This is a genomic window from Methylobacillus caricis (assembly GCF_020532705.1).
In the GTDB taxonomy this organism is placed as follows: Bacteria; Pseudomonadota; Gammaproteobacteria; order Burkholderiales; family Methylophilaceae; genus Methylobacillus; species Methylobacillus caricis.
This window is the reverse complement of record NZ_JAJAVD010000001.1, coordinates 1550366-1608036: the sequence shown is the minus strand read 5'-3', so window position 1 is coordinate 1608036 and position 57671 is coordinate 1550366. Positions and strand designations below refer to the sequence as shown.

The 57671-nt window shown below is 49.9% G+C and carries 53 protein-coding genes (2 of these 53 running past the window's edge); 19 read left to right on the top strand and 34 right to left on the bottom strand.

Translation table 11 applies throughout. The annotated features are described in order from the left end of the window. The 5 genes from LG200_RS07540 to LG200_RS07520 all read right to left on the bottom strand — a co-directional run. Nucleotides 1-1307: the 5' portion of a cytochrome ubiquinol oxidase subunit I gene (locus tag LG200_RS07540; RefSeq protein WP_226756955.1), read on the bottom strand. The gene continues 124 nt to the left of window position 1, outside the view; 1307 of the gene's 1431 nt are visible here — the first part of the coding sequence; it begins with the start codon at nucleotides 1305-1307; the stop codon falls past the left edge of the window. Nucleotides 1308-1555: 248 nt separating this feature from the next. Next, nucleotides 1556-1990 (bottom strand): response regulator, encoded by a 435-nt coding sequence (locus tag LG200_RS07535; RefSeq protein ID WP_226756954.1) that lies wholly within the window; start codon nucleotides 1988-1990, stop codon nucleotides 1556-1558. Nucleotides 1991-2085: 95 nt separating this feature from the next. Further along, nucleotides 2086-2718 carry a response regulator gene (locus tag LG200_RS07530; RefSeq protein WP_226756953.1) on the bottom strand — a complete coding sequence of 211 codons (633 nt, stop codon included), beginning with the start codon at nucleotides 2716-2718 and terminating at the stop codon, nucleotides 2086-2088. A 136-nt stretch (nucleotides 2719-2854) separates the two neighbouring features. Next, complete coding sequence (locus tag LG200_RS07525) at nucleotides 2855-3274, bottom strand: hypothetical protein (protein ID WP_226756952.1); 420 nt, start codon at nucleotides 3272-3274, stop codon at nucleotides 2855-2857. Between the two features lie 51 nt (nucleotides 3275-3325). After that, nucleotides 3326-3490 (bottom strand): DUF1328 domain-containing protein, encoded by a 165-nt coding sequence (locus tag LG200_RS07520; protein ID WP_226756951.1) that lies wholly within the window; start codon nucleotides 3488-3490, stop codon nucleotides 3326-3328. Nucleotides 3491-3610: 120 nt separating this feature from the next. Here LG200_RS07520 and LG200_RS07515 point away from each other — a divergent pair, with 120 nt between their 5' ends. Beyond that, the gene (locus tag LG200_RS07515; RefSeq protein WP_226756950.1) at nucleotides 3611-5026 is read left to right on the top strand and encodes a sensor histidine kinase; all 1416 of its coding nucleotides are present in this window, start codon (nucleotides 3611-3613) and stop codon (nucleotides 5024-5026) included. A 6-nt stretch (nucleotides 5027-5032) separates the two neighbouring features. On the opposite strand, the gene LG200_RS07510 is transcribed toward LG200_RS07515, so the two are convergent. After that, a complete protein-coding gene (locus LG200_RS07510; RefSeq protein WP_226756949.1) occupies nucleotides 5033-5725 on the bottom strand; it encodes a DUF2490 domain-containing protein in 693 nt (230 codons plus the stop codon). A 247-nt stretch (nucleotides 5726-5972) separates the two neighbouring features. Between LG200_RS07510 and LG200_RS07505 the strand changes: the two genes are divergently transcribed. Further along, entirely contained in the window at nucleotides 5973-6488 is a 516-nt protein-coding gene (locus LG200_RS07505; protein ID WP_226756948.1) for a BON domain-containing protein, read from the top strand. 23 nt (nucleotides 6489-6511) lie between these two features. Here LG200_RS07505 and LG200_RS07500 read toward each other — a convergent pair whose 3' ends face one another. From LG200_RS07500 to LG200_RS07475, 6 genes are all read right to left on the bottom strand, one after another. Beyond that, entirely contained in the window at nucleotides 6512-7078 is a 567-nt protein-coding gene (locus LG200_RS07500) for a lipocalin family protein (protein ID WP_226756947.1), read from the bottom strand. Between the two features lie 35 nt (nucleotides 7079-7113). Next, on the bottom strand, nucleotides 7114-7560 hold the full coding sequence (locus tag LG200_RS07495) for a YaiI/YqxD family protein (RefSeq protein WP_226756946.1): 447 nt from the start codon (nucleotides 7558-7560) through the stop codon (nucleotides 7114-7116). 15 nt (nucleotides 7561-7575) lie between these two features. After that, nucleotides 7576-9408 carry a DNA helicase RecQ gene (gene recQ, locus LG200_RS07490; RefSeq protein ID WP_226756945.1) on the bottom strand — a complete coding sequence of 611 codons (1833 nt, stop codon included), beginning with the start codon at nucleotides 9406-9408 and terminating at the stop codon, nucleotides 7576-7578. 12 nt (nucleotides 9409-9420) lie between these two features. Continuing rightward, complete coding sequence (locus LG200_RS07485) at nucleotides 9421-10992, bottom strand: DEAD/DEAH box helicase (RefSeq protein ID WP_226756944.1); 1572 nt, start codon at nucleotides 10990-10992, stop codon at nucleotides 9421-9423. Between the two features lie 165 nt (nucleotides 10993-11157). Continuing rightward, a complete protein-coding gene (locus LG200_RS07480; RefSeq protein ID WP_226756943.1) occupies nucleotides 11158-11874 on the bottom strand; it encodes a pseudouridine synthase in 717 nt (238 codons plus the stop codon). A gap of 5 nt (nucleotides 11875-11879) precedes the next feature. Further along, a complete protein-coding gene (locus tag LG200_RS07475) occupies nucleotides 11880-12389 on the bottom strand; it encodes a DUF3617 domain-containing protein (RefSeq protein WP_226756942.1) in 510 nt (169 codons plus the stop codon). A 636-nt stretch (nucleotides 12390-13025) separates the two neighbouring features. Here LG200_RS07475 and LG200_RS07470 point away from each other — a divergent pair. The 3 genes from LG200_RS07470 to LG200_RS07460 are packed head-to-tail and all read left to right on the top strand — an operon-like array spanning nucleotide 13026 to nucleotide 14401. Further along, nucleotides 13026-13364 carry a zinc ribbon domain-containing protein YjdM gene (locus LG200_RS07470; protein ID WP_226756941.1) on the top strand — a complete coding sequence of 113 codons (339 nt, stop codon included), beginning with the start codon at nucleotides 13026-13028 and terminating at the stop codon, nucleotides 13362-13364. A 4-nt stretch (nucleotides 13365-13368) separates the two neighbouring features. Further along, nucleotides 13369-13707, top strand: a complete 339-nt coding sequence (locus tag LG200_RS07465; RefSeq protein WP_226756940.1) for a tRNA-binding protein — start codon at nucleotides 13369-13371, stop codon at nucleotides 13705-13707. A 31-nt stretch (nucleotides 13708-13738) separates the two neighbouring features. After that, nucleotides 13739-14401, top strand: coding sequence for a hypothetical protein (locus tag LG200_RS07460; protein ID WP_226756939.1), 663 nt, complete (start codon nucleotides 13739-13741; stop codon nucleotides 14399-14401). 33 nt (nucleotides 14402-14434) lie between these two features. Here the strand turns inward: LG200_RS07460 and dhaK are convergent, their stop codons facing one another. The 3 genes from dhaK to rpiA are packed head-to-tail and all read right to left on the bottom strand — an operon-like array spanning nucleotide 14435 to nucleotide 16768. Continuing rightward, complete coding sequence (gene dhaK / locus LG200_RS07455; protein WP_226756938.1) at nucleotides 14435-15424, bottom strand: dihydroxyacetone kinase subunit DhaK; 990 nt, start codon at nucleotides 15422-15424, stop codon at nucleotides 14435-14437. A gap of 24 nt (nucleotides 15425-15448) precedes the next feature. Beyond that, the gene (gene dhaL, locus LG200_RS07450; protein WP_226756937.1) at nucleotides 15449-16084 is read right to left on the bottom strand and encodes a dihydroxyacetone kinase subunit DhaL; all 636 of its coding nucleotides are present in this window, start codon (nucleotides 16082-16084) and stop codon (nucleotides 15449-15451) included. 3 nt (nucleotides 16085-16087) lie between these two features. Then, nucleotides 16088-16768, bottom strand: a complete 681-nt coding sequence (gene rpiA, locus LG200_RS07445) for a ribose-5-phosphate isomerase RpiA (RefSeq protein ID WP_226756936.1) — start codon at nucleotides 16766-16768, stop codon at nucleotides 16088-16090. A gap of 88 nt (nucleotides 16769-16856) precedes the next feature. Here rpiA and LG200_RS07440 point away from each other — a divergent pair, with 88 nt between their 5' ends. Next, on the top strand, nucleotides 16857-17633 hold the full coding sequence (locus tag LG200_RS07440) for a TrmH family RNA methyltransferase (RefSeq protein WP_226756935.1): 777 nt from the start codon (nucleotides 16857-16859) through the stop codon (nucleotides 17631-17633). Between the two features lie 54 nt (nucleotides 17634-17687). On the opposite strand, the gene hslO is transcribed toward LG200_RS07440, so the two are convergent. From hslO to LG200_RS07420, 4 genes are all read right to left on the bottom strand, one after another. Beyond that, the gene (gene hslO / locus LG200_RS07435) at nucleotides 17688-18566 is read right to left on the bottom strand and encodes an Hsp33 family molecular chaperone HslO (RefSeq protein ID WP_226756934.1); all 879 of its coding nucleotides are present in this window, start codon (nucleotides 18564-18566) and stop codon (nucleotides 17688-17690) included. A gap of 303 nt (nucleotides 18567-18869) precedes the next feature. After that, nucleotides 18870-19757, bottom strand: coding sequence for a tRNA glutamyl-Q(34) synthetase GluQRS (gene gluQRS, locus LG200_RS07430; RefSeq protein ID WP_226756933.1), 888 nt, complete (start codon nucleotides 19755-19757; stop codon nucleotides 18870-18872). A 17-nt stretch (nucleotides 19758-19774) separates the two neighbouring features. Further along, the gene (locus LG200_RS07425) at nucleotides 19775-20101 is read right to left on the bottom strand and encodes a DUF3301 domain-containing protein (protein WP_226757325.1); all 327 of its coding nucleotides are present in this window, start codon (nucleotides 20099-20101) and stop codon (nucleotides 19775-19777) included. Between the two features lie 7 nt (nucleotides 20102-20108). Next, nucleotides 20109-21281 (bottom strand): PilT/PilU family type 4a pilus ATPase, encoded by a 1173-nt coding sequence (locus LG200_RS07420; protein ID WP_226756932.1) that lies wholly within the window; start codon nucleotides 21279-21281, stop codon nucleotides 20109-20111. Nucleotides 21282-21463: 182 nt separating this feature from the next. Between LG200_RS07420 and LG200_RS07415 the strand changes: the two genes are divergently transcribed. After that, a complete protein-coding gene (locus LG200_RS07415; RefSeq protein WP_226756931.1) occupies nucleotides 21464-22135 on the top strand; it encodes a hypothetical protein in 672 nt (223 codons plus the stop codon). A gap of 63 nt (nucleotides 22136-22198) precedes the next feature. On the opposite strand, the gene pap is transcribed toward LG200_RS07415, so the two are convergent. Then, entirely contained in the window at nucleotides 22199-23683 is a 1485-nt protein-coding gene (gene pap / locus LG200_RS07410; RefSeq protein WP_226756930.1) for a polyphosphate:AMP phosphotransferase, read from the bottom strand. A 244-nt stretch (nucleotides 23684-23927) separates the two neighbouring features. On the opposite strand from pap, the gene LG200_RS07405 reads away from it, so the two are divergent. The 5 genes from LG200_RS07405 to LG200_RS07385 all read left to right on the top strand — a co-directional run bounded on the left by LG200_RS07405 (nucleotide 23928) and on the right by LG200_RS07385 (nucleotide 32360). Continuing rightward, nucleotides 23928-25136 carry an ammonium transporter gene (locus LG200_RS07405; RefSeq protein ID WP_226756929.1) on the top strand — a complete coding sequence of 403 codons (1209 nt, stop codon included), beginning with the start codon at nucleotides 23928-23930 and terminating at the stop codon, nucleotides 25134-25136. Between the two features lie 1118 nt (nucleotides 25137-26254). Continuing rightward, the gene (locus LG200_RS07400) at nucleotides 26255-27340 is read left to right on the top strand and encodes an efflux RND transporter periplasmic adaptor subunit (protein ID WP_226756928.1); all 1086 of its coding nucleotides are present in this window, start codon (nucleotides 26255-26257) and stop codon (nucleotides 27338-27340) included. A 20-nt stretch (nucleotides 27341-27360) separates the two neighbouring features. Continuing rightward, entirely contained in the window at nucleotides 27361-30540 is a 3180-nt protein-coding gene (locus LG200_RS07395; protein WP_226756927.1) for an efflux RND transporter permease subunit, read from the top strand. Further along, nucleotides 30524-31963: a TolC family protein gene (locus tag LG200_RS07390; protein ID WP_226757324.1), complete on the top strand. Its 1440-nt coding sequence runs from the start codon at nucleotides 30524-30526 to the stop codon at nucleotides 31961-31963. Before LG200_RS07395 ends, LG200_RS07390 begins: the two co-directional genes overlap by 17 nt. A gap of 52 nt (nucleotides 31964-32015) precedes the next feature. Continuing rightward, on the top strand, nucleotides 32016-32360 hold the full coding sequence (locus tag LG200_RS07385) for a hypothetical protein (protein WP_226756926.1): 345 nt from the start codon (nucleotides 32016-32018) through the stop codon (nucleotides 32358-32360). 132 nt (nucleotides 32361-32492) lie between these two features. On the opposite strand, the gene LG200_RS07380 is transcribed toward LG200_RS07385, so the two are convergent. The 8 genes from LG200_RS07380 to LG200_RS07345 all read right to left on the bottom strand — a co-directional run bounded on the left by LG200_RS07380 (nucleotide 32493) and on the right by LG200_RS07345 (nucleotide 44356). Beyond that, on the bottom strand, nucleotides 32493-35696 hold the full coding sequence (locus LG200_RS07380; protein WP_226756925.1) for a type I restriction endonuclease subunit R: 3204 nt from the start codon (nucleotides 35694-35696) through the stop codon (nucleotides 32493-32495). After that, nucleotides 35696-36691, bottom strand: a complete 996-nt coding sequence (gene rhuM / locus LG200_RS07375) for a RhuM family protein (RefSeq protein WP_226756924.1) — start codon at nucleotides 36689-36691, stop codon at nucleotides 35696-35698. Before rhuM ends, LG200_RS07380 begins: the two co-directional genes overlap by 1 nt. A 120-nt stretch (nucleotides 36692-36811) precedes the next feature. Next, entirely contained in the window at nucleotides 36812-37846 is a 1035-nt protein-coding gene (locus LG200_RS07370) for a virulence RhuM family protein (protein WP_226756923.1), read from the bottom strand. A gap of 26 nt (nucleotides 37847-37872) precedes the next feature. After that, nucleotides 37873-38424, bottom strand: a complete 552-nt coding sequence (locus LG200_RS07365; protein ID WP_226756922.1) for a hypothetical protein — start codon at nucleotides 38422-38424, stop codon at nucleotides 37873-37875. Nucleotides 38425-38426: 2 nt separating this feature from the next. Continuing rightward, a complete protein-coding gene (locus tag LG200_RS07360) occupies nucleotides 38427-39329 on the bottom strand; it encodes a hypothetical protein (protein ID WP_226756921.1) in 903 nt (300 codons plus the stop codon). A gap of 43 nt (nucleotides 39330-39372) precedes the next feature. Then, complete coding sequence (locus LG200_RS07355; protein WP_226756920.1) at nucleotides 39373-41430, bottom strand: helicase HerA domain-containing protein; 2058 nt, start codon at nucleotides 41428-41430, stop codon at nucleotides 39373-39375. A 15-nt stretch (nucleotides 41431-41445) separates the two neighbouring features. Next, nucleotides 41446-42612, bottom strand: coding sequence for a restriction endonuclease subunit S (locus LG200_RS14130; RefSeq protein ID WP_226756919.1), 1167 nt, complete (start codon nucleotides 42610-42612; stop codon nucleotides 41446-41448). A 166-nt stretch (nucleotides 42613-42778) separates the two neighbouring features. After that, the gene (locus LG200_RS07345; protein ID WP_226756918.1) at nucleotides 42779-44356 is read right to left on the bottom strand and encodes a type I restriction-modification system subunit M; all 1578 of its coding nucleotides are present in this window, start codon (nucleotides 44354-44356) and stop codon (nucleotides 42779-42781) included. Nucleotides 44357-44573: 217 nt separating this feature from the next. On the opposite strand from LG200_RS07345, the gene LG200_RS07340 reads away from it, so the two are divergent. From LG200_RS07340 to ispF, 3 genes are read left to right on the top strand one after another with little or no spacing between them, the layout of a single operon-like run. After that, complete coding sequence (locus LG200_RS07340) at nucleotides 44574-44951, top strand: YbaN family protein (RefSeq protein ID WP_226756917.1); 378 nt, start codon at nucleotides 44574-44576, stop codon at nucleotides 44949-44951. Between the two features lie 57 nt (nucleotides 44952-45008). Beyond that, nucleotides 45009-45713 carry a 2-C-methyl-D-erythritol 4-phosphate cytidylyltransferase gene (ispD, locus tag LG200_RS07335; RefSeq protein WP_226756916.1) on the top strand — a complete coding sequence of 235 codons (705 nt, stop codon included), beginning with the start codon at nucleotides 45009-45011 and terminating at the stop codon, nucleotides 45711-45713. After that, nucleotides 45710-46192, top strand: a complete 483-nt coding sequence (ispF, locus tag LG200_RS07330; protein ID WP_226756915.1) for a 2-C-methyl-D-erythritol 2,4-cyclodiphosphate synthase — start codon at nucleotides 45710-45712, stop codon at nucleotides 46190-46192. Before ispD ends, ispF begins: the two co-directional genes overlap by 4 nt. Nucleotides 46193-46256: 64 nt before the next feature. Here the strand turns inward: ispF and LG200_RS07325 are convergent, their stop codons facing one another. The 6 genes from LG200_RS07325 to LG200_RS07300 form a co-directional block, all read right to left on the bottom strand. After that, a complete protein-coding gene (locus LG200_RS07325) occupies nucleotides 46257-49346 on the bottom strand; it encodes an efflux RND transporter permease subunit (RefSeq protein WP_226756914.1) in 3090 nt (1029 codons plus the stop codon). A gap of 11 nt (nucleotides 49347-49357) precedes the next feature. Further along, nucleotides 49358-50464, bottom strand: coding sequence for an efflux RND transporter periplasmic adaptor subunit (locus LG200_RS07320; protein WP_226756913.1), 1107 nt, complete (start codon nucleotides 50462-50464; stop codon nucleotides 49358-49360). 33 nt (nucleotides 50465-50497) lie between these two features. Next, the gene (locus tag LG200_RS07315; RefSeq protein ID WP_226756912.1) at nucleotides 50498-51793 is read right to left on the bottom strand and encodes a TolC family protein; all 1296 of its coding nucleotides are present in this window, start codon (nucleotides 51791-51793) and stop codon (nucleotides 50498-50500) included. A 91-nt stretch (nucleotides 51794-51884) separates the two neighbouring features. Then, entirely contained in the window at nucleotides 51885-52424 is a 540-nt protein-coding gene (locus LG200_RS07310; RefSeq protein ID WP_226756911.1) for a Smr/MutS family protein, read from the bottom strand. A 67-nt stretch (nucleotides 52425-52491) separates the two neighbouring features. Next, on the bottom strand, nucleotides 52492-53448 hold the full coding sequence (trxB, locus tag LG200_RS07305; RefSeq protein WP_226756910.1) for a thioredoxin-disulfide reductase: 957 nt from the start codon (nucleotides 53446-53448) through the stop codon (nucleotides 52492-52494). Between the two features lie 46 nt (nucleotides 53449-53494). Beyond that, a complete protein-coding gene (locus LG200_RS07300; protein WP_226756909.1) occupies nucleotides 53495-53965 on the bottom strand; it encodes a Dps family protein in 471 nt (156 codons plus the stop codon). 377 nt (nucleotides 53966-54342) lie between these two features. On the opposite strand from LG200_RS07300, the gene LG200_RS07295 reads away from it, so the two are divergent. The 4 genes from LG200_RS07295 to LG200_RS07280 all read left to right on the top strand — a co-directional run. Beyond that, complete coding sequence (locus LG200_RS07295) at nucleotides 54343-54543, top strand: hypothetical protein (protein ID WP_226756908.1); 201 nt, start codon at nucleotides 54343-54345, stop codon at nucleotides 54541-54543. Between the two features lie 136 nt (nucleotides 54544-54679). Beyond that, nucleotides 54680-56974, top strand: a complete 2295-nt coding sequence (locus LG200_RS07290; RefSeq protein ID WP_226756907.1) for a DNA translocase FtsK — start codon at nucleotides 54680-54682, stop codon at nucleotides 56972-56974. Between the two features lie 26 nt (nucleotides 56975-57000). Next, the gene (gene lolA, locus LG200_RS07285) at nucleotides 57001-57609 is read left to right on the top strand and encodes an outer membrane lipoprotein chaperone LolA (RefSeq protein ID WP_226756906.1); all 609 of its coding nucleotides are present in this window, start codon (nucleotides 57001-57003) and stop codon (nucleotides 57607-57609) included. A 54-nt stretch (nucleotides 57610-57663) separates the two neighbouring features. After that, on the top strand, nucleotides 57664-57671 hold the start of the coding sequence (locus tag LG200_RS07280) for a replication-associated recombination protein A (RefSeq protein WP_226756905.1). The gene runs 1315 nt beyond the window's last position; only the first 8 of its 1323 coding nucleotides appear in the window; the start codon lies at nucleotides 57664-57666; the stop codon falls past the right edge of the window.

Genomic DNA, 57671 nt, shown 5'->3' with positions numbered 1-57671 from the left:
GGTTGCCGGATCAATCTGAACAGATAGCCAATGCCGATGCCGAATACAAAAAAGTACACCACTATAAACAATGCCAGGGATACAGCAAGCGATGAAATATCATGCTTCGAAACTGCATCCGCGGTGCGCATGATGCCATAAACCACCCAAGGCTGGCGTCCGATTTCAGTGGTAAACCATCCAGCCAGGATCGCAATGATACCGGTTGGCCCCATCCATAATGCGCATCGCAGGAAGAGCTGCTGCTGATACAGGCGCCCTTGCTTGCGCAGCCATAAGCTCCACAGGCCAAGCAGGATCATGAACATGCCCAGGCCAACCATGACACGGAAAGACCAGAAAATAATGGTTGCATTAGGTCTGTCTGCAGGCGCAAATTCCTTCAGGCCCGGGATTTGGCCATTCCAGCTATGGGTAAGGATCAGGCTGCCAAGATGAGGGATTTCCAGCGCATAGTGGTTTTTCTCCTGCTCCATATCGGGCAAGCCGAATAATACCAATGGTACCCCTTCGTCGCCGTGGTTTTCCCAGTGGCCTTCAACAGCTGCAATCTTGGCTGGCTGGTGTTTCAGGGTGTTAAGGCCATGAAAGTCGCCTACAATCGCCTGGACGGGTGCAACGACCACCAGCATCCACATGGCCATTGAAAGCATGGTGCGTACGGCAGGGGTGTCATTCTTGCGCAGTAAATGCCAGGCACCTGCCGCACCCACCAGCAGGGCTGTGGCAAGAAAAGCCGCAATACTCATATGCACCAGGCGATAGGGAAATGATGGATTGAATATGACCTGCCACCAGTCCGTCGGGATCACAACGCCATCGGCAATTTCAAAGCCTTGTGGTGTTTGCATCCAGCTGTTGGATGCGAGTATCCAGGTAGTGGAAATCAGGGTGCCAATGGCTACCATGAGGGTGGAGAAAAAATGCAGTCCCCGCCCAACGCGGCTCCAGCCAAACATCATTACGCCCAGGAAGCCTGCCTCAAGAAAGAAGGCTGTCAGCACTTCATATGTGAGCAAGGGACCGGTAACACTGCCAGCAAATGCCGAGAACCCGCTCCAGTTGGTACCGAACTGATAGGCCATGACCAGTCCTGATACCACTCCCATGCCGAAATTGACGCCAAATATCTTGAGCCAGTAATGGTAAAGATCCTTGTAGACGGATTCTCCGGTTTTAAGCCACATGCCTTCCAGCACCACCAGGTAGCTGGCAAGGCCGATGGTAATAGCGGGGAAAATGATATGAAAGGAGACCGTGAATGCAAACTGCACACGGGCGAGGTCTAGGGCGGAAATATCAAACATAGCGAGCCTTCTGGTTCCTTCATGGCTCTGCAGGCTGGATTCACCTACAGCAAGAGGCAGAAAACATGCAATATGCCTCAGTTACGAAGCTGGTAAGCATACTGTTTACAGTGTGTGGTAAACAGGTGCAGATATTCAGATAAGAACCGTATCAGATTCCCCCGGCATTTTCAAAGGACCTGGATGTTTATATGTCGATTTTCTATCTGTAATGCACTTTGGGTAAAAAGGTTGATGTGCGTTTGGGATTAGTCGGACAGTTTGTTCTGGAACTTGGAGGCCTCTGCTTCGATGGTGTCGATGGCAATATCAAAATCCATGGATTTGTCAAAAAAGTGTTCTACCCCAAGGCTCCTGGCGCGTTCACGATATTGGGCATAAGCATGGTTGGTCAGAATCAGGTAGGTTGGCCGGGGATATGGGTAATCTGGCTCTTGTGTTGCCTTGATCACCTCGAAACCATTGCCCTGGGCCAATTCAATATCCACCAGCAACAGGTCAAACGGCTGCTGGCGCAATTGCATGACCGCTTCTTCCTGTGTCACTGCCACTCCTGCGAAGGCAAGCGAGGTACAGCTGGAAAGGATTTCCATAATAGCCTCCCGTAGCAATGGTGAATCTTCAACCAGCAAGACTTTCATGAGTCTTGGGTTGAATTCTGCTGTGGAGCGAGAATGTGACATTAGTGATTCCATGGAGTAGCCATTAGCCGTCATCTTATAGTGCTTTAATATCTGTTTATATCCTTGAATGTCCTACATCATCTGACGCACGGCACTCAGGAAATCAACTGGTTTTTGATAGCGTAATAGGTGAGGTCTGCATTGGTTTTCAAGCTCATTTTTTCCATGATGCGAGTACGGTAAGTGCTGACGGTTTTAACGCTGATACATAACTCTTCGCCAATTTCAGTCGCGCTCAGGCCGCTGGCCAGCTTGAAAAATACCTGAAATTCCCGATCCGAGAGGGTTTCATGCAACAGTTTTTCCGAGGGGTTGCTGAGTTCGTTGGACATCAATTCGGCAAGCTCGGCCGAAATATAGCGTTTGCCATTGGCAATGGTCCTGATAGCCTTGATGATCTCGTCTGATTCAGCATCCTTGGACAGGTAGCCCTTGCAACCGCTGCGCATGAGGTTGAGCGCATATTGCTCTTCGCCATAACCGCTCAGGATCAGCACTGGCAGGTCAGGTGCCACATGCCTGAGGTCATGCAGGGTATCCACGCCATTTTTATCAGGCATGGCAATATCCATGACTACGGCGTCATATTGATTGGCCCTGACCAGCTTGATGGCTTCAAGGCCGGAGGCTGCTTCACCGGTGACTTCAAGGTCCGATTCCAGCTCAATGAGGTTGCGCAAACCTTGGCGGACAATATTGTGGTCATCAACCAACAGTATTTTTTTCATGAAGGTCACTCATCCTTAATTGTATTTTTATCATCTTGGATACTACGGCGACAAGGTCAAATCATCAAGCCCGCCATTACCCCCTTTAAACCATTACCTCTTTGAACAGAGGCCAGACTCCAAGCCCGGCCTGATCCTATTCGTCTGAATTGCCGCTCAGGGCATAACCTACCAATATGCCAGCGCCTACTGCGAGTGAAAGCGTGAGCAATGAGCGCTTGCGTAACCACCTATTGGAGGTCTTGCGGCTGGTATCCAGGACGCGAGAGAGTTCATGCTCCAGCGATTCCGACCATTCAGAAAAGTTTTCTGATAACTGGTTGATGATATTTTCGGTAGCGGAACTGTGTGTATCGGGATCCAGCACGTCTTTCAGACTTTCCAGCAAGGCAAGCGCTTCTTTTTTGCTGTCACGTGACTTTTGTTGCACTTTTTCGCCGAGCTTGCGCGCAGACGCCTTGGTTTCATCAATCACTTCCTTGGCGGTATCCTGAGTGGATTCAGCCACGTCTTCTACTTTTTTCTTCAGGTCAGAATCTTTATTAATGCTGAACATATTGTTCTCCATGGTTAATAATCAAGCTTGTTACCGCGCATCTATCGGCACTTACTTAGAATTGAATATGCCGGTAACGAGGGAAATAATGGTAATTACGAGAAAGACAAAAAACAGGATCTTGGCAATTTCTGCAGCCCCGGCTGCAATACCGCTAAATCCGAAGAATGCTGCAATCAGGGCAATAACAAAAAATATGACGGTGTAATGAAGCATTGTCTTCTCCTATATTTGCGTAATGTACGGGTTACACTGTAGGCTGTAAGCAGCTAAACAATTAGCGGACAAGCGCTGAATAGCTTGTAAGATAAGGCTGACAAGCCAGGGCCAGGATAAATGGAAGAAAACATCAGTTGGATCAAAACGTGGAGTAAAAAAATCGTCAATCGCCTGGGCGGCAAGGTGATTGCGGTACTTTCCGCTTCGATGCTGCTGGCATTGCTTTCGGTAGTATTTACTGACGCCTGGGTGGTTTCCATAGAGAAACAGAGCCGTCAGATTGAGCAGATTGAGAAAAATGTCATTGTGCTTGAGCAACTGCGCAACAGCCTGGTCAGTGCCGAGAGTGCACAACGTGGATTCTTGCTGAGCCGCCGGGCCGAATTCTCTGAAGCTTTCACTCGTGCGGTGGAGGATGCCCGTCGCAATATCAAGAAGATTGAAGGCCTGGTGACCAGTAAAACGATCACCATGAAAGGGAAGCAGGAACAAAGCTGGTTGCTTGCATTGAATTCCAGCCTGGAAGCCAAGACTGCAGAAATGAGGCTCTCGCTTTCATTCTTCAAGGCTGGACAGGAGGACGAAGCCCTGCAATTGGTCAAGCTGGATCAGGGTATTCTGGAAATGGCCAAGTTCATGCAATATTCCCAACTGTTGCTAGACCAGCAGAATGAGGCACTAGTCACCCTAATTTCAAAACGCCGTACTACCACGGCAGTAGCACGGACAGCCATTATCGGCAGCGCCATCATCCTGCTCCTGCTGGTGATCATGGTCATCCGCCAACTGATCCATGAAATGACTAACCGTGATTTGCTGCGGCAGCAGTTGATACGGGATTGTGATGTCTATGAAGAACGCCTCAAGTCCAGTACCCGTATGCTGAAGACGATGGCTCTGGATTACCAGGCTGATGTGGAGCGGGCGCGGCAAAAACTGGCACGCGAGCTGCACGATGAACTTGGATCCATATTGACTGCAACCAAGATGGATATCTCCTGGACAATGCGCAAGCTCAAGGAGACTGACCCGGATATCACCGAAAAACTGTCCAAGACCATGCGCTATCTGGATCAGGGCATTCAGTTCAAGCGGCAGGTGGTGCAGAACCTGCATCCATCCATGATTTCGACTTTTGGATTCTGGCCCGCACTACGCTCATTGATTGATGACATGGCCGAGCGTAATCAGTGGGAGATGGATGTGATCCTGCCCGATGAATCAACCGAATTGAATGAACCTATAAACCTCATTGCCTACCGTGTGGTACAGGAGACCCTGAATAACGCCAGTAAATATGCACATGCCACCAAAGTGGCTGTGCATATAGTGGTGGCACTTGATTACCTCAAGCTTGAAATTGAAGATAATGGGGTTGGCATGACGGTAGATGCTGAGCATGAGACTACGCATGGTTTGGCGGGCATGCGTAATCGCATTATGGCCATTGGCGGCCGGATAGAGCTTAGCAGTAAGCCCGGCCAGGGCGTGCGCTTGCTGGCGATCGTGCCTATGCACGTGAAGGTCGTATAGGCTGTCCTAGAAGCGGATAAACAATGAAGTCGACAGGATATGGTTCATGCGGTCCGTGCTCTGGCCGCGGATGAACTGGTTGATATAGCCTACTTCCAGCCGCGCATTTGATTGTGCCTGCCAGGCAATCCCGGCAAATGCCCGATTCTGGTCAAAACCGCTGCGCGCACCCCAATCCGTATGGTTGGCATTCACGAATAACTCATTCCACAACAGCAGGCTGACAGATGGGTTGGATTCCAGCTTCCTACTCGCACGCAGCAGTTGCCTGACCCGATAGCCAGTGTCATCACCCAGGTCCAGGTTTCTTTGTTCCAGCCGCGTGCGGCTTGTCAGGGTGATTCCATAGGCAGTAACCGGAAAGGTATACAAGAATTGCTGCCACCAGCGTTGTTCATGCGAGGTACCTTTGGCAAGGTTAGTGCGTACATCAGCGTAACCCAGCCAGACACTGGCCCTGTCTGACAGCTTGTAATTGATCGCCGGACGGATAAGGCTTTGGTCAAAGTGATTGGCTTCATCCTTCCAGCGTGGCTGCAACTCCATATACCAACCCAGTTTGTGCTCTGCTGATAAATTGCCTTCCATGGTCAGGTTCAGCCAGAGCCGGCCATCCTCCTCTGTTTCAGCATGAGCTTGCAACGGCAATAACGCCGTCATGGAGAGAAGTAATACAGCTGGGGAAAGGGGAAATTTCATGCAAAACCTTTTTATTGAGTGACTTGAATTTGCCAAGCTGAATGCATATCGGAAGAAAAGCCCGCGACTTTAACCCAAACTGCATTTAAAAATCCAGAGGATCAGCTCACGATGACAGCGTTATGGAAATGCCGTTCCTAGTCAGCGTTATCTGACAGCATAACCAGAGAGGAGATGACGCAGGATATTTACTTACGCATGTAGGATGTTATTAGCATTTCAATCAACATCACGGAGGACTTTCATAATGCGTAAAACTAAAGAGATAAAATCCCTGGCTTTGCTTTCGGTGTTTGCCTTAAGCCTTTCTGCAGCCCAGGCGATGGCAGTATCCATTTCTGATGAGGCTAGCCAAAGTCCTGATGTCAAGCAGTTCAATGAATTGGATACCAATGGTGATGGCCATTTGGATTATACCGAGGCCGGCAAGGACAGTTTCTATAGCAAGCAGCGTTTCAATGCGGCTGACAAGAACAAGGATGGCAAGCTGACTCAGGCCGAATATTCCGATTACAAGTCAGCCCAGCAGAAAAAAGAAGTTGGGCGTGTCGTGGATGACAGCACCATCACTACCAAGGTGAAGGCCAGCATCCTCAAGGAAGAGGGATTCAGTGGTTTGCAGGTCAGTGTTGAAACCTTCAAGGGCGTGGTCCAGTTGAGCGGTTTTGTGAACAACAAGGCACAAGTGACGAGGGCGGGTGAAATTGCCAAGTCGATTGAAGGAGTTAAATCCGTCAAGAACAACCTGATCGTCAAGAGTTAATCACTCTGGAGACGAGTTACAGCTCAATCCCGCATGGTTGAACCATGCGGGATTTTTATTGATTCCATTGCGTCATGATTGACATAGATCAGCTTGCTGGTATCAAAGCCCAAGGCCTGTGCGCGTGACACCAGCTCTGCCTTGACCGGGAATGATAGCTGTGGCGTGCGTGAAAGTATCCACAGGTAATCGCGGTCAGGGCCGGCCACCATGGCAAAATTGTAATTCACCTTATCCAGCACAAAAATATTGTAAGCCCCATAGAACGGGCCGAAGAACGAGACCTTGAGTTTGCCTATGTCGGGCGTATTGACGAAGTAAGCTTTGCCTTCTGCTTCATTCCACTGCATTTTCTTGGTGTTATAGCCACGGTTGATTACCTTGATACTGCCATCGTCGGCTTTGCTGTAGGTGGCTGTGACTTGTTCCAGCCCACGCTCGAAGGAGTGATCCAGCCTGGCTATTTCATACCATAGACCCAGGTATTGATCCGGTTTGAAGTCACTGACGGGCTGAATGCCTTTGGGAGTACTGGTGCCGTTACAGGCAGCTAGCGCAAGGGATAAAACGAGTAGCCATGCATGCTTCATAATCATGTTTTCCAAAATGCTTTTCAGGGAGTGGTTCAAGGTTGACGCGCGATAAAACGATCAAGTGCGGCCGCAAATGCCTGACGGTCAGATTGGCTGAACGAGGAGGGGCCGCCAAGTTCTACGCCACTGCTGCGAAGATCTTCCATGAAGTGGCGCATGGCCAGACGCTCCCCTATGCTGCCTTTGTCATACATTTCCCCGCGCGGGTTGAGCGCATGGCCGCCCTTGGCAATCACCTCGGCAGCCAGGGGGATATCGGCTGTAATAACGAGGTCGCCAGATTCCAGCTTTTGCACAATTTCCTGGTCTGCTACGTCAAACCCGCCTGGTACCTGCAATGCGCGAATGTGGGGAGAGGGCGGAACACGCAGTAATTTGTTGGCGACCAGCGTCACCATGATGCCGGTACGTTCCGCGGCGCGGAACAGGATTTCCTTGATGGCTACCGGACAGGCGTCTGCATCTACCCAAATCTGCATGATGCTCTCCTGAGTCTATATTCCATTCGCATGGTCTTCCAATACCTTGAGGAACGCATCTCCATAACGGGCCAGCTTGGCTTGGCCTACACCGCTGATGCGGCCCATTTCCGTTAGCGTGGCCGGCTGCTGGTTCATGATTTCCAGCAGGGTGCTATCGTGGAAGATGACATAGGGTGGTACTTCCTGTTCACGGGCCAATTCCAGCCGTTTTGCCTTGAGCGCAAGCCAGAGCGGATCATCATTCACGCCAGCATACGCCTCACGGCTCCGGGTGGCACGTTCAGCCTTGCTGATCTTGTTCACCTCGGCGTCGCGCCGTAGCCAGATCTCTGTTTCTCCGCGCAACAGCGGCCGTGCCTCTTCAGTCAGCTTGAGGCCGCCAAATGCTTCCATCTCTGTTTCCAGCAGGCCTGCAGCCACCAACTGGCGGAATACGCTGCTCCACTGTGTCTGGCTCAGTTGTTTGCCAATACCGAAAGTGGAAAGCGATTTGTGGTTGAACCGCTCCACCTGGGCGGAAGATTTCCCCAGCAACACGTCTATCAGGTGGCCTGCGCCAAAACGTTGGCCGGTGCGGTAAGCGCAGGACAGCGCCATGCGGGCTGCTTCGGTACCGTCCCATGTGTCAACCGGATTCAGGCAGTTGTCGCATTGCCCGCAATTGCCGGGGTGCTGTTCGCCAAAATAGCGCAATATGGCCTGGTGGCGGCATCCTGTCGATTCACAATAGCCGAGCAGGGCATCCAGCTTCTGCCGTTCCAGGCGCTTGCGCTCATCGGGGGTATCACCACCATCAAGCAGTTGGCGCATGCTTACCACATCGCCCAGGCCATACACCATCCAGGCGTTGGCTTGCAGCCCGTCACGTCCTGCACGCCCGGTTTCCTGGTAATAGCCTTCCATGCTCTTTGGCAAATCCAGATGTGCGACAAAGCGGACGTTGGGTTTGTCTATCCCCATGCCGAAAGCCACTGTGGCTACCATGACGATGCCTTCCTCACGCAGGAAACGTTGCTGGTTGGCTTGCCGTATGCCAGCATCCAGCCCCGCATGGTAAGGCAGGGCATCCCAGCCTTTTTCCTTGAGCCACGCGGCGGTTTCTTCCACTTTGCGCCTGGAAAGACAATAGACAATCCCGGCATCGTTGGCATGCTCTGTTTCAAGAAAGGCCTGCAACTGTTTGCGTGCATTGTCCTTGAGGGCCACATGGTAGCGGATATTGGGGCGGTCAAAACTGGAAACGAACTGCTCTGCCTGTTCAAGCCCCAGTCGCTCGACTATCTCATTGCGGGTTGGCGTATCGGCGGTGGCGGTAAGGGCAATACGCGGCACATTGGGAAACTGTTCATGCAGCACTGTGAGCTGGCGATATTCCGGGCGGAAATCATGGCCCCACTGTGAAACGCAATGCGCTTCATCAATGGCAAAAAGCGCAATGCCAAAGCGCTGTTGCACTTGTTCCAGCGTGCTGATAAAGCCTGGCGCCATGAGGCGCTCGGGAGCAATGTAGAGCATATCCAGCTCGCCACGCACCAGTGCATGATAAATGCTGCGGGAGGTCTCTGGATCCAGGCTGGAGTTGAGGAAGGCAGCGCGGACGCCCTGTTGGCGCAAGGCGTCTACTTGGTCCTGCATCAAGGCGATCAGCGGCGAAACTACAATGCCTATGCCATTGCGCAGTAATGCAGGAATCTGGTAACACAATGACTTGCCGCCGCCAGTCGGCATCAATACCAAGGCATCCCCGCCGGCGGCTACATGCTCGACGACCGCCTGTTGCTGGCCCCGGAAGGCACTATAGCCGAAGGTCTCCTGCAGTACTGTCTGTGCAGTAATTGCTGCCATGTGCAGCCCGTATTAACGACGACCGCGGTTAGGCTTGGTGCCCTGGTTGTTTGGGTTGAACTGGCGTTTTGGCGGCTGCGGCGGTACAAACAGGCCTACTTGCGGCATGGCTTGATGGCGGGCCGCTTCAGACAGGAATTGTTCTTCAGTTTGTTTTTTCTTGGCCCGGTTATCCTGGCTGTCCTGCGGAGTATTCTTGTTGTTGCGATTATCCTGATGCCTGGGCTGTTGGCCTTGGCGGTTCGGGCTCCGGCCCTGGCGTGGTTCGCGATTGGCTTCAGCCGTTCCATTTCTTCCAGCCTGGCCGTTTCTTCCGCCTTGATTTTCTCTAGGGCCCTGGCCATTTTTTTGTTGCGGGCTGGTTTTCTGGGCAGGACGAGGTGGGCGTGGCGGGCGGGTTTCAGTGGAGGGTTTTTCCACTGGTACAAAGCCTTCGACCTCAACACGTGGAATTTCACGCTTGATCAGGCGCTCTATGCCCTTGAGCAATTTCAGCTCTTCGGTATCCACCAATGACACTGCAGCGCCTGTGCAGCCAGCACGGCCAGTACGGCCTATGCGGTGTACGTAATCCTCAGGAACGTTGGGCAACTCAAAGTTGACCACTTGCGGCAATTGGTCAATATCCAGGCCACGTGCGGCAATATCAGTCGCCACCAGGACAGGCAATGTGCCGTCCTTGAATTCCGCCAGCGCCTTGGTGCGTGCTGACTGGCTTTTGTTGCCATGGATGGCTGCGGCGGCAATGCCATCCTTGCTCAGTTTCTCGGCCAGTCGGTTGGCGCCATGCTTGGTGCGGGTAAAGATCAGCACTTGTTTCCACTCGTGCTTGCGGATCAGGTGGGCCATGAATTCACGCTTATGGCTCTGGCTGACCAGGTGTACAGTTTGTTCGACCAGTTCAGATGCAGTGTTGCGGCGCGCTACTTCAACAAAGCCAGGGTTGTGCAGCAGGCTGTCGGCCAGCTCTTTGATCTCGTCAGCGAAGGTGGCAGAGAACAACAGATTTTGGCGCTTCTTGGGCAGCAGGGCGAGCACACGCTTGATGTCACGGATAAAGCCCATATCGAGCATGCGGTCAGCTTCATCCAGCACCAGGATCTCAATCGCGGAGAGGTCAATCGTTTTTTGTGTTGCGTGGTCCAGCAGGCGTCCAGGGGTAGCCACCAGGATATCCAGGGGCTTTTTCAGGCGCTCGATTTGTGGGTTGATGCCCACGCCTCCAAACATCACCATGGAGCTGAGCTTGAGATGTTTGCCATAAGTCTGCACAGATTCTTCAACTTGTGCCGCCAGCTCGCGCGTAGGCGTCAGAATCAGGCAGCGAGGCTGGCCAGGCTTGTTCTTGATATTTTCCTTTTGCAGCAGGTGCAGCAAGGGCAAGGTAAACCCTGCCGTTTTGCCGGTGCCTGTCTGTGCGCCTGCCATCAGGTCGCCACCGCTCAGCACAAGCGGAATAGCCTGGGCCTGTATGGGCGTTGGGTGAGTATAGCCAGCGTCTACAATCGCACGCAGTATAGGTTCGGCCAGGCCAAGGTCGGAAAATTGGATATTCGATTGGGTAGTGATCACTTCAGAAGACAAACTAAAACTCCAGTATATTCAAGGATTTTTGGGTCGGCCTGTTACGTGATGACATAACTCCAATCAAGGCTGACGGCAAGGGGAAACAAAAGTAGATAGACCGCTGCGCCGATTGGAATTGACGCAGGGATTGGGAATTATACGGTAAAAAGCCTTGGCGTGATGTTAAGAATTATTTCGTGTGGGGGCAATTCGCTCCAGCATGACTGAATCCAGCCAACGCCATTCACCCGGTGCCAGGTCTTCCGGCAATTCCAGCTGACCAATGCGGATACGCTTCAAGGCTTCCACGCGGTTGCTCACCGCCGCCAGCATGCGCTTCACCTGATGGTATTTGCCTTCGGCCAGTGTCAGGTGCAGCACGTTAGTACTGATGACTTCACACGCCAGAGCAGCAATTGGTGCAGGCTCATCTAGCAACTGCACCCCGCTCAGGAGTGTCTTGACCTGTTCATCATCAATCGCGTGCTTGGTGGTGACTTCATAGATCTTAGGCACTTTCCATTTTGGCGAACTCATGCGGTGGATGAATTGCCCGTCATCAGACAGCATCAGGAGGCCCGTGGTGTCCTCATCCAAACGCCCAATGCATTGCACTCCACGCTCCAGCAAGGCTGGAGGAAGCAGGCTGAAAATGCTGGGATGATGCTGTGGCTTATGCGAGCACTCGTAATGCGCAGGCTTGTGCAGCATCAGGTAGGCTTGTATGCGGAATTGCCAATCCTCGCCGCGCACGCTGAATTGCAGATTTTCCGTTTCAAATTCGTCAAAAGGCTGGTCGCATACCTCGCCATTGACCGAGACGAGGCCGTGGCGGATCAGGCTGCGGCAGATTTTACGGGAGCCGAAGCCCTGGGAGTGTAGGATACGTTCAAGTTGCATATAGGTTATGGTTGGTAGCTTGGAATATCGGCATCACAGGCCGTCTTGACCCATTTGCCGCTGATTTCTGAATTCTGGTTGACCGGCAGGCCCTGGGCCGTGCCCTGCATGGAAAGATTACCCTGGAAAGCGCTGTCACTCAGCAGCGTCATATCAAACTTGCCACTCCCCTTGATTGTTCCATTGCAGGATACGTCCCCCGTTACCTTGTTACCGCTGTGGTTGTAATTGCGCACGCTGCATCCATCTTCAGTCTGCGGCAGCAGTGGCTGTTTGAGTTTTGCCTGCTCTGGCGTGATGCACTGCTGGGTGATAATCGCATTGCCTCCTACCGGCAATTCAATTCCGAATTGCCTCAATTGTTCCAATTGCTCCGGTGCAATAGCGGGCAGCCCCTGCATTTGTACTTTGATAGCGGTTTCCCACTGGCCTGGCTTGATCTGGTCAATGGCAAGCACAGGCAGGGATGTGGCCAATAGGGCGAATAAAAAGAGTATTGCAACGCGGTTGGGCATGTGGGAACTGGTTTTAATAACGAATACGAAGTATAACACCCATAAATGGGTAGGCCTGCGAATGAGGAAAGTTGGTAGCTGTTATCCATGAGCCTGCGGCTTATCAAGTTCAATCCAGTAGCAAAAATTACCGGCCCATGATTTGATTATTAGCCCTTTTAACTGACTGAACAAAGTTTTTTATGAAGATCAATATTATCCTGTCTACGTTTATATTTATTTTCTCAACATCGATTGTCCAGGCAGGGGAAAAGAGCTGCCTCAGTGAGATAGGTAAAAAGCATTCTGAAATTTTAGTGAAATGGTGCATCAATGTTAGCCCTGCGACACATCCACCATGCAACTTAATGAACAGTTGTGATTTAATCACGAATGAAATTAAACGTGGTTGTGCATTCCTCAGGAACGAAAAAACTTATCCATTTTACTGTCGACTGACGTATCAACATGATTCAGAGTAAGAGTAATCATCAGAAGCAGGCCGGCTGATGATGGAAAGAAGGCTGTTCTCTGCTGTTTGGGCAAAATAGGATTGCATTGCCTAAAGCTGATTCCAGGCTGGATAGGTCAAAAGGCATGCCTTCTGTCTATGGTGGGTTGGCATATACACCAATTAAATTAAGAGATTGATCAAAAATGAGTGAGCTTCCAAATTGTCCCTTATGTAATTCAAGTTATACCTATGAGGACGGCAATTTATATGTCTGTCCTGAATGCGCGCATGAGTGGACCTCTGCTGGCGATGAAGCAGCACCGAGCGGGTTTGTGGTGAAGGATGCCAATGGCAACCTGCTGCAGGATGGCGATACGATAACTGTGATCAAGGACCTTAAGGTGAAGGGGTCCTCACTGGTAGTGAAGGTGGGCACCAAAGTGAAGAACATCCGCCTGGTGGATAGTGACCACAATATCGACTGCAAGATCGACGGCATTGGCGCAATGAAGTTGAAGTCGGAGTTTGTGAAGAAGGCCTGAGCTCATGAGCGAAATCAGTTTTGAGGATTTTCTCAAGGTTGAGTTGCGGGTGGGAGAGGTGGTGTCGGCAGAAGTATTTGCCGAAGCTCGCAAGCCCGCTTATATCTTGCATGTGGATTTTGGCCCGGAGATAGGCGTGCTGAAATCCAGTGCCCAGGTCACGGAGCATTACCAGCCTGGGGGGTTGGTCGGCAAGCAGGTGGTGGCAGTGGTGAACTTTCCTGCCAAACAGATCGGCCCGGTCCAGTCGCAATGTCTGGTGACGGGGTTTCATGATGAACATGGTGCAGTAGCCTTGTGTGTGCCGGATAAACCAGTGCCCAAGGGCACGAAGCTACTTTGAGCTGGGTATTAATTACAAAAGCAAGGCAGGCATGGAAATTACCCGTGATCATCTGGTTGTCCTTTATGATTCCTACTCTGATGAGGAGGTTGTTCGCCTGGTCAGGTCAGGTAATTTGACTGAATTGGCCTTGTCGGTTGCCAAGAACGAGCTCAGGCGTCGTCGAATAATCCTTGACGGTGGGGCGAATGATTTCGCTGATCCACCCGTTATTTCCGATGGTCTTGCGCTTCAAGAAAAGATGACTGAAGTTGCCCAGGCTGGACTCATTGAAGCCAAACTCTTGGTGGGTTTTTTGCAGTCGGCGGGGATTGATACCGATGCGTTGAGTGCCGATGAATTCTCTATGAACTCGCCATTTCCCAGTGTTCCCGGGAAAGTGGCGATCAGGGTCAATGCCCAGCAGGCGGAAGATGCACTCAAGCTAATTGAAGCATATCGAGCCGGACAATTTGAGGTTGATGAGGCTTGGTTCCATGAAGAGTTTGGAGAAGATGCAGGGCAGGAGCTTGCAGATTCACAGGCGGGACCAATTAATCCAGGTCATGCACAAAATGCACGACCACAAAAAGTGGCAGGTAAGCGAACCCAATCTGAGCCATATAAAACTAATGAAAGGTATTGGCCAGGCTTCTTCATTATTATTGTCATTTTTATCCTGCTAGGGATAGCGTATCAACGTTTGGTCGCTTGAGCTCACTTAACACTTTCCCAGCATTTTGTTTTTTTAGCACTGCCAACGCAAGGCCGCTGTATGGACCGGGCTATCCCAATGCTGGCGGATTTCATCATCGAGGAGGCATACCGTGATGGAGGCACCAGCCATGTCGAGGGCGGTGGTGTAGTTGCCCACCAATGAACGGCTGATGACCAGGCCTTGTGCTTGTAGCAGCTTGGCTGTGCTGTTGTAGAGCAGGTATAGCTCCATCAGCGGGGTCGCGGCAAAGCCATTGATCAGCAGCAATACTTCGCTGCCACGCGCTGGCTTCAAGTCTTCCAGTATGGCTGCGACTAAGTCGGCAACAATCGCATCAGCATTGCGCATGGGCTCACGCCGGCGACCGGGTTCGCCGTGGATGCCTACGCCCATTTCCAGTTCACGTTCACCTATATCGAAGGTCGGCCTGCCTGCCGCAGGCACGGTACAGCTGGTAAGGGCAACGCCCATGGAAGCGGTGCGCTTGTTGACCTTGTCGCCGAGCGCCTTGCAGGCGGCGAGGTCGGCCCCGGCCTCGGCCAGGCTGCCCACGACCTTCTCGACAATCACCGTGCCTGCCACGCCGCGGCGGCCAGTGGTGTATGTAGAATTCTCAACGGCAACATCGTCGCTGGTGAGTACCGTGGCATTTTCAAAAGGCAGCATTTCGGCGGCCATTTCGAAGTTCATCACATCCCCGGCATAATTCTTGACGATGAACAGCACGCCCTTGCCGGCATGCACGGCTTCAGCCGCTGCCAGCATCTGGTCAGGGGAGGGGGAGGTGAATACATGGCCAGGGCAGGCGGCATCCAGCATGCCGTAGCCTATATAGCCGCTATGCAAAGGCTCGTGGCCTGAGCCGCCACCGGAAATGACGGCCACCTTGTTTTCTGCTTTTTTCTTGCGGGTAATGAAGTGGGGTTCCAGGTGCAGGTTCACCAGGTCAGCATGGGCTGCCGCAAAACCGGATAGGCTTTCTACCAGCAGGTTGTCCACTTCGTTGATGAATTTTTTCATAGTCTCCTCCTTTGCCTGCTTGACTCAGGCTGTTCTTGTTTTTGCCAGTTCACAGATGGTATGGATAATGATCTGGCTGCTGCGCGCACCGGGGTCGATATGGCCGATGGCGCGTTCGCCCAGGAAAGCTGCGCGCCCCTTGGTGGCGATCATGTCCTTGGTGGATTGCATCCCTTGTTCCGCAGCTTGCTGCAGGGCTGTGAGCAGCAGATGGCGATCAGTATCTTGTTGGGTGAGCTGGGTAAATGTGTCGGCGACCGGCAGCAAGGTGTCCAGCATGGTTTTCTCTCCCCGGTCTGCCTTGCCACGTTGCTTGACTGCTTCAACGCTGGCATGAAAGGCTGAAGCAATTTCTGCCAGTGTGCTGATATCGCCTGTTTTCTCTACCTTGGCCAGCGTCATGAAGAACGTTGCAAGCAGTGGACCTGAAGCGCCGCCTATCGTGGAAAGCAGCTTCATGCCCATGCGCTGCAATACTTCGGCTGGGGCAAGCGGAGATAATTCGTCATGCATGGCAAGCAGGGCGGCACAGCCCCGTTTGAGGTTGATGAAATGGTCACCATCGCCAATTTCCCGGTCCAGGGACTCCAGTTCAGCCTCGCTTGAAAGAATGGCTTGATTGACGGCGGCAACTGCCTCCAGGATAAATGCGGTTTTCATGGGTTAGTTCTTCCAGATTTCCTCAACCTTGCCGTTGTCAGCCACAAACACTGCACTGGCAAGATCATTGAAAACACCATGTTCCACGATGCCTGGCACGTTGTTCAGGAGCTGGTTCAGTTCGGAACTGTCCAGGTGCTGCTTGAATTCCAGGTCGAGTACCAGGCTGCCATGGGATGTGATGGCCCAGCCATCCTTGGCGGCATTCTGGCGGAGGCTGACAGAGGCGCCAAGTCCTTCCAGGCTGGCTTTTACCATTTGCCAGGCAAACGGCATGACTTCAGCAGGAATAGGGAATTTTTCTCCCAGGCGGCTCACCAGCTTGCTCTTGTCTATCAGTACTATAAACATGTCGCTGTTACGGGCGAGTAGTTTCTCGCGTACCAGGTCGTAGCCGCGGCCTTTCAACAAGGCCATTCTTGGGGTGACCTCGTCAGCGCCGTCCACATAAAGGTCAATCCTCCCCAGATGCTCCAGGGCAACCAGTGGCAACCCCTGTTCAGTGGCTTGCAGGGCACTGGCAACAGAGCTTGATGCAGCGGTGATGCGTAGCCCTTCTTCACGATGCCTGCGTGCCAGTTCCTTGATGAAGTAGTTGGCAGTGGAGCCTGTTCCCAGGCCTACAGTCATGTCATCCTTGACATGGCGCGCTGCCTGGATGGCCACCAGTTCCTTGTCATTCATTTTCTCTCTCCTGGTTATTTTTCAAGGGCAGGGGTATGCGCTAATCGGTTAAAATTGGGGACTTTCCCATGCCGGTTTTAATCTTTCCATGACATTTAAACATATCACTTCCCGCGATAATAGCCTGTTCAAGCAATTGAAAAAGTTGGCGGATACAGCACGAGAACGTCGAAAAACCGGCCAGACCCTGCTGGATGGTGTGCATCTTGTCACGGCCTATATCGAACACTTTGGCATGCCGGAATTGTTGGTGATCGCCGAAGGACAATCGACCCATGAGGTGGTGGGCCTGGTGCAGGAGCTGTCTGATGTGCCTACCGTGATGTTCACAACACTGATGTTTGCCGAGCTTTCGCCCGTGGCAACACCAACAGGTATTCTGGCGCTGGTGAAAACGCCGGAACTGCAGATACCCGCGCAGCCGGATTTCCTGTTGTTGCTGGAGGATATCCAGGACCCGGGCAACCTGGGCAGCATGCTGCGATCAGCTGCCGCGGCGGGTGTACAGGGGGTTTATCTCTCCGGAGGATGCACCGATGCATGGTCGCCCAAGTCTTTGCGCGGTGGGCAGGGAGCACAGTTTGTATTGCCGCTGGTGGAACGTGCTGATTTGCTGGATGTGGTGGCCCGGTTTGAAGGCCAGTCCCTGGCAACTACATTGGGCGGTGAATCCCTTTACAGCCTGGATTTGACCCAGCCCACCGCGTTCGTGATCGGCAATGAGGGAGCAGGTTTGAGTCAGGAGCTGATTGAAGCGACCAGGCAGGAGGTGAGCATTCCCATGCTGGGCAATGTCGAGTCATTGAATGCTGCCGCTGCCACCGCAATCTGCCTGTTCGAGCGCAGCCGCCAAAAGATGGCCTGATAGAAGCCTGGACGGCATCTGTTGGCAGTCATGGCGCTTTTTGCCTGAGACGCTTTAATGCCGGATATCATTGCCGGGAATGATGATTTCAGCACTGAATAGCTGTTCTGCATCTACCTGGTCGAAGTGATATTCCTTGTTGCAGAAGTCGCAATTGATATCAATGTTGTGCTGTTCCGCCAGAATGTCGGCCACTTCCTCCGGGCCAAGCATGCGGAGCATATTGCTGACGCTTTCACGCGAACAGCTGCAATGGAACTTGATGGCCTGCTCCTTGAACAGGCGCACATCTTCCTCATTGAACAGGCGCTTCAAAATTGAAATGGCGGCCAGTCCCAGCAGCTCTTCCGACTTGACGGTATCTGCCAGTACAGTGGCACGATTCCACGCATCAATATCATGATCCGGCTGGCCTGGCAGTTTCTGCAGGAGCATGCCTGCTGCACTTTTGCCGTCACAGGCCAGCCACATCCTGGTTTCAATCTGCTCGGAGCGCTGCATGTAGTTTTGCAGGATTTCGGCAATGCTGTTGCCTTCCAGCGGCACTATGCCTTGGTATGGCTGCCCGCCATCGCGTGGATCCAGCGTGATGACAAAGTTGCCGGTGCTGACCATGTCAGCAAAACTCATGTCCTCCAGGTCTCCTGACCATTTGGCAGTGGCACGCATGGACAAGTCTGAAGTGCACTCCACTACCAACAGCTTTAACGGACCTTTGCCTTGTACTTGCAGCACCAGAGCCCCTCCCTGCATTTTTAAAGTGGCTGCAATGAGTGCGCCTGCCGCCATCAGTTCTCCCAGGGCATTTCTCAGAACAGAAGGGCAGCGCTGATGTTGCAAGGCGTTATGGAATGTGTCATCAAGATGCACAATGTTTCCACGCACAGGTGTGTTTTCAAAAAGGAAACGGTGCAGTTGGTCGCTGATTTGCATGTGGCTAAAGCTGTTGGAATAAAGCGCCATCATACCATTGACGGGTTATGAGGAAAATTTCCCATTCCCGCCTTTTCTAGCGAACGTTTCATCAAATCATGATGGTTATATATGGTTTTACGTTTTCAGGATGGTGTTTCATGGAGAGCCAGTGCCTCAATCCGGCCGTTGCTTAAATCCCGTTTTTTGCCCTTTGATTGCAATTGTGACTGCTACCTGTTTTTGTGGCTCTCGCATAATGATGCCCGCTTCATTTGGATTGGTGTTTTCCTTGGTGAAACACTCTTGAATAAAAGCAAACTCTTAAGCTATAGGAATAGAGCGTTGTCTGGGTACTGCTGCGATATTCCAATGTGCGCATGCCCATTGCCACAATGATTTATGCTCTCCCATGCGTAGTGCTGTTGGCGGCGCCTGGCCAAGCAATTGCAGGGCTTGCCAGATATCCTCGTTTTTATTGCGAGAGTCAAGCGGTGTGGCTAACGTCTGTTTACTGAGCTTTTCACCATGCAAGTTGGTGACAACCGGCACATGGGCATAAACGGGCTCAGCAAAATCGAAGGAGCGCTGCAGGAATATCTGCCTGGGAGTTGAGTCCAGCAGGTCTGCACCGCGCACAATATGATTGATGCCTTGTATCTGGTCGTCCACGACAACGGCAAGCTGGTAGGCAAACAGCCCGTCTGCCCGTTTCAGCACAAAATCCCCGATATCAGTGGCAAGGTTTTGCTGCATGGTTCCCTGGATTTCGTCCAAAAACGATATCGGGCTGGTATTTACCTGGATGCGCCATGCGCGTGCCTGCTTGTCTGGCCCCAGTCCGTGGCGGCAAGTGCCGGGATACACAAGGCCATCCAGCCCTTGGTGGGCAGAGTCGGCAATTTCCTTGCGGGAGCAGCCGCAAGGGTAGATCAGGCCCATTCTATCCAACTGCTCCAGCGCTTCTGCATAGAGAGAGGTTCGCTGGCTTTGATAAACAATTTCCCCATCCCACTCAAATCCATAATCTTGCAGAGCGTGAAGGATCAAGTCGACTGCGCCTGGCATCTGCCGCGGCAAGTCCAAGTCTTCCATCCTGACCAGCCATTGGCCATCGCGCACTTTGGCTTCAAGGTAGCTTGCCACTGCAGCAATCAGTGAACCGAAATGCAAAGGCCCGGTGGGTGAAGGGGCAAAGCGTCCTCTATACATGCCTTGGATAAGCTGCCTTAATAGAGGGGATTGATGGATACCGGCTGTAAATAGGGCGGAATATGCCAGGATTGCAAATGCCTGCCCAGCAAGACCAGTTCGCAGGAAAGCCGGTCACTGCCATTGGCGCTGACATCAAACTGATAGGTGCGTTGCAGCTGGACGCGTCCACGGCTGTTGCGGCCCAGCCATACCTTGTTGCAGGCGACTGTTTCATCAAGCAATTGCAGGCTGAAGCGTTCTGCAAGCTCGCGCCCGGTGGCGATTGCCTGCTCGCGACTGGATATGCTGTCGAACCAGTACCAGGCGCCGATAAAGATAATGACTAACAGGTAAATTTCCATCATGAACTCAAGTAGGGGTATCGGTGGCTGGTTCTTCGGGTTCATCTTCATGCAGTGAAAGATGATCGATGCGGGAAGATGAGTCCTGGACAGATGAGTTTTTGCCATGCAGCTTGAAGCGCAGCCTCAGCTCATTGATGGAATCGGCGTTGCGCAATGCATCTTCCTCGCTGATGCGGCCTTCCTCACATAGCGTGAATAACGCCTGATCAAAGGTTTGCATTCCCAGCTCCACGGATTTTGCCATGGCTTCCTTGACCATGCCGGTTTCACCCTTGAGGATCAGGTCTGCCACCAGGGGCGAGTTAAGCAGGATTTCAATGGCAGCACAGCGGCCGCCGCCTTTTTTCGGTACCAGCCGTTGTGAGACAAAAGCCCGCAGGTTGAGTGACAGGTCCATGTGCAGCTGGGCATGACGTTCTTCCGGAAAGAAGTTGATAATGCGGTCTATGGCCTGGTTGGCGCTGTTTGCATGCAATGTTGCCATGCAGAGGTGGCCTGTTTCGGCAAATGCCAGCGCAAACTCCATGGTCTCGCGGTCACGGATTTCCCCAATCAGGATGACATCGGGCGCCTGGCGCAAGGTGTTCTTGAGGGCACTGAACCAATCTTTGGTATCCCGGCCTACTTCCCGGTGGGTAATCAGGCAGTTTTTGCTGGGATGCACATACTCTACCGGGTCTTCCACGGTGATGATGTGGCCAAAACTGTTTTCGTTGCGATAATCGATCAATGCTGCCAGCGTGGTGGATTTTCCCGAGCCGGTGCCGCCGACAAGGATGACCAGGCCGCGCTTGGACATAATCACATCCTTCAATACCGGAGGTAGCGCCAGGTCATCGAAACGAGGGATATCGATCGTGATGGTGCGCAGCACCATGCCGACCTTTTCCTGCTGAACAAAGACATTGACCCGGAAGCGACCGATATCCTTGGGCCAGATAGCAAAATTGCATTCCTTGTCCCGTTCGAATTCATGGCGCTGCTTGTCATTCATCAGTGCCTCGGCAAAAGCGCGCGTATGTTCGCCGCTGAGTTTTTGCTGCGTGACTGGCGTCATCTTGCCATCAATTTTCATGGCGGGAGGAAAGTCGGCCGAGATGAATAAGTCTGAGGCTTTTTTCTCCAGCATGGAGCGCAGCAGGGTGTGCATATAGGCCAATGCCTGTTCCGGGTTCATGCAAGTCCGATCGGGAAAATAAAAGAAGACTGATCAAGCAGGCATCATCTTAATCAGGATGCCATGTATCTTCAACTGGCGATTGCACATGGTAGGGATTGGCTGCCGCCAATTGCACGAAAAAAGAAGATTTGGGTTATAGTGGTACGCGTATCTGACCAGACTCGAGTTACATAAACGCAATGAATGATTCCCGTGAGCGTGAGGCACTGAGCGCTTATCTCAACCTATTGAGAAGCAAGGGTGCGAGTGAGGATGGACTCAATCAGCGAGAGCAATGGTTATTGCGGTTGTTGCCCGTGCTTGCCGGCCAGCCGCCAGCTGGGCTGGTATATCGTGAGGCGGTTGATAGTCTGATTGAGCAGGTGGAACGTGCCCAGTGGCCGTTCTTTCTAGCGGTTGTTCGGGAATATTTCCCTTTCTGGATGCGGGACATCAAGGCGATTGCTGCATTGAATGCCGAGCAGGCTTTTGAGCTGACCCCTACGCAGGGGCAACCTATCGAACATGACTTGAAAACGCTCTGGCATATGCTGGACAAGGAAAAATTCGGGGTTGCCGATACCTGGCCGCTCAAGGCCTACTCTCATGCCTTAAGGCAGGAAGGGGCGGATCAATCGCTGGTGGATACGCGCGTGAGGCTGGTCAAGTTACTGCTGCTCAAGCTGAAGGATGTCCCTGAGCGGGATACCAAGGTATATCGCACTGCAGTGGATGCCACTGTTGCACTTTTTGCCATGAAGCCGACGCAGCGCCTGTTTCTTTCCGTGGTGCGGGAGTTTTATTATTTCTGGATTGGTGATCCAGATGCAGCCAGCCATGTCCAGATAGAACATGTTGAGAATACTGTGTAGTACAACTTCCTGTTCCTGACTTGGTTGGTTTATCGACCAGAGTTGCCATGCGGGATGTGTTGTTTATAAAGATTCAAGCTTCAGCTCTAGCTGCTCGCAGATGGTCTTGAGTATCTTTATTCGGGCATATTTCTTGTCATTGGATTCCACCAGGGTCCACGGCGATAGTTCAGTGCTGGTGCGATCTATCATGTCGCAGACGGCTTTCTGGTATTCATCCCATTTCTCGCGGTTGCGCCAATCTTCCGGCGTAATCTTGTAACGTTTGAAGGCCGTTTTTTCCCGTTCCTCGAACCGTTTTAGTTGTTCTTCCTGGTCAATATGCAGCCAGAACTTCAGCAGCACGATATCATGGCCGACCAGTTGTTCTTCAAAGTCATTGATTTCTGCATAAGCGCGCATCCAATCCTGCTCGCTGCAAAACCCCTCCACGCGTTCCACCAATACCCGCCCATACCAGGTACGGTCAAAAATGGTGACGCGCCCACGGCGTGGTAATTGACGCCAGAAACGCCATAAATAGGGCTGGGCACGCTCCTCATCCGTGGGGGCGGCGATCGGGATGGTGCTGTAGTGGCGCGCGTCCAATGCCTGGGTAACACGCCGGATTGCTCCGCCCTTGCCAGCAGCATCCACTCCTTCAAAAGCAACAATGACGGCGATACCCTTGAATTTTTCGTGTCGGGTCAGCAGGTTGAGCTTGCCCTGATATTTCTCCAACTCACTATCGTAATCGGATTTATTCAGGGATTTGGTCAGGTCTAGCGAGTTCAGGACATTGAGGCCATCAGCGGGGGGAAGCAATGCAGGGGCTGCAGCCTTGCGCGGGCGTACTGCCTTGATGTCCAGGTTTTTCCTGATGGCATCCAGAATATATTGTCCTGCGGTGAGGCTGCGGTAATTTGCATCAAAGCCTTCTATCACCAGCCATGGGGCATTGGCAGTGCTGGTTTCACGCAGGATATGCCCGCTAACTGTACGGAATTCGTTGTAATGCTTGAGGTGCTCCTTATCCTGATCTGTCACGCGCCAACTGGTCTTGGGATTTCCTTCCAAGGCGGCAATACGTGTTTTTTGCTGTTTCTTCGACAGGTGAAACCAGAGCTTGATGATTAGTGCGCCCTCATCGGTCAACATGCGCTCAAACCGGACAATATCACTGAGAGTGCCATCCAGTTTTTTATGGATCTTGCCATTCATATTGTCGATGATGGGAGTGGTGTACCAGGAACCGAAGAAAATGCCTATCTTGCCCTTGGGCGGGAGTTCTCTCCAGAATCGCCACATGGTGGGCCGTTCGGCTTCATCCTGGGTGGCGGGGCCAAAGGCACACGTGTGTATCAGCCTGGGATCCATCCATTCGTTCAGCAGGTTGGCAGTTTCTCCCTTGCCGCCGCCATCTACGCCGCCCAGCAGGATGAGGACAGGAAAATTCTTTGTCTGGGCAAGGTCATATTGCACGTCAAGCAAGGCTTCGCGCAATGCAGGCAACTCTTTCTTGTATACCTCGTCTGTGATGGCGTGGCCGAGCTCTGCGGACTCAAACATGGGCAGTCTTGAAATGGAGGCGGGATTCCATGGTGCATAAACTTCTGCTTGGTGTCAAAGCCGTATTTTTGTAACTACTCCCATTATTTTATGCACAGAATTGGTGCAATGCACAGGACGATGTTCATGTATTGTGCATTCATTTTTCTTTGTCAAATTAAATGTTTTATAAAACAATAAGATGAGAAATGGCGCGGTTTTTGCTAATAATCTGGCGCTATAAAAACAGATGGGTGAAGATGATATGGACTCAACGCAGTCTGGAAATGACGTTTTTTTTATATTGCTGGGCGCCATTATGGTGCTTGCCATGCATGCAGGATTTGCCTTTCTTGAAGTCGGTACCGTGCGCCGCAAAAACCAGGTCAATGCCTTGGTTAAGATCATGGTGGATTTTTCGGTATCCACGATCGCCTACTTTTTCATTGGCTACGGTTTGGCTTATGGCGTAGGTTTCTTGCAGGGGGCAGAAGCACTTTCGGCACAAAATGGTTATCAACTGGTGAAGTTCTTTTTCCTTCTGACCTTTGCAGCTGCTATCCCCGCCATTATTTCTGGTGGCATTGCCGAGCGGGCCAAATTCAATCCGCAACTGGCAGCGACATTTGCCGTTGTCGGTCTGGTGTATCCATTCTTTGAAGGCATTGCCTGGAACGGTCACTTCGGCATCCAGGAATGGCTGGCTGCAACATTCGGGGCGGCATATCACGATTTTGCCGGATCTGTGGTGGTACATGCGATGGGAGGCTGGATTGCACTGGCGGCGGTATTGCTTCTTGGGCCCCGTATTGGCCGCTACAGCAAGGATGGCAAACTGCACGCCTTCCCGCCATCCAGTATCCCATTCCTGGCGCTGGGCGCCTGGATACTCACTGTAGGCTGGTTTGGCTTCAACGTGATGTCGGCGCAGACTGTAGATGCTGTCACTGGGTTGGTGGCTCTCAATTCCCTGATGGCCATGGTAGGAGGTACCCTGGCCGCCTTGCTGGCGGGGAGGAATGACCCCGGGTTTGTGCATAACGGCCCATTGGCAGGGTTGGTAGCCATCTGCGCCGGTTCCGATATTGTCCATCCCCTTGGGGCCTTAGTCATTGGCCTGGTAGCCGGCGCCGCCTTTGTCTGGACTTTCACACTCACGCAAAATCGCTGGAAGATTGACGATGTACTCGGTGTGTGGCCCCTGCATGGAATCTGCGGTGCCTGGGGCGGGGTCGCCGCAGGCATTTTTGGCGCAACGGCTCTGGGCGGCCTGGGTGGAGTTCATATCATTTCCCAACTCATTGGCACACTGCTCGGCATTGCCATCGCCCTGATAGGTGGCTTCACTGTTTATGGGCTGATCAAGATGGTGGTGGGGATACGCCTGGATGCCGAGCAAGAGTATGACGGTGCTGACCTTTCAATTCACAAGATCGCCTCAACGCCTAATCTGGCAGCAGGGCAGGATGAATAACAGGTTTAGTCTAGGGTAAGGATAATATTGTTGGCATATGATCCATATGCAAGACATTCAATTAACCTGATGAAACCCGCAGATTAATCACAGGTTAATTAATCCTTACAATATTTAATTTTGATTAACAATTAAGGTTGTAATGATATTGTTGGAGTTACAAGTTTAATCAGCTTAATTTAATTGTAAATATAAAAATTAATTAATTGAACTTAAAATATTAAAATTAATCCAATTTGGATTGTTGGCAAACATGTGCGCTGCAGATGGTTAGTTGATGGCTGCGAGCCTTAAAATAGAATAAAACAGTCTTTTATGTTGTAATAAATTTGACATATATGCTAAGATATAATCGCTTAATTTTAAATGTAAGTCATGGTAATTCATGACAAATAGTAAGGTATTTTCTAAAGTATGCGATCCAGAATAACCAATGCAACGATACAAATTCGACTGTTCCTGTTATCAGTCGTATTTGCATTGGTTGGTTTTGGGATTGCTAATATCCTTCATTATCAGGATAGTAGCTTTTATCTTGGTGACACTGCCCCGCTGCAAGTAATTTCCGAGTCGTTTTCTGGAGATGGCGAGCCTCCTGCCTCTCCCCTTGATTTATTCCTTTCTACGATCATCCTCAGTACGGTATTCTCTATTAAGAATATGTTGTCCGTGTGGGAAGCAGCGGATGATAACTTTGTTTATAGATTAATTTTCTCAACCCACGTTCGACCTCGCGACCCTCCTTTCTTGACCTAAGGGTCATCTTTTTTCCCGGTTTTTTGAGTTTCCTTAGACTGATGTATTGCGCCTAAGATTGCGCGCTGTACAAGCAACCTCATAGTGACTGAATGTCAGATGAGTTGTACTTGTGCGTACAGCATTGATGCTGATTTCTGCATGCAATGTGCGATGCGAATATCGCTGATCTTGCGTTAGATTAAAGTCTAGTTACGCCTAGTTTTCGGCATCTCAAAAGCCCGGTCTGAACTCAATACCACATCACTCGATGCTATAGACGCCATGTCCTTTATAAAGGACATAGTGTGCTTCATTGCGGCGTTCAAGCCTGAGGTGCGGTTGCAAAGTTTTTATTCATTGCTAAGGCATTCATTAATCTTATGATCAAAAAATTATCTTTTGCTTTAAGTGTCACGGCGTTGTTATTAAGTGGCTGCCACCAAATTGAAACTGCTGAAAATAATGATGTGGCCAAACTTAAGGTTACGAATCCTCTTCGTCAGGATACATCGATTGTCAAAGAGTATGTTTCGCAGATACATGCAATTCGACATATTGAAATAAGGGCATTGGAGCGAGGTTATCTTCAGAGCGTTTATGTAGACGAAGGACAACAGGTCAAACAGGGACAGTTGATGTTCAAGATTATGCCAAACATTTATCAGGCTGATCTGCAGAAAGCAAAAGCTGAGGCTGATATGTCTTTGATCGAGTATAAAAATACAAAATCATTGGCAGATAAAAATATTGTTTCCTCGAATGAGTTGGAGCTTTCAAAGGCGAAGCTTGATAAGGCAAGTGCGGAAGTTAAAGTGGCAGAGACTCATTTGGAATTTACCAATATAAGTGCCCCATTTACGGGAATTATGGATCATCTGGAAGTGCGGAATGGCAGCCTGATTGATGAGGGAGATTTGCTCACTAAGTTGTCGGATATCAGCAAGATGTGGGTATATTTTAATGTGCCTGAATCAGAATATATTGATTATATAAAAAATAAGAAAAGCCAGGAGCCTGAGAAGGTTAAATTGAAAATGGCCAATGGAGACATATTTGATCAGGAAGGTGTAATTGAAACCATAGAAGCGGATTTTGATAACAAGACGGGAAATATTGAGTTCCGCGCGACATTTCCCAACCATAACAGGACTCTTAGACATGGACAAACCGGCAGTATATTGATGACAGTTCCTTATAAAAATGCCATGTTGATCCCGCAGAAGGCGACTTTTGAGATATTGGATAAAGTCTATGTTTACATAGTGAATAAAGAGAATAAGGTGGAGCAGAGATTAATCACAATTGATGCAGAGTTGCCACATCTCTATATCGTTAAGTCAGGGCTGAAAGATGGTGAAAAGATACTCATTGATGGGTTAAGGAAAGTCCAGAATGGCCAGACAATTGAGGCGGATTTTATTCCACCTGAAAAGGCTGTTTCGGATTTGAGTCTTTACGCTGAATAACCCAGACAGGTGATGATCAAATGCTAAATATATTTATCAAAAGGCCGGTCATGGCGATTGTGTTGTCGCTATTGATTGTGTTCATGGGATTTCTCGCCATCAGGGCGCTGCCCACTTCCCAGTTTCCTGACATTGCGCCTCCGCGGGTGATCGTGTCCCTGGCATATCCAGGGTCAAGTGCGGATGTGTTGGTGCAATCGTCATTGATTACCATTGAACGCGCGATCAATGGCGTGCCGGGGATGAAGTACATCATTTCCGATGCAACCAGTGCTGGGGAGGCGACGATCCAAGTGATCTTTGACTTGGGTATAGATCCCAACCAAGCCATGATCAACGTTAAGACGCGCCTAGACCAAGTGATGAGCCGTTTGCCACAGCTGGTGCAGATGGAAGGGGTGGTGGTTGAGCGGGTGCAGCCCAGCATGCTGATGTATATCAACTTGTTCAGCAAGGATAAGAATGCTGACGAGAAATTTCTCTTCAACTATGCCAATGTCAACGTCATTCCTGAGATTCAACGGGTCAATGGTATTGCACAAGCCAAGATACTGGGGAGCCGCCAATATGCAATGCGTATTTGGCTCAACCCAGACCGCATGCGTGCCTATAAGGTGTCGACCGAAGAGGTCATGGAGGCAATCAATAGCCAGAGCGTGATTGGCCGCCCCGGTCGCCTGGGACAAAGCTCGGGTATTGCTGCGCAATCCAAGGAGTATGTGCTGTTGTACCAAGGGCGTTACAACAAGCCTGAGCAATATGAAGACATCATTATCCGCTCCAATTCGGAAGGTGCGATCCTGCGGTTGAAGGATATCGCCAAGGTTGAGTTGAGCAGTGAGTTCTACGATATCTATTCCAACAAGGACGGGTATCCTTCCGCTGCGATCGTGCTCAAGCAGAACTATGGCAGTAATGCGACAGATGTGATTGAGCAAGTGAAGGAGAAAATGCAGGAATTGAAGGCTGCCTTCCCTGCGGGGATGGATTATGAAGTCAATTACGATGTGTCCAAGTTCCTCGATGCCTCCATCGAAAAAGTCATTCATACCCTGATCGAGGCATTTATCCTGGTTGCCTTGGTAGTGTTCATTTTCCTGGGCGATTGGCGTTCCACCCTGATCCCTATCCTGGCAGTGCCCGTGTCATTGATCGGCACATTTTTTGTCATGCAGATGTTTGGGATTTCCATCAACCTGATCACCTTGTTTGCCCTGGTGCTTGCTATCGGGATCGTGGTGGATAATGCCATCGTGGTGGTTGAGGCTGTGCACGCCAAAATGGAAAGTGATCACCTTGTTCCATACAAGGCAACGCAGCAGGTCCTGGGCGAGATCGGTGGCGCCATTGTCGCGATCACATTGGTGATGACCGCCGTATTCGTGCCTGTTGCCTTCATGACGGGTCCGGTGGGTGTGTTCTACCGTCAGTTCTCCATCACCATGGCAGCTTCTATCATCATTTCCGGTATTGTGGCTTTGTCCCTGACGCCTGTACTTTGCGCCATGTTGTTGAAGAACAACCATGGTCAACCCAAGCGCAGGACACCAATCAGTTTATTCATCAATGCATTCAATCGGATTTTTGAAAAAATCACCGGCCGGTACACCAAGCTGCTTGATCTTATCGTGGCTAGGAGGGTACTGACATTCCTGATGCTGGGGTTGTTTGCATTCGGTACGTTTATAGTCAATAAATCCCTGCCCTCAGGTTTTATCCCGGGTGAGGATCAAGGGATGGTGTATGCCATTATCCAGACCCCACCAGGCTCTACCCTGGAAGTAACCAACAAGATTGCGCGCCAGCTGCAGGCAGTGGCATCCAAGGTGGAAGGGGTGCAGTCCGTCTCTTCCCTGGCTGGTTATGAGGTATTGACCGAGGGGCGAGGCTCCAATGCGGGTACTTGTATCATCAACCTGAAAGATTGGTCGCAGCGCAAGCATTCGGTTCACCAGGTAATTGCTGAGTTGGAGGAAAAGACCAAGGATTTTGGGGCGGTCATCGAGTTCTTTGAACCGCCAGCTGTGCCTGGCTATGGTGCAGCTTCTGGCCTGGCTTTGCGCCTACTTGATAAAACCAATAACACGGACTATCACGAGTTCGACAAGATCAACCAGGATTTCCTGAAGGCATTAGGCAAGCGTAAAGAATTGACCGGCCTGTTCACTTTCTACGCGGCGAATTATCCGCAGTATGAAATTCAGATCGATAACAATCTAGCCATGCAGAAGAAGGTGTCCATTGCCAAGGCGATGGATAACCTGGATATCCTGATTGGTAGTACCTACGAGCAAGGTTTTATCCGCTTCAACAATTTCTTCAAGGTATATACCCAGGCAGGCCCTGAGTTCCGCCGCTATCCCAGCGATATCCTCAGCTATTACGTGAAGAACGAGGATGGCGAGATGGTGCCGTACTCTGCCTTCATGAAGCTGAAGAAGATGCAGGGACCAAACGAGATCACCCGTTATAACCTCTATAACTCAGCCACCATTCGTGCCATGCCTGCCGAGGGCTACACCACCGATGATGCCATCAAGGCGGTAGAGGAAGTGGCAAAGGCAACCTTGCCCAGAGGCTATGACATAGGTTGGGAAGGCTTGTCATTCGATGAAGCCCACCGCGGGAATGAAGCCCTCATCATCTTCGCCGTTGTGCTGGTCTTCGTCTACATGGTGCTGGCCGCCCAATATGAAAGCTTCATCCTGCCCTTGGTGGTGGTGCTGTCGCTGCCGGCAGGGGTGTTTGGTTCCTTCTTCCTCTTGAAGACATTGGGGCTGGCAAACGATATCTATGCCCAGGTTGGCCTTGTCATGTTGGTAGGCCTGCTCGGGAAAAATGCGGTGCTGATTGTGGAATATGCCGTGCAGAAGCATGAGCAGGGCATGTCGATCAAGGACGCGGCTATCGAGAGTGCCAGGGTGCGTTTCCGACCCATCCTCATGACTTCTTTTGCGTTTATCGCAGGCTTGATTCCCTTGGTTGCCGCCACTGGCGCCGGGGCCGTAGGCAACAGGACCATTGGTACGTCTGCCTTGGGTGGCATGCTGTTCGGTACCGTGTTTGGCGTCATCCTGATTCCTGGCTTGTACTATATCTTTGCCAAGCTGTCTGAGGGTAAGTCACTGATCAGAAACGAAGAGTTTGAGCCTTTAACTGAAATTTATCACTACAGTAAGAATGATGATGACCAAGAATAAAGCCATTCAATTGATCGTGGTGGGGTGCATGGCCTTGACGGTGCAGTCCTGCGCAATCCCAACGATTACAAAAAAAGAACCGGTGGTGAGTTTGCCGGAAACATTCGCCACTGGCAGTGACAGCATGAACAGTGCTGCCAATGTGAACTGGAAGGAGTTTTTTGAGGATCAATCCTTATCCAGGCTGATTGATATCGCCGTTGCCAATAATAAAGAGCTCAATATCCTCATGCAGCGCATCAGCGTTGCCGAGAACGAGATCCTGGCAAGAAAAGGCGAATACATGCCGTTTGTTGGCGTGGGAGCTGGCGCTGAAGTGGAAAAGGCTGCGCGCTATACCCGCAATGGCGCGGTGGAGGAAAGCCTGGACATCAAGGAGGGCAAGGCCTTTCCCAAATATCTGGGCAACTATCAATTTGGCCTGGTGGCTTCATGGGAGCTGGATGTCTGGAAAAAACTCAGGAACGCCACCAAGGTGGCTACCATGGAGTATATGGCGTCCATCGAGGGCAGGAATTTCCTCGTGACCAACCTCGTGGCAGAAGTGGCGAACTCGTATTACGAGCTGCTGGCGCTGGATAACGAGCTTGATAACCTCGACAAAAATATCCAGATCCAACAACAGGCGCTGGAAGTGGTCAGGCAACTCCAGCAATATGCGAGGACCACATCGCTAGCGGTGAAGCGATTCGAGGCCGAGGTCAACAAGAACCAGAGCCAGCGTTATGAGGTGAAGCAGCGGATTGTCGAGACCGAAAACCGGATCAACTTCTTGCTGGGCCGTACACCTCAGCCTATCGAACGTGCCTCTGCTGGTTTCATGGAGATCAAGCCAAAAATGCTGGAGGCCGGATTGCCATCCCAACTTCTGGAAAACCGGCCTGATATACGCAAAGCGCAGCTTGAGCTGGAAGCTTCCAAGCTCAATATAGAAGTAGCCAAGGCCAATTTCTATCCCTCCTTTGCGCTCAAGGCCGGCTTGGGGTTCCAGGCATTCAACCCGCGTTACCTGCTCAATATGCCTGAGTCCCTGGCAACATCGTTTGCCGGCGATGTGGTAGCCCCGCTGATCAATCGCAATGCAATTGTTGCGACCTACAAGAATGCCAGTGCAGAGCAGATTCAGGCGGCATTTGAATATGAGCAGGCCATTATCAATGCCTACATTGAAGTCTCAACCCAGCTTTCCAATATCGATAATTTGGAAAAGAACTACGAGCTGAAAAATCATCAGGTTGACACCCTGACCAACTCCATCGAAATCTCCAACCAGCTCTTCAAGTCCGCCCGTGCAGATTACATGGAAGTGTTGCTGACACAGCGCGATGCATTGGAGGCCAGGATGGACCTGATTGAAACCAAACAAAAACAAATCATGGCAATGATCAATTTATACAAAGCACTTGGAGGTGGCTGGCAATGATTTTTTGAATGCGTTATCCATGGAATCCAATATTAATTATTTACTAGGAGATATGATGAAACAGGTTTTATCGGTGATTACGTTTGTATTACTGGCAGCAACTGGCTTATCTGTATATGCGCAGGGCAATCAGGCGATGCTCGATGGCCAGGTGCTGGCTGCAGCTAACTTAAACCCCATCAACGGTACTTTTGATGCGCATGTTGCGGAAATACATTCCGTAATTACCTCAAAAGATATTGAAAAGACGATGAACAATCGTCCTCATCCCAAATACGGTTTCAACATGAATCGAATCAATACGACAGCTGAAAAAGCTGATCGCAATATGGGTAAGCATTTTGTCTATGTTACCCATCCCAAGGATGGCTTCAAGATCAAGCGGTATGTAGGTTGATCTTGAGCATGTTCAAGGGCTGACAGTTAAAATAGCTCGGAATTCTGCACATTGGGCTTGCCTCAAGATTAATGAGGGCAAGCCATTTTTTTGCAAAGTGTTCAAAGTGTCGCTCATCTTGATTGCGACAGGTTAGTGCTGCAACTCTGCCGCAATCAACTCAGCCTGACGCAGCACAGTTTCCGTGGCCATTAACTCCATATCGGGTGGATAGCCAAACTTGCGCAAAGTGCGTTTGACGATCACTTTCAGTTTTGCCTTCACACTTTCCTTTATGGTCCAGTCAATCGAGGCGTTTTCTCGAACAAGCTGCAACAGCACAATTGCCAGCTCGCGCAGTTTGTCCTGCTGCATCAGCTCTTTTGCACTGTTGTTGTTGGCAACTGCAGTGTAAAAAGCAAACTCCAGCGGACTGAGCCCCAGGCGTTCCGCTTCATTATCACCGTTTACAATTTCTTTGCTGACCTTGATCAGCTCTTCAACCAGTTCCGCCGCCGTAATAATTTTGTTCTGGTAGCGCTTGATAGAGTTTTGCAGCATTTCCATCAGGCTGCGGCTTTGTACCAGATTGGTTTTCTCGCGAATCCTGATTTCTTCGGCCAGCAGCTTTTTCAATACTTCCAGTGCAATATTCTTGTGCTGGTGATTCTTGAGCTCCATCAAAAACTCATCACTCAATATCGAAATATCAGGTTTTTTGATTCCTGCAGCATCAAACACATCAATCACCTGTTCGCTGACCAATGCCTGGTCAATCACTTGGCGGATCGTGGTTTCAAGGGCCTCGTCTGATTGATTGCCGCCAATGCTGTCAAATTTGGCAAGCCTTGCCTTCACCGCCTGGAAGAAGGCGACTTCCTCCTTCGCATCCATTGCCTGCTCGTGCGGAATGGTAATCGCAAATGCCTGAGAGAGCAGGCTGACTTCGTTGATATAACGCTTTTTTCCATCTTCCAACCCGAGGATATATTCCTCGGCAGCCAATATCAGCGATAGCTTATGCGAAGTATCGGCATGGAAATAAGCGTGATAATCAAAGCCGTGATACAGGTTGGCGACGACTTCCAGCTTTTCCTGCATCAATTGCAGTGCCTGTTCCTGGGCAATGGCCGGGTCGCCTTTGCCGCCGGCATCTGAATAAAACGACAATGCCTGTTTCAAGTCTGCCGCGATACCCAGGTAATCCACCACCAAACCACCAGGCTTGTCTTTATACACGCGGTTCACGCGCGCAATGGCCTGCATCAGGTTGTGGCCCTTCATGGGCTTGTCTATATATAGCGTATGCATGCTGGGCGCATCAAAGCCTGTCAGCCACATGTCACGCACAATGACCAATCTGAGCGGGTCTTCCGGGTCTTTCATGCGTTCTGCCAGTGCACGGCGCTGTTGTTTGGTGGTGTGGTGCTTGGCAAGCGCAGGCCCATCGCTGGAGGATGCCGTCATTACCACCTTGATGGCGCCTTGGTTCAAGTCGTCTGAATGCCATTCAGGTTTAAGTTTGATGATTTCTGCATACAGTGCGGCCGCAATACGGCGCGACATGCTGACTATCATGCCCTTGCCGGCAAACACTTCCTGACGTTGCTCAAAATGCGTCACAATATCCCGCGCAATATTTTGAATGCGCTTTTCGCTACCGATTAAAGCTTCAATCTGCGTCCAGCGTGTTTTGGCTTTTTGTGTTTCGCTCAGCTCATCTTGCTCTAATTCTTCATCCAGTTCAGCCACCAATTTGCGGCCTTCATCCGAGAGCTGCACCTTGGCTAAACGACTTTCGTAATAGATTCGGACAGTCGCCCCATCTTCCACCGCCTGGGCAATATCGTAAATATCCACATAATTGCCAAACACCGCCGGCGTATTCACATCGGTGCTTTCAATCGGCGTGCCGGTAAAGCCCAGGTAAGTGGCATTCGGCAAGGCATCGCGCATATATTTGGCAAAGCCATACACAATCTTTTGGCCGATGACTTCACCGGCTGCATTCTTATCTTCTACCGTTTTGGCCTTAAAGCCATATTGTGTGCGGTGCGCCTCATCGGCAATCACCACAATATTGCGGCGTTCCGATAAGGTTTCATACACATTGCCTTCCTCAGGCTGGAATTTCTGGATGGTGGTAAATATCACGCCGCCCGAAGCGACTTTGAGCAGCTCTTTAAGTTGCTGCCTGTCTTCCACCTGCTTAGGCTCCTGGCGCAATAACTGGCTGGATGCCGCAAAAGTATCAAACAACTGGTCATCCAGATCATTACGGTCTGTGATCACAACAATAGTGGGGTTATCAAGCGCCAGCACAATCTTGCCGGTGTAAAACACCATACTCAGTGATTTACCACTGCCTTGGGTATGCCACACTACGCCAGCCTTGCGGTCGCCTTTGGGCTGTGTGCTGACACCAGGCAAACCATAGCTGGCAGGGTCTTGTGCAACACTATTAGCTTCTGCTGATGCTCTTAAAGTGGAAATCACTGCCGCATTCACTGCGTAATACTGGTGATACGCTGCCAGCTTTTTAACGGTGCTGATACTGATCTGGCCTGTTTTGGTATCTTCTTTGGAGGACTTTTCAAACACGATAAAGTGACGGATCAAATCCAGCAAAGTCGCTTTATTCAGCATGCCATCAATCAGCGTTTCAAGCTGACTGACAAGGTGCGAAGCTTCCGCTTTACCATCGGCGCTTTTCCAGGCCATAAAGCGGCTTAAACCTGCTGAAATACTGCCCGATTTCGCTTCCAGCCCATCTGAAACCACGACAAAGCCATTGTAGGCAAACAAGCCGGGAATCGCCTGTTTGTAAGTTTCCAATTGTCGGTAGGCTGAAGTCAGTGTGGCGTTTTCATCTGCAGCATTTTTAAGCTCCATCACCACCAAAGGCAAGCCATTCACAAACAGAATAATGTCAGGGCGTTTGTTCTGATTGTTTTCAATAATGCTGAACTGATTTGCCACCACAAATTCGTTATTGTCGGGGTTGGCAAAATCCACCAGCCAAACCAGATTCCCACGTGTGTTGCCATCTTTTTGATAACTGACTTTCACGCCCTCGGTCAGCAAACGGTGAAATGCCTCATTATTGGCAAGTAACTCAGGTGAGCTAATGCGCTGTATGGTTTTTATGGCTTCGTCGAGTGCGGCAGCGGGCAGGGTGGGGTTGATACGGGCAACCGCATGGCGCAGGCGACTATTTAATAATACGTCTGCAAAACTCTCGCGCTCAGAGTTTTTCGCATCTGGTGCAATATCAGGTCCATAAATATAATCAAAACCAAGCATTTGCAGGCGCTCAATAGCGAGGGCTTCAATTTCTGACTCAGTGAGCTTGGCCATCAGTTATTACCATTGATTAAATTGATGATGACTTTCACTATCATTTCCCGCTCCTCAGGTTTGCTTTCTGCAATCAGTAGTGTAAAAGCAACCAAGGCATTATCTGCAATCCGTTTCTCACCTAGCTCATTATACAAATGCTTATTACGTTCCAAAAACCATGCAAACATTGCCGCAGCGATGCGCTTATTGCCATCGCTAAAGGCGTGGTTTTTAACAATAAAATAAAGCAGGTTTGCAGCTTTCTCTTCTATGCTTGGGTAAAGCTCCTGCCCATCAAACGTTTGATAGATTGTTTCTAGCGCGCTTTTAAACGAATTGTCTTTTTCATTACCAAATAATCCACCTAGCTTTTCTTTCTCTCGCCACAAGTGAATTTGTGCCATAGCCTCATGGTATTCAATCTTGGGCTGAACAATTGCATGGGTACCAACCACCATCAAACGCTGATGATCGTAATCGTCCAGCACAGTCAGTGCATGGCTATATTTTTCAAGTACAGCTAATATTGATTGTGATTCTTGCGACGTTAATGCCTGGTTGTGTAGTAGGCGAGATGACAAAGCTATGACGTGCTTTAAATCATTGAGTTTTTCTTGTTCGGCTTGAAGTTTACGTTCGTTTAATGCATACCCTTGCACCAAATACTGTTTGAGCACACTATTTGCCCAGATTCTAAACTGCGTGCCACGCTGTGATTTAACGCGATAACCGACCGATATAATCACATCAAGATTATATTCACTCACCTCATAGCTTTTACCATCGTTAGCAGTTGTCCGGGATTTCCGGACAACTGCATTTTCCTGTAATTCGCCTTCTTTAAAAATATTGCCAATATGCTCTGAAATTGTACGTTTGTTTCTTTCAAACAGTTCAACCATTTGTGCTTGGCTTAGCCAAACAGTCTCTTGCTCAATTCGCACATCTATCCGAGTCTCGCCATTTTCTGATTGGTAAATAACAATTTGTTGATTATTGTTATTTTCGGTCATAAATTTATTCCTTATTCATGCGGCGCAACGCAAGTGGTGCGCCCTACAAGGGCTACAAGGACTTGCAGGCGCTCGATGGTAAGGGTTTCAATAGCAGATTCTGTGAGCTTATGCAAAAGTCTATTCTTTCGGTTCTTGTTTTTTTGATTTGCTTGGCTTCTTAAGCGTTTTTACTGTTTTATCAAAATCAGATACAAAGTGCCTATCTTGCTCAACTCTAAAAGTCTCATACACTTTCTCTGCTTTAAGCTTCGCCATTTCAGCACTCACTTTGCCAGCATCTTGCAAAATAGGGTAGTTTGAAAGCTCAAGAAAGCCATTTAAAAAGGTAATCCAATCAGCCATCTTCATCACAATCTGGCGCTCTGCACGATTTTCTGCCAAGTCTAAGTAGGCTGAAACGATCCGCTCTAATTCACGTATGTGTTGCTCAGACAGATAATTTTTTGCGACGGCTACATCACTTTTTAGCACCTTGCCGTTTGGCGCATTCTTAAAAGTCATTAAGCCCATCTTAGGCTTTGAAGCATCCACAGACTGATAAATAATCTCAGCTGAAGTTTTGCCCGTAATCGCCCAGTGCAATTTGTTTTGCACCGTGGCAAAAAACTCTTTAGTTAAAGGCGCGTTTTTATCGTAATCCACTGACAATGCATAAATATCTGTGATTTTTTGATAGAACCTTCTTTCGCTGGCACGTATTTCCCTAATACGTTCAAGCAGCTCATCAAAATAATCTTTACCAAAAACTTGTGAACCTTGTTTGAGGCGCTCATCATCCAACACAAAGCCTTTGATGATATATTCTTTAAGTGTTCTAGTTGCCCAAATGCGGAATTGTGTAGCTTCACGTGAGTTTACCCTGTAGCCTACAGAGATAATCGCATCAATATTGTAATACTGGGTCTTATAATTTTTGCCGTCCGCGGCAGTTGTTTCCAAAATGGAAATAACTGAATCTTCAACCAACTCATTGGTCTCAAAAATGTTTTTAAGGTGCTTATTGATGGCAGGTACACCCACCGCAAACAAATCCGCCATTGCTTTTTGTGTCAGCCAAACAGTTTCACCGCGCAATGCAACATTTAACTGAACATCACCACTAGGGGCTGTATATAAAATGAAGTTGGTAGCCTGAATTTGTTGATTATTCATTGATAATCCCTTTGCAAATTTTCACTTTAGTACCCCATCCCCAATTCTTGAGAAACGGCAGTTAACTCATCCAACACTTGGTTTCGTGATAATTGCTTTTCAATATCAATCAAATTCATTAAAAGCATATTTATCTGTCTGAAATTTTCATTTTGTTCATACAGTTTTTCAACTTGTTTTTCACCGTGAAATAAATTGTTTCTAAGCCTAAAGGCTATAAATAACAGAGCTTTTAACTTTTCTTCATTTGATGGATTTTCACTTGATAAGCAACTATACACCTCACTTTTAATTGGCTCTGAATTGAACTCAAAAGTACTAAAGTGATCAGTCGGCTGCCCATTTAAAACATATCGATTTCTAAAGTAATTAAATACACTATCTAAAAGACTTTGGTTTACTTTCTGGTCATATTTTTCTGAATGATCTTTTGGATGCCGTCTTATCTTGCCATCCCTGCCACACAGCTCTTTTTCATAAATGTTCCACACTAGGCTAAAGTAGAAAATACTATGTAGTTTGGTTCCATCAATTTGATAATAAAATCTATTCTGCTCTAGCCAGTTTTTTTCAATCATTTTTATTCCCCATCATCAAATAATGGTTGTTGGTCTTTTCCTTCTTTTTTCTTAAACCCTAACGGTCTCAGAGTGTAATTTGTTGAGCCACTCTCTTTTATTGCATAAACCTTTCGTACTGAATAACTTCTACGTTTTTCATCACCAAACTCATCGAAAGTTGTAGTGACCTGTAATAAGCAACTCATTACAAAACCGTTAGCGAACTGATGCTGTCCATTGATGACTTCGTTCTTAAACCTTGCATCCCCCATACTAAAGTCAATCCTTTGTTCTTTATATGAACCGCGCCAGTTAAATGTGCCTTCTTTTAAAACTGGGGAAATAATCTCAATCTCGGCATTGTCATCTTCAGTAACTGTTTTGTCATCTATTAAAATAAAATCTTTAAATCGGCTCCGAGGTATAACAATCTCGTCTGTCTTTATGCTCAAGTTTTTAAAGCCAATCTTTTCTACTTTTTCATAACCGATAATTCTTGAGTAATAATTTGAAACATGCTTTTTAACCAGCTTATCTTCTAACGCTTTAGCAAACTTAGTTTCATAATCAAGCTCTTTTAGAGAATTGTCGAGTTGCAAACCTTTTAAGGTTTCCTCTTTGATTGCGTCATCTGTTTTATTTTTTGTGAAATGGTGTTTAAGAATCTCATTGATAGCAGGTGACAAGAAAATTGCGACTGCGCTTAGACTCGGAATAATTAGGTTTAATGTTTCAATTAAACCTCCCTCATTAAACGCTTCAGTTTCAATTTCAGCGGTTACATCTGATAACTCTAAAATTCTTTTTACTGCCTCTAGCAAATCTTTCTCAGCTCGATTTCTGACAAATGCATTCATTGAGTGACTTTCGTCATCAAAGTAATAATGGACTTGAAATTGCTGAGACAGATTTTCTTCAGACATCTTTTATCCTTACTTCATCGCTCATTAGTTTCGTCAGTATGAGTTACCGCTTTAAGTCCACAATCATTGGCAAGTTCGATTTAACCGCTTTCCCAGTAACGACAGCATGAAATTGTTTAAGTCTCGGTAAAGTCTGTACTAACTCTTTACCTATATGATTTCCAACAAATGTAAAACTCGTATCATCGAACGCTTTAAAACAAATTACTGTATTACATTGAGTTAGTATGGTCTTAGAAACATTTGCAGTTCTTTGCGCAATAATCATAAACCCAACACCATATTTTCTGCCTTGAAGTGCTACCTGACTTATGCTATTAACTAAACTTTGAGATGTTTTGTCAGAACTGCTTGCAAAGTTCCACTCTGGTATTACAGTATGAGCCTCCTCAATCGCAATGCAAATTCTCGCTGGATTACTAGCTAAAAGACGCTCTTTTGCTACTTCGAAAACCACTTTAAAGAAATATTTAGTGTAATCAAGAATTCCTGTGGTGTTGCTTACATCTGGCAACTCAAAAACCTTAACCGTAGATTGTGCATCATCTAAAAATGCATCTACTTCAGTTTTGATTAATGTTTTAATCTGAGCCTGTCGAGTTGCTATTTGAGGCTTGTCTTGTTGATTAGCAAATTTATCTAGCTCATTATTTATCCAATCAATGTGATTAGCGATTTGAGTTGCGATTACAGAATTTATGATAGGTAATGGTGATGGATTTAATGTTGTGACAAATTCGTTATTAAAATCAACACAAATTACTTTAGTATCCGTTTGAAGTTGACCTATTATTTCTCTCGCCAAAAATGACTTCCCTGAGCCTGTAACTCCAAGCAAAGCCATGTGGTGACTGACAGCATCATGTAAATTGATAACTGATGGTAAATTTGTGCCGGGGATGACTCCCAGTTTATATTCAGGATAATTATATTGATCAACTTCAAAGTTTGTCTTTGCTAAAAATATTGGTGTATTTATATTAGGCACCCAACCATATTTTTTAAAACTTAACTCAGTATTTTTCCACTCTCCTAGTTGTATTGCCTCGCCACAAGTAAAACCACTTTCATTCTTAGATTCTAGATGTTCAATTGCTGTAATTCCTTCGACTACTTGATAATAGATGGTTTTACTTCCCACAATCACTTCAAGTAATTGCCCTTCTTCTAAATCTTCATTTTTTTTGGAATACTCAAATTTAATGTTCCCTATATTTGAACCATCAATGACGATACCTACAAATTTATCAATATCCAAATCTGTGTGCTGATTCGCTAATTTGCTAGTCTTGTAAATAATGTTTGGATTTAACAATGAGTTTTGTTGAATATCATTTTTAAGCTTAAGTACCTTTATCCATTTTTCATTATTAAGAAAATGCGTATCAAAAACGAAACCTACAGAAACTGTGTTGTCATCTTGAGTTGAGTATTTAAATTCAACAACATCAAATTTATTCACATCAGTTTTATCTTTAAAAACTTTCGCTAACAAAAGTTGTTTAGACTGAATACTAAAGACTTCACCAATAGCATTATTAGATAGCTTTTTACTTTTCAAACTAAACGTGTTCGTTAATGCTTTTGGGTTTATTAGCAAAATTCCACACCAAAAGAAAAATAACGTTATCGTGTAGTTGTTCTGGATTGAGTAATAGCTTAGTAAAGATGCAATAAATACCAAAGAATATAAAACTCTCCCTTGACCAAATAACACCACGCTATTTTTCAGAAAAATTGAAATGCGATTTTGTATATGATTTTCACTCTTGGTTTCATCGTTTAATACTAATGCAATGAGAGCTGCAATTAGCAAGGTCAGAACGACACCAAATGAAACCCACCATAGCTTTAGATCAATAAATATGTCTTTGATTGCTATAAGCGTCAAAGCTAATGGAATGGTGTTTGTTATTACATTTTTTGGAGAAGAGTAGTATGGGTCAATGAATAGTATTGAAAATACCATCATAAATAACCCAGAGTAGAACCAAAGATTTTTAGTATCAGGACTTGGCAATAATGATTTAGTGAAATAGTAATTTAATGTCATAAGTATGAAGAAAAACAAGCCAAAAACGACAAATCTATTTTTTAACATCCGTATATTCCTCGATTAAATTACTCTTACTTCACCGCTCATCAGCTTGGGGAGCAAGTTGTCGCGGAGTTTTTCTAGGGTTTGGATTTGTTGTTGGTTAAGGTGTTTTTTATCAAAATAAGGTGCTATGAAATTTTCAAAATCTAAAATCTTTTCATTCGGTGGCGCTAAGAAAGTTGCATCCCGAAAAGTTGCAGTTGTTATCGTATCAAACACGCTACCATAAGCAGCCGACTGCAATTGTTCAACAGCATGATTTACCAACAAATAGGTAAAGAAAAAACAGCCTTCAATTTTTGGCAAAATGCCATAGTTGGATTGACTAAAAGCCATGCTCTCTGCCAACAAACAATACTTACCAACAGTACCCCTCGCTGAAATAACAGTTGCAAATCTAGGCAGTAATTTTGCAGAACTATTATTTACGCCAGTTTGAGTAATAGTTTTTTCAGATGAAATTGCAAGACCTTTATGGTTGGTTGCTATATCTCCGCCTGATAACCACGGAATATCACCATCCCAATAATCAGAAATGGATGTTTTAGGAGTGCCTCCGCCAACTAGTTCAAATAACTCTAACAAGCTATTTTCCTCCCAATCCTCCTGCGCTTCTTCTACAAACAACTGCCTGAACAGGGTTTCGGCCATGCGTTCCAGGGTGGTGTTTTGACGATGGAGCAGGTCGATTTTGTCATCCAAACTGCTGAGGACTAAGGCGATGGCTTTTTGTTCTGGCAGCTCTGGGATTGGGAAAAGTACATCTTGAAAAGTGCCTAAATTGATATTGTCTTGAACGGAACCTTCACCAATATGTTTTAACTCTCTTTGAAAATGAGTGAGCGTGTAATAAATAAAATCTAAATCTGTGTTTTCATCGGGTATAAAACCTAAAACACTATCAGGAAAGCAAGCATCAAAAGATAAAATGGCTAGTTCAGCTATGTTTGCAGCAATGGTTATACACAAAGTGTTTTTAGGCCATAACTTACTTTGAGCCAAGCCAACATCACTATACGTCTGCTCAAACTTTCTTATGTACTTTCTTGCCTCTCTAACTTCTCCTGTTTGTATGAATGGATATTTTCCACCATATAAATGAAAATCATAGCGAGGTCTATGTCTTGAACGCCCTCGTTGAAGCAACCCTAAATCCTCTAGTTTACGCTCTTGCCACTCACTCACAACCCACCTCCGTCATTCCCGCGCAGGCGGGAATCCAGTCGTGGTGCAACTTGCACGAATATTGTTTTAAGCCACCTACAGATGCATGCATCTTTGCCTGGATTCCCGCCTGCGCGGGAATGACGGGTGAGACGGATGTTGCTTTGAATGTTTAGTGCTTGTTGCTTCATGGCTTGATGCTCACATTTACTTTAGCCAAATTCTCTGCAATCGCTTTATTCAGTTTTACTTCCTCAATCAACTGCGCTTCAAATTCTGCTTTCAGGGCGTTAAAGCGCTCGGCAAAGTTAAAGTCATCTTCATCATCGGGCAGGCCGACATAACGGCCTGGGGTGAGGACATAATCGAGTTCTTTTACGCGTTCTAAACTTACCGATGCGCAGAAACCTGCAATATCTTGATACTGGATTGCCGCGTCGCTTTGCTCCTCGCAATGACTGGGGAGGTTGCGCCAAGCATGGTATGTATCAGCGATTTGTTTAATATCGTCATGGCTTAGCTCTTTGGTGCGGCGGTTGATCAGGTGGCCGAGGTTGCGTGCATCAATAAACAGGATTTCATTTTTGCGTAAATTGCCGTTGTTACGTCCACGGTTCATAAACCATAAAGCAGCGGGGATTTGCGTATTGAGGAAAAGCTTGGCGGGCAGGTTGACGATGCAATCTATGACGTTGCCCTGCTCGATCAGTGCTTTGCGGATCTCGCCTTCACCACTGGTTTTGCTGGTGAGTGCGCCTTTAGCCAGTACCACGCCGGCCCTGCCATTGGGCGACAGGTGATAAACAAAGTGTTGCAACCATGCAAAATTGGCATTGCCTGCGGGCGGCACACCGTATTGCCAGCGGCCATCGTTACGCAACAGTTCACCAGACCAGTCGCTGACGTTGAATGGCGGGTTGGCGATGATGTAATCGGCTTTCAGGTCTTTATGGGCGTCATTCAAAAACGAGCCTTCGTTATTCCATTTGACCTGGCTGGCTTCAATACCGCGAATCGCCAGGTTCATTTTGGCCAGCCGCCAGGTGGTCTGGTTGCTCTCCTGCCCGTAGATGGAAATGTCATCAACTCTGCCCTGGTGATCTTTTACAAACTTCTCAGATTGCACAAACATGCCGCCTGAGCCGCAGCAGGGGTCAAACACGCGCCCTTGGTAGGGTTCCAGCATTTCTACCAGCAACTCCACCACAGAGCGCGGCGTATAGAACTGCCCGCCTTGCTTGCCTTCAGCCAGCGCAAATTCACCGAGGAAATATTCAAATACATGGCCGAGCACATCGGCACTACGTGATTTTGCATCGCCCAAGGCGATGTTACTGACCAGATCAATGAGTTGCCCCAGGCTGGCCGGATCAAGGTTGTCGCGTGCGAATACTTTTGGCAGCACGCCTTTGAGCGGTGTGTTTTCACGCTCAATGGCATCCATGGCGTCATCCACCGTTTTGCCGATGGTGGGTTGTTTCGCGTGGCTTTGCAGAAACTTCCAGCGTGCGGAAGGCGGCACAAAAAAGACGTTTTCTGCTGAGTATTCGTCTTTGTCTTCCGGGTCTGCGCCTGCATATTCACCCTTGCCCTCGGATAGTTTTGCAAATTGCTGCTCGAAGGAGTCAGAAATGTATTTGAGGAAGATGAGCCCAAGGACGATGTGCTTATACTCAGCCGCATCAATGTTCTTACGCAGCTTGTCTGCCGCTTTCCACAGGGTTTTTTCCAGGGATTCTTGCTTGGTTTGTTTGTCTTTTGCCATGATTCTAAGAGGTGCTTTTACTTGATTTTTAACAGAGGGTATCAAATATTGATCAAGGTTGAGGATTTTATCTGTTCAATCTTATCCAGTGTGAGAGGCTGGTTGATATTCATGCCTGCAAACGAGCTTGGCTGCTTTGGTCTTTGCGGGTGAGATTGGGTGGGCGCTTGGTCTTCAGGCATGGTATCTTTGAGCTGTTTTCGATTTCATTATCATTATGCTGCAACAAACCAAAATCTTCCTCTGGCGTATCCTGGCTGTGATTGCCCTGATTCTCGGGGTAATAGGCGCTTTCCTGCCGATCATGCCCACGGTGCCTTTTGTCTTAATGGCAGCATGGGCGGGCGGACATGGCTGGCCCCAATTGGAGCATTACCTGCTCAATCACCCAAAATATGGTTGCTATATTCGCCAGTGGCGTGAGCATGGAGCTGTCTCGCGCAAGGCCAAGTGTTTTGCTATTTTCATGATGTCGTGCAGTGGGGTCATGCTCTGGTTTTCTCCTGCACCTTTATGGTCTAAATGGGCAGTAACGCTCACCATGGCTTCTGTCGCGCTTTGGCTTTGGTTGCGCCCCGAACCCAAGCAATGCTGAAATGCAGTGCCATGGCGGTTTTGTTTGCCATTCTTGCTGCATGCTAGAATGCCGGCCATGTCCAAATTTCATGTCCTGATTCCCGCTGCCGGCTCTGGTAGCCGCATGGGTTCCGAGTTGCCCAAGCAATATCTTCCCTTGTTGGGCAAGCCGTTGATTCACCACGCTATCGCCATGTTTGTACAAGTGCCACGCATTGCGTCTGTGCATGTGGTCATTAGTGCTGATGATGCATTGTGGGATGAGCGGGCGGTGGATTATGGCAACAAGTTCCAAGTGCACAGGAATGGCGGGGCAACGCGTGCCGCTACTGTCTTGAATGGGCTGAACGCGATGGCGGATGAAGTGGATAGTCAAGACTGGATACTGGTGCACGATGCCGCACGGCCAGGCCTTAGTGCATCCCTGTTGGCAAGCTTGCTGGACAGTCTGGAGCATGACGAGGTTGGCGGATTGCTGGCGATCCCGTTAGCGGATACATTGAAGCGTGCGGACCCACAGCAGCGGGTTTCCAATACCGAACCGCGCGATGGTTTGTGGCAGGCGCAAACGCCACAGATGTTCCGCTATGAAATACTGCAGCGTGCGCTGCAATTGGCAGGCGGGGCACCTACCGATGAAGCGCAGGCAGTTGAGGCGCTGGGTTTGAAGCCAAAACTGGTGCCCGGCGAATTGCGCAACCTGAAAATTACATATCCGCAGGATTTGAGGATTGCCGCGGCAATCCTGCTGGCGGATGCCAAGGAGAATCAAGCATCATGATCAGAGTAGGAAACGGGTTTGACGTTCATCAACTGGTGGAAGGGCGTCCCTGCATCATCGGCGGGGTGGATATCCCTTATGAAAAAGGCCTGAAGGGCCATTCAGATGCCGATGTGCTGCTGCATGCAGTCAGCGATGCCTTGCTGGGAGCTGCGGCCATGGGGGATATCGGCAAGCATTTCCCTGACACGGATGAGCGCTTCAAGGGGGCTGATTCAAGAGTGCTGCTGCGTCATGTGGTCAGCCTGCTCAAGACCAAGCATTATACTATCGTCAATATTGATGCGACCATCATGGCAGAGGCCCCCAAGATGGCCCCACATGTGGCGCAGATGTGCCGCAATATTGCAAGCGATTGCGGTATTCCTGAGGATTGTGTGAACGTGAAGGCCACCACCACTGAAAAGCTCGGTTTCACCGGACGCGGTGAGGGAATTGCAGCCCAGGCGGTGTGCCTGGTTCAGCGATACCAGATTTGATGGAATAGGTGGTTTGGTAGACAAAGCCCGGTACTGCCGGGCTTTTTTATTTGCCTGGCGAAATTTACTCGCCCCTGCGTTCATCAGAAAAGTAAGGAAAAAGTAATGGCAGCAACAGCAATGTAAAGATGGTGGCCGATACCAGGCCGCCGACAATCACCACGGCAAACGGGCGCTGGGTTTCAGAGCCTATGCTGTGTGAGAGTGCGGCAGGTAATAGCCCCAGGCCTGCCATCAGCGCGGTCATCATGATGGGGCGCAGCCGTGCGACAGCACCATCTACCACGGCTTTCCTCAACGCATAACCTTCACGCATCAGGTACTTGATTTGTTCCACCATGATGACGCCGTTTTGTACCGAGACCCCAGCCAGGGCGATAAAGCCCACTGCCGCGGATACTGAAAGGTGCAAACTGGCTAGCCCCAGGGCTGCCAAGCCGCCGATCAGGGTGAATGGGATCATCAACAGCACCAGCAGGGCGTTGCGTATGGACTTGAAGGCTATGAACAGCAGCACGAATATCAGCATCAGGGACAGTGGAACAATCACCTGCAAACGTTTCATTGCGCGTTGCTGGTTCTCGAACTGGCCACCCCAGGTAATGGAGTACCCTGGGGGCAGTTTGACCTGCTGCTTGACCTTGTCCATGGCTTCGGCCACAAAGCTGCCCTGGTCACGATTGATCAGGTTGGCCTTGATGGCGACAATGCGCGATACACCTTCACGGCTGACGCGGGATGCGCCTTGCTTGATGCTGATGTCGGCGACTTCGCCCAACGGAATGGTGCCGGCATTGTCAGGCAATGCCACAGGCAGTTCCGCGATGTCATCCACGCCATCGCGGTATTGCCGGTCCAGGCGCAAGGTCACGTCAAAGCGGCGCTCCCCATCATAAAAAGTGTTGGCGGCATTGCCCGCCATGGCTGTCTGTATGGTGGTGTTGACATCATTGACCGTCATGCCGTAGCGGGCAAGCTTTGATCTATCCAGCGTGATATTCAGCTCAGAGTTGCCGGAGATGCGGATGGCCGCAACATCTGTAGCTCCCTTGATGCTGTTCAGCACATCCACCACCTGGTCGGCCTTGTCTTCCAGAATCGAAAGGTCAGGGCCAAAAATCTTGACCGAGATTTCGCCCTTGACTCCTGAAAGGGCTTCTTCCACGCTGTCCTGGATTACCTGCGAGAAGTTGGTTGGGATGCCAGGGATGGTGTGTATCTTGCCCGAGATACTTTCGATGAGCGCTTCCTTGGTGGCAAAGCCCCATTCAGCCCGCGGCTTGAGGTCGGCCAGGATTTCGATGTTGTTCGGGCCTTTGGGATCAGTGCCATCGTCAGGGCGGCCGACATGGCTGACTACCAGGTTGACTTCCTTGTAACTCTCGAGGATGTGGCGCACATGACGTTCCACCTCCTTGGTTTTGGCAAGGCCAGTGGAGGGCGGCAGGCTGATGGTGAGCCATATGTTGCCTTCATCCAGCTTGGGCAGGAATTCAGAGCCTAGCCTGGGAGCCAGCAAGATGGATGCGAGCAATAGGCCAACAGAGCCTGCGACCAGCAGCCAGCGGATATTGACGGTGCGTAGCAGCAGGCTGCGGTAGCCTTCCTGTATCTTGTGCATCCAGCCGCTGTGCTGTTCCGCCATATCCTCGCGGCGCATGGTGTAGGAAAGCAATGCAGGCACCAGAGTGAGGGTGAGCAGGATGGCTCCCAGCAGGGCAAAGCTCAGGGTGAATGCCATGGGCGAGAAAATCTTGCCTTCCACACGCTGGAAGGTGAAGATCGGCAAAAAAGCCAGAATGATGATGGCCTTGGAAAAGAGGATGGGCCTGCCCATTTCAATGGCGGTTTGCTTGAGGGTATGCAAACGCCAGCCAAAAGTGGCTTGTTGCGGCAGCTTGTCTATCTGGGCTACCGCCAGCCGGACCATGAGCGCTTCCACCAATACCACTGCGCTGTCGATAATGATCCCGAAGTCTACTGCGCCCAGCGAGATCAGGTTGGCAGAAACGCCACGGATATCCATGACGATAAAGGCAAACAGCAGTGAGAGCGGGATCACCGATGCCACGATCAGGGCAGCCCGCCAGTTGCGCAGGAAGATGATCAGGATGGTGACAACCAGCAAGGCACCTACGATCAGGTTCTCGGTGACCGTATGCACGGTATGCTCGATCAGGGTCGTCCGGTCATAGAATGGTGCGACCTTTACGCCAGGCGGAAGCTTGGCGTTGATTTCGGCGACCTTTTTTCGTATCGCCTCAATCACCTTGGCCGGGTTCTGGCCCTTGTTCATGATGACAATGCCTTCCACCACATCGTCTTTATCATTGAATGCGACAATGCCGGAGCGGGTCCGGTCACCGATTTCCACAGCCCCTATGTCGCTGACGAGGATGGGCTTGCCGCTACGTGAATCAATCACCGTGCTGGCGATGTCATCCAGGCTCTTGTAGAGGCCGATACCGCGTACTACCAGGTCTTCATCGCCGCGATGCATGAGACCGCCACCTATATTACTGCTGTTGCCGCTGAGTGCGCGGTTGACCTGGTCTATGGTGATATCGAATTTTTTCAATAGATACGGATCAAGCTTGACCTGGTACTCCTTGATGCTGCCGCCAAAACTGGTGATGTCGGCCACGCCGGGTACGGTGCGCAGCATGGGACGGATCTGCCAGTCCTGAATGGCACGGATTTCGCGTTGCGGCATATCGTTGGGAGCTTCCACCAGATAGCGGAAGATTTCGCCTACTGCGGTGGAGAGCGGTGCCAGTGTCGGTTGATAATCCGGCGGCAGGTCTGCATTCTGCAGGCGTTCCAGCACTTGTTGACGGGCAAAGTAATCATCGGTTTTTTCCGAGAAGGTGAGAGTAATGACTGAAAGTCCCGTGATTGAGACCGAACGCATCTGGGTCAGGTGGGGCACACCACTCATTTCGTGTTCGATCGGCAGAGTGACAACACGCTCAACTTCTTCAGGCGCGAGACCAGGCACTTGCGTCACGATGCCGACATGTACATCCTCTACGTCGGGAAATGCCTCAATCGGCATGTTATCCACTGCAAAATAACCGGCAATGACCAGGGCCAGGGTGCCTAACAAGACAAACACCCGCTGTTGCAACGAGAATGTGATCAGCTTATTCAACATGATGGGTGGCCCTATTTACCTGCGGCAAGTTCAGAGTTGAGCAGGATTGCCCCTGATATCACCAGTTTTTCATTGTTGCTCAGGCCTTGTTTTACGGTGGCAAAATCCTTGCCCTGAACGTCCAGGGTTACCCGCCGCTTCTTGATATGTCCCGGGCTGGTCTCAACAAAGACATAGCTATAGAGGCCTTCCGTAATCAGGGCACTGTTGGGGATGCGGATCACCTGGCGATTATCCGGGCTTAATGGAGTGATGCGGGCATACATTTCAGGCTTGAGGCGCCCCTCCTTGCTGTCTACCGAACAGCGAACGGGAACGCGGCGGGTGGCAGGGTCTATCATGGCACCGATGGAGAGGATCTTGCCGTTGAATACTTCACCTGGATATGCATCCACCTCAATCGAAACACTTTGACCCGGATTGACCTTCCCCAGGTCGCGCTCAGGCAGGTCTATGCTGGCCCAGAGGTGCAATGGGTCGGTGATGATGAACAGCGGGGCGGGGGCTTCTGGCCTGACCTCGCTACCGGGGCTCACCTGTCGGTCAACGATGATTCCAGCCAGTGGGGCACGCACACTATAGCTTTGATTGTTATTGCGGCTTGCACCAAGATTGTTGAGGCGGGCACTGGCGCGCTCGGATTCGGCAGCAGCTTCATCCAGGTCTGTCTTGCTGGCTTCAAGTTCTTTATGCGGTATCACGCCGCCATCAAGCAGCATGCGGCTACGGTCATAGGCTTGTTTCTTCAATTGCAGTTCGGCCTGAGCCTTGCGGGCATCGGCAATTGCGCTGCCCAGGTCGGGAGAGTCCATGGTCATCAATACCTGGCCGGATTTCACGCTATTGCCGACTTCAGCATTGATCTTGAGCGCACGCCCTACAACTGGAGAACTGATGCGCGCAGTAAAGTTTTCGTTGAATACAATCTTGCCATTGAGGGGAGATGAGGCGGGGGCTGGAATCTGGGTCACTGCCTCGATTTTCAGGTTGGCGAGCTGTGGGGAGTCTGCTGCCAGTACTACCTCATCGGCAGCTTTTGGCTTGACGGCTTCCGCTGCCAATAGCGGGGTCATGCTATAAAGGCTTGATAACAGCAGGATCAGTAATTTCTTGTTCATTATGGGCTTTCTTAACCTTCAGGTTTAAGCGTATTAATTGTCACCAGGGTTGATGGCAGCGCGCCAGTTGGCGAGGGATTTGGCAAAATCTGCATGGGCGGTGGCAGCGTCGATTTGCAATGCACGCAATACGCGGCGCGCGTCGAGCAAGTCGGTGACTCCCATCGCTCCGTGCTGGTAGGCAAACTCGGCGGCCTGTGCCGTTTTTTCTGCTTCCTGCAGCATGTTCTGGTCGTAGCGATTGACCTTCTCAATCGACGCATCCAGATCAGCTCGGGCGCGGTTGACCTCACTTAATGCATTGGCCCGGATGCGCTCCTCTGCTTCCATTGCAGTGGTGTAGTCCACCTCAGCATGTGCGATCTCGCCCTGGTATTGATAACCGGTAAACAAGGGAATGCTGAAGCCTACACCTATGGTGTTGCGGCCATTGTTATTGCCACCACCGCCTCCATTTCCACTCGGGTAATGCTCATACTGCATGCCGATGGTGATGTCTCGCGTGGTTTGTGCTTGTGCAAGTTTGCGATTCTCATTGGCTAATTGGATACGCGCGATGGCCGCTTGGATGTCAGGCCGTTGTTCCACATTTGCAGACAGGTTTTCAGCAGCCATGGCTGTATCAGGCCAGGTATCGCTGACCATGATGTTTTTGGCTTCCTGTTCCTTGCCTATCATATAGGCAAGGTCAGCTTGAGCTTTTTCCTTTTCAGCTTTTGCCTGGCGCAGATCGTTCTGTGCACGCAATACGTCAATCCGGATGCGTGAGGTATCTGTTGTAGAAATGTCGCCAGCTTTAAGGCGCAATTCAGCGGCTTGTAGCATTTTGTCGTACAGCGCTTGGTTTTCCTGCAGGATGTGTTCTGTTTCCTGGGCAAGCAACAAATCGTAGTAGGCGTTGTAGAGCAACTGTTTTTGCTGGCGCAGGCTGTCACGCAAGTCTAGCTCGCTCGCCTGCACGGCATCATCAGCCATTGCCATACGCAACGCACGTTTGTTGCCGCGCTCCACAGGTTGCTCAATGCGCGCAATGGTATCCAGGGTGCGGTTGCTTAGGCCGCCATTGCCATTGCTTCCTTGTAGATTGAAGTTGTTGGAGTTCAACGAAAATGTCGGGTTGGGGTTTTGTGCGGCAGTCAGGGTGTCTGCCTTTGTCCCCTCCAGGTAGCGTTTGGAGAGCAGGAGTTCGCGGTTGTTTGCCGTAAAAAGTTTACTGACCTTGTCCAGTGTCAGCTGGCCCAGGTTATCGGCTTCTGCCGCATGGAGGATGGATGGGCTATGCAATAACAGCACCATCACGGTTGTACACGTCAATAGACGCCACTGCATGTTGATCTCACTTTATTCCATGCACACCAGAGTGCGATGAATAGTAAACGCGAGACTATTTCTTTAGTTTACAGCCGGTGAGACTATATTTTCATGCCTTGAGCAGGACAATCACTGCACCGCTGCCACCGTCCTGCTGGCGTGCCTGGGCATAGGCGATGACTTCGTCTTTTTGCATTAGCCAATTGCGCAATTTGTGCTTGAGTACCGGCTCACGGTTATGCGAGCTCAAGCCTTTGCCATGAATGATACGGACACAGCGGATGCCTCGTTTTTTACAGTGGTGCAAAAATTCTGCGACATAAAGCCGGGCCTCATCGCTGACCATGCCATGCAGATCTATGGCGGCTTGCACCACCCAATGGCCACGCCTGAGCTTGCTCAGGATGTCGGGGGAGTGGCCATCACGCAAGTAAAGCAGCTCTTCTCCACTTTCCAGTTCATGGGCGGGAATGTAATGATCACTGAGGGAATCTGCCAGCGCCTGGCGTTCATCACGGATGAATTGCCTGGGAATTGGCTTGGGGGTCGGGGGAGGGTGATGCAGGCGCGATGGTTTCAGCGGACGTGCGCCCTTGACTGCTTCAAGGAACAGTTCGATTTCATCGTCCTTGTCGTCTGCATCCATCATGATTCCAGCCTGTACTACTGAACAGCATGCAGCAGGCACTAGCCCGCCGCATGTTGTGATTACTTAATTATATGACAACCAATCCATCCAGATAACGCTCAGCGTCCAGCGCAGCCATGCACCCGGTGCCCGCACTGGTGACAGCCTGACGATAGATATGGTCCTGCACATCACCGGCTGCGAAAACGCCGGGCACGCTGGTGGCCGTGAAATTACCCTGCCTGCCTGCCTGGGTCACGATATAACCGCCTTCCATTTCCAGCTGGCCTTCAAAGATATCGGTATTGGGCTTGTGGCCGATAGCAATGAATACTCCCTTGAGCGGGATATCCTTGGTTGTGCCGGTATCCACATTCCTGATGCGCATGCCGGTGACACCGGAATCATCACCCAGCACTTCGTCCAAAGTGTGGAAAGTTTCCAGCACAATGCGGCCTTCCTTGACGCGCTCCATGAGCTTGTCGACAAGAATGGCCTCTGCCTTGAACTTGTCACGTCTGTGAACCAATGTGACCTTGCTGGCGATATTGGCCAGGTAAAGGGCTTCTTCAACAGCGGTATTGCCGCCGCCAATGACGGATACTTCCTGGTTGCGGTAGAAAAAGCCGTCGCAGGTAGCGCACGCAGACACGCCCTTGCCGGCAAAAGCTTCTTCTGAAGGCAGGCCCAGATATTTTGCTGAAGCGCCGGTAGCGATAATCAATGCATCACAGGTGTATTCACCGGCATCGCCAATCAGGCGAATAGGCTTTTCATTGAGCTTTGCGGTATGGATATGGTCAAAGATCATCTCCGTATTGAAGCGCTCGGCATGCTTTTGGAAACGCGCCATCAACTCTGGACCCTGAACCCCATCGGCATCTGCAGGCCAATTGTCAACCTCTGTAGTAGTCATGAGCTGGCCGCCTTGTGCAATGCCAGTGATCAGCACAGGTTTGAGGTTGGCGCGCGCCGCGTAAACAGCGGCAGAATAACCTGCCGGGCCGGAACCCAGAATCAGCAGGTGTGCATGTTTTGTTGCCATACGGGGAATACTCCTAGAATGCAGTGTTGTTTAAGTGGGACGAATGTTATGGTTTTTCAAGCAGGCTACGCAACATCCATGCAGTTTTTTCATGAATCTGCAGGCGCTGGGTCAATAAGTCAGCTGTCGCTTCATCGGAAGCTTTTTCTGCAGCCGGAAATACTGAACGTGCAGTGCGTACTACAGCCTCGTGGCCTGCGACCAGCTCCTTGATCATGTCCTGGGCATGGGGCACACCATTACTTTCAGTGATGGATGTGAGTTTGCTGAATTCACTATAGGTGCCGGGCGCATGAAAATCCAGGGAGCGAATACGTTCTGCGATCTGGTCGACCGCAGTCCACAGTTCATTGTATTGCTCTTCGAACATCAGGTGCAGGGTGCGGAATTGTGGCCCTGTTACATTCCAGTGGAAATAATGGGTTTTCAAATACAAGGTGTAAGTATCTGCCAGGAAACGGGATAGACCTTCTGCAATTTTTTTGCGATCTTTTTCACTAATGCCAATATCAACCATTTTGTTCTCCATTATTTAAATAGATGGGGCGCAGTTGCAGCCATGAATTGCGTTATACCAGACAATTGTAGCTAATCTTAGTTTCTGTTACCTGATAGTTTTCATAGTGTAGAGGGGCATCTCTGTTTAGCGCAAATTGATTGTTGTTATTTAGGTGATAGTTAAATTTAATCAATCGGTATGTCTATATGTAACTTCAAGAAAAATATGGACTTTTTCTTATAATTTCCTCTCTCGGATGCTCATGTGGGAGTGGCGGTAAGTGCCTAGATATTATCGGTGAATTATTTGCGCATCATGATGTCAGAGAAAACAACCGGAACAAAATTCCGGTGATGGTTTGTTATCAATGTCCCAAAAGGAAAGTAGGAAGTCTCATGCAAGTTGAAGTTCGTGTCTTGTCCGGTACCGCTGCTGCTGTGCAGCGCACCGATCGTCACCTCCCTAGGTTTACCCATTCGCAATATATTCCTGCCGAGAACGTCGCTGAAAAAGAGGCGGCATTCGATCGTGTCAGCCGCGCCGGCAACGCCCGTGCGCTGGTGAGGAATATTGCTGCATTTTGCGATTGCGTCTAATCGCCTAGTATTGTGTGGCCGCCGGAAGCCTGCTTCCGGCCATGATTTGCCTGATAGGCCGCAAGCCACTGCCCAAGCGGGTTGATGCTGTTATAATCAGACCAGCTTATATTCTCGTGTCGGGTAATAGATCATCTTGTTTTTCCAGAAAAAAAGCGCGCCACTCAACAGCCGTCGCGAGGCTGCCCCGGTTGAAACTCCAGGCATAGTCAAGGAGGCCTGGTGGTTGGGCCTGGTCGTGGTCGGGATTTACCTGACGCTCATCCTGCTGACTTACCGGCAGGACGATCCCTCTTGGTCGCACAGTGCAAGCGACAGCGACATTACACAAAATGCAGGCGGCACCATAGGCGCCTGGCTTTCTGACATTCTGCTCTACCTGTTTGGTTTTTCAGCCTGGTGGTGGGTAGTCTTGGCATTTTATGCAATGTGGCTGGTCTACCTGCGCCTTGAAGCAGTCAACTCCGAGCATAAGCCCTTGATTATCGTTAACCTGAGTGGTTTCCTGATGCTGCTGCTGTCTTCCGCTGCGCTTGAGGCTGGCCATGTCCATCAAATGTCGGTAGAGCTGCCCTTGGCCGCCGGGGGTATGCTGGGATCGGTGATTGACAGCGGTTTGCAGGCCCTGCTGGGCTTCGCCGGATCGACCTTGGTATTGTTGATGACTTTGGCGGTGGGTTTCAGCCTTTTTACCGGCTGGTCCTGGATCGGTATGACCGAGAAGCTCGGCTCCGCGCTGGAATTCAGCTATCACTATATAGTCAACAAGTGGCAGGATTACCAGGATCGCAAGGTCGGCAAGGTGGCCGAGCAGCGGCGTAATGAGTTTGTGGACAGCGAACGCAAGCGCACCGAGGATCGCCAGCCGGTGCAGATCGAGGTGCCGGCGACGTTTGAAATCGTAAAAAGCGAGCGGGTGCAGAAAGAAAAGCAAACCCCCCTGTTCGAGACGCTGCCGGACTCCCCCTTGCCTCCGCTCCATTTGCTTGACGAGCCCAGCGGCGTGGTGGAGGTGCAGTCTGCTGAAACCCTGGAATTCACTTCCCGACTGATTGAGCGCAAGCTCATGGATTTCGGTATTGAGGTCAAGGTAGTGACAGCATTGCCAGGCCCGGTGATTACCCGTTATGAAATTGACCCTGCTGCTGGCGTGAAAGGCAGCCAGATAGCCAATTTGTCGAGAGACTTGGCGCGCGCCCTGTCGGTGGTTAGCGTTCGCGTGGTTGAGACCATTCCGGGCAAAACCTATATGGGCCTGGAAATTCCCAATCCCAAGCGCCAGATTGTCTACCTTTCAGAAATTCTCGGTTCCCAGGTTTATGCCGACGTGACTTCTCCGCTGGCCATCGCTATGGGCAAGGATATTTCCGGCAAGCCGGTGGTAGCCGATCTGGCCAAGATGCCCCACGTACTGGTAGCGGGGACTACCGGCTCGGGCAAGTCGGTGGCGATCAATGCCATGATCCTGAGCCTAGTCTACAAGGCGGAGCCGAGCAAGGTGCGCCTGATCCTCATTGACCCGAAAATGCTGGAGCTTTCGGTTTACGATGCCATTCCCCATTTGCTGACACCTGTCATTACCGATATGCGCAACGCTGGTAACGCCCTCAACTGGAGCGTGGCCGAAATGGAGCGCCGCTACAAGCTAATGTCGGCGCTGGGAGTGCGCAACCTGGCAGGCTACAACCAGAAAATCCGCGATGCGGAAAAGGAAGGCACATCCATCCCGCATCCTTTCAGCCTGACGCCGGATGAGCCGGAGCCGCTGGAGGAGTTGCCATTGATCGTCGTGGTGATTGACGAACTGGCTGACCTGATGATGGTGGTGGGCAAGAAGGTGGAAGAACCCATTGCCCGTTTGGCACAAAAAGCCCGTGCCTGCGGCATACACTTGGTGGTGGCGACGCAGCGCCCATCGGTGGATGTCATTACCGGATTAATCAAGGCCAATATCCCTACCCGGGTGGCTTTCCAGGTTTCCAGCAAGATAGACTCGCGTACCATTCTTGACCAGATGGGTGCAGAAGCGTTGCTGGGCCAAGGGGATATGCTATACCAGCCTCCAGGCACCAGCGATCCGCAGCGTGTGCATGGCGCGTTTGTTTCCGACCAGGAAGTACACCGCGTTGTGGAGCATCTGAAAGCCCAGGGCGAACCCAATTACATAGAAGGCATTCTGACCGGCGGGACCGATGAGAATGCCGAGGGTGGTGAGCTGGGAGAGGGCGGCGGAGAGGCTGACCCGCTCTATGACGAGGCGGTTGCGATTGTGTTGAAATCGCGCCGGGCGTCCATTTCCTCGGTGCAGCGCCAGTTGCGCATAGGTTACAACCGGGCAGCCAGGTTGATTGAAGAGATGGAACGCGCCGGGCTGGTGTCTGCCATGCAGAGTAATGGCAACCGTGAAGTGCTGGCCCCCAATAATGATTAATAGTTAAGTTCCATTCAAAGGATGTTATGAAGCTTCTGGCAGTATTGTTGATGGCAGTGCCTATGTTGGCTGAGGCTGCTGGTGTTGAGTCATTGAAGGACTTCTTCAAGTCCACGGCATCCATGCGTGCACGTTTTCACCAGGTGGTGACCGATGCCCAGGGCGGCCTGGTGCAGGAAGTCGACGGGAGCGTGCAATTGCAGCGTCCCGGCAAATTCCGTTGGGATTATGACAAGCCCTATGTGCAGCAGATTGTGGGCGATGGTGAAAAGGTCTGGCTGTACGACCCTGAATTGAACCAGGTGACTGTGCGTGCGCTGGGCAAGGCTATAGGCTCAAGCCCGGCTTCATTGCTGGCTGGCGCTCAGGATGTGGAGCGCAATTTCACTGTAACGTCAGTCATTGGGCGCAAGGATGGGCTGGAATGGGCCCAGGCCGTCCCCAAGGCGGACGATAGCGGCTTTGAGAAAGTCCTGCTTGGCTTCAAGGGCGATGTGTTGCAGAAAATGGAGTTACATGACAGCTTCGGCCATATGACCTCCATCCAGTTTACCAAAATGGAGCGGAATCCTTCCATTAGTGGAAATGCATTCAAGTTTGTTGCACCAGCCGGTGCAGATGTTGTGGGCGAGTAAGGCATGCCGCCTGGCAGCACCTGCCTGAAACATGCTTACTGATAGAGATACCGATTGACCGG

What these genes read in the sequence shown, in the direction of transcription:
- LG200_RS07300 (WP_226756909.1), bottom strand. Translation starts at nt 53,965, where the DNA reads ATGGTTGATATTGGCATTAGTGAAAAAGATCGCAAAAAAATTGCAGAA.
- lolA (WP_226756906.1), top strand. Translation starts at nt 57,001, where the DNA reads ATGAAGCTTCTGGCAGTATTGTTGATGGCAGTGCCTATGTTGGCTGAG.
- LG200_RS07315 (WP_226756912.1), bottom strand. Translation starts at nt 51,793, where the DNA reads ATGCAGTGGCGTCTATTGACGTGTACAACCGTGATGGTGCTGTTATTG.
- trxB (WP_226756910.1), bottom strand. Translation starts at nt 53,448, where the DNA reads ATGGCAACAAAACATGCACACCTGCTGATTCTGGGTTCCGGCCCGGCA.
- dhaK (WP_226756938.1), bottom strand. Translation starts at nt 15,424, where the DNA reads ATGAAAAAATTCATCAACGAAGTGGACAACCTGCTGGTAGAAAGCCTA.
- LG200_RS07380 (WP_226756925.1), bottom strand. Translation starts at nt 35,696, where the DNA reads ATGGCCAAGCTCACTGAGTCAGAAATTGAAGCCCTCGCTATTGAGCGC.
- LG200_RS07420 (WP_226756932.1), bottom strand. Translation starts at nt 21,281, where the DNA reads ATGAACCCGGAACAGGCATTGGCCTATATGCACACCCTGCTGCGCTCC.
- LG200_RS07500 (WP_226756947.1), bottom strand. Translation starts at nt 7,078, where the DNA reads ATGAAGCATGCATGGCTACTCGTTTTATCCCTTGCGCTAGCTGCCTGT.
- ispD (WP_226756916.1), top strand. Translation starts at nt 45,009, where the DNA reads ATGTCCAAATTTCATGTCCTGATTCCCGCTGCCGGCTCTGGTAGCCGC.
- LG200_RS07310 (WP_226756911.1), bottom strand. Translation starts at nt 52,424, where the DNA reads ATGATGGATGCAGACGACAAGGACGATGAAATCGAACTGTTCCTTGAA.
- LG200_RS07535 (WP_226756954.1), bottom strand. Translation starts at nt 1,990, where the DNA reads ATGTCACATTCTCGCTCCACAGCAGAATTCAACCCAAGACTCATGAAA.
- LG200_RS07460 (WP_226756939.1), top strand. Translation starts at nt 13,739, where the DNA reads ATGGAAATTACCCGTGATCATCTGGTTGTCCTTTATGATTCCTACTCT.
- LG200_RS07365 (WP_226756922.1), bottom strand. Translation starts at nt 38,424, where the DNA reads ATGATTGAAAAAAACTGGCTAGAGCAGAATAGATTTTATTATCAAATT.
- recQ (WP_226756945.1), bottom strand. Translation starts at nt 9,408, where the DNA reads ATGGCAGCAATTACTGCACAGACAGTACTGCAGGAGACCTTCGGCTAT.
- LG200_RS07360 (WP_226756921.1), bottom strand. Translation starts at nt 39,329, where the DNA reads ATGTCTGAAGAAAATCTGTCTCAGCAATTTCAAGTCCATTATTACTTT.
- LG200_RS07520 (WP_226756951.1), bottom strand. Translation starts at nt 3,490, where the DNA reads ATGCTTCATTACACCGTCATATTTTTTGTTATTGCCCTGATTGCAGCA.
- hslO (WP_226756934.1), bottom strand. Translation starts at nt 18,566, where the DNA reads ATGCAAATCAGCGACCAACTGCACCGTTTCCTTTTTGAAAACACACCT.
- LG200_RS07475 (WP_226756942.1), bottom strand. Translation starts at nt 12,389, where the DNA reads ATGCCCAACCGCGTTGCAATACTCTTTTTATTCGCCCTATTGGCCACA.
- LG200_RS07425 (WP_226757325.1), bottom strand. Translation starts at nt 20,101, where the DNA reads ATGGAAATTTACCTGTTAGTCATTATCTTTATCGGCGCCTGGTACTGG.
- pap (WP_226756930.1), bottom strand. Translation starts at nt 23,683, where the DNA reads ATGTTTGAGTCCGCAGAGCTCGGCCACGCCATCACAGACGAGGTATAC.
- dhaL (WP_226756937.1), bottom strand. Translation starts at nt 16,084, where the DNA reads ATGAAAACCGCATTTATCCTGGAGGCAGTTGCCGCCGTCAATCAAGCC.
- LG200_RS07510 (WP_226756949.1), bottom strand. Translation starts at nt 5,725, where the DNA reads ATGAAATTTCCCCTTTCCCCAGCTGTATTACTTCTCTCCATGACGGCG.
- LG200_RS07395 (WP_226756927.1), top strand. Translation starts at nt 27,361, where the DNA reads ATGCTAAATATATTTATCAAAAGGCCGGTCATGGCGATTGTGTTGTCG.
- rpiA (WP_226756936.1), bottom strand. Translation starts at nt 16,768, where the DNA reads ATGAATGACAAGGAACTGGTGGCCATCCAGGCAGCGCGCCATGTCAAG.
- LG200_RS07340 (WP_226756917.1), top strand. Translation starts at nt 44,574, where the DNA reads ATGCTGCAACAAACCAAAATCTTCCTCTGGCGTATCCTGGCTGTGATT.
- LG200_RS07385 (WP_226756926.1), top strand. Translation starts at nt 32,016, where the DNA reads ATGATGAAACAGGTTTTATCGGTGATTACGTTTGTATTACTGGCAGCA.
- LG200_RS07495 (WP_226756946.1), bottom strand. Translation starts at nt 7,560, where the DNA reads ATGCAGATTTGGGTAGATGCAGACGCCTGTCCGGTAGCCATCAAGGAA.
- gluQRS (WP_226756933.1), bottom strand. Translation starts at nt 19,757, where the DNA reads ATGTATAGAGGACGCTTTGCCCCTTCACCCACCGGGCCTTTGCATTTC.
- LG200_RS07515 (WP_226756950.1), top strand. Translation starts at nt 3,611, where the DNA reads ATGGAAGAAAACATCAGTTGGATCAAAACGTGGAGTAAAAAAATCGTC.
- LG200_RS07415 (WP_226756931.1), top strand. Translation starts at nt 21,464, where the DNA reads ATGAATGATTCCCGTGAGCGTGAGGCACTGAGCGCTTATCTCAACCTA.
- LG200_RS07355 (WP_226756920.1), bottom strand. Translation starts at nt 41,430, where the DNA reads ATGTTAAAAAATAGATTTGTCGTTTTTGGCTTGTTTTTCTTCATACTT.
- LG200_RS07440 (WP_226756935.1), top strand. Translation starts at nt 16,857, where the DNA reads ATGACATTTAAACATATCACTTCCCGCGATAATAGCCTGTTCAAGCAA.
- LG200_RS07295 (WP_226756908.1), top strand. Translation starts at nt 54,343, where the DNA reads ATGCAAGTTGAAGTTCGTGTCTTGTCCGGTACCGCTGCTGCTGTGCAG.
- LG200_RS07480 (WP_226756943.1), bottom strand. Translation starts at nt 11,874, where the DNA reads ATGCAACTTGAACGTATCCTACACTCCCAGGGCTTCGGCTCCCGTAAA.
- LG200_RS07325 (WP_226756914.1), bottom strand. Translation starts at nt 49,346, where the DNA reads ATGTTGAATAAGCTGATCACATTCTCGTTGCAACAGCGGGTGTTTGTC.
- LG200_RS07370 (WP_226756923.1), bottom strand. Translation starts at nt 37,846, where the DNA reads ATGAATAATCAACAAATTCAGGCTACCAACTTCATTTTATATACAGCC.
- LG200_RS07405 (WP_226756929.1), top strand. Translation starts at nt 23,928, where the DNA reads ATGGACTCAACGCAGTCTGGAAATGACGTTTTTTTTATATTGCTGGGC.
- LG200_RS07400 (WP_226756928.1), top strand. Translation starts at nt 26,255, where the DNA reads ATGATCAAAAAATTATCTTTTGCTTTAAGTGTCACGGCGTTGTTATTA.
- LG200_RS07470 (WP_226756941.1), top strand. Translation starts at nt 13,026, where the DNA reads ATGAGTGAGCTTCCAAATTGTCCCTTATGTAATTCAAGTTATACCTAT.
- LG200_RS07390 (WP_226757324.1), top strand. Translation starts at nt 30,524, where the DNA reads ATGATGACCAAGAATAAAGCCATTCAATTGATCGTGGTGGGGTGCATG.
- LG200_RS07345 (WP_226756918.1), bottom strand. Translation starts at nt 44,356, where the DNA reads ATGGCAAAAGACAAACAAACCAAGCAAGAATCCCTGGAAAAAACCCTG.
- LG200_RS07505 (WP_226756948.1), top strand. Translation starts at nt 5,973, where the DNA reads ATGCGTAAAACTAAAGAGATAAAATCCCTGGCTTTGCTTTCGGTGTTT.
- LG200_RS07320 (WP_226756913.1), bottom strand. Translation starts at nt 50,464, where the DNA reads ATGAACAAGAAATTACTGATCCTGCTGTTATCAAGCCTTTATAGCATG.
- ispF (WP_226756915.1), top strand. Translation starts at nt 45,710, where the DNA reads ATGATCAGAGTAGGAAACGGGTTTGACGTTCATCAACTGGTGGAAGGG.
- LG200_RS07530 (WP_226756953.1), bottom strand. Translation starts at nt 2,718, where the DNA reads ATGAAAAAAATACTGTTGGTTGATGACCACAATATTGTCCGCCAAGGT.
- LG200_RS07465 (WP_226756940.1), top strand. Translation starts at nt 13,369, where the DNA reads ATGAGCGAAATCAGTTTTGAGGATTTTCTCAAGGTTGAGTTGCGGGTG.
- LG200_RS07525 (WP_226756952.1), bottom strand. Translation starts at nt 3,274, where the DNA reads ATGTTCAGCATTAATAAAGATTCTGACCTGAAGAAAAAAGTAGAAGAC.
- rhuM (WP_226756924.1), bottom strand. Translation starts at nt 36,691, where the DNA reads ATGACCGAAAATAACAATAATCAACAAATTGTTATTTACCAATCAGAA.